At 69.3% G+C, this 53,083-nt stretch carries 67 protein-coding genes (1 of these 67 cut by a window edge); 59 read left to right on the forward strand and 8 right to left on the reverse strand.

Going from position 1 to position 53,083, the window contains the following annotated elements:
- Positions 1 to 80: 80 nt before the first annotated feature.
- From ACFWNV_RS16760 to ACFWNV_RS16770, 3 genes are read right to left on the reverse strand one after another with little or no spacing between them, the layout of a single operon-like run.
- Positions 81 to 296, reverse strand: a complete 216-nt coding sequence (locus tag ACFWNV_RS16760; RefSeq protein WP_383946909.1) for a hypothetical protein — start codon at positions 294 to 296, stop codon at positions 81 to 83.
- Positions 293 to 1,030, reverse strand: a complete 738-nt coding sequence (locus ACFWNV_RS16765; RefSeq protein WP_383946912.1) for a hypothetical protein — start codon at positions 1,028 to 1,030, stop codon at positions 293 to 295. Before ACFWNV_RS16765 ends, ACFWNV_RS16760 begins: the two co-directional genes overlap by 4 nt.
- Entirely contained in the window at positions 1,027 to 1,296 is a 270-nt protein-coding gene (locus tag ACFWNV_RS16770) for a WhiB family transcriptional regulator (protein WP_383946914.1), read from the reverse strand. The genes ACFWNV_RS16765 and ACFWNV_RS16770 overlap by 4 nt, the downstream gene beginning before the upstream one ends.
- A gap of 238 nt (positions 1,297 to 1,534) precedes the next feature.
- On the opposite strand from ACFWNV_RS16770, the gene ACFWNV_RS16775 reads away from it, so the two are divergent.
- From ACFWNV_RS16775 to tuf, 5 genes are all read left to right on the forward strand, one after another.
- Positions 1,535 to 2,005 (forward strand): helix-turn-helix domain-containing protein, encoded by a 471-nt coding sequence (locus ACFWNV_RS16775; RefSeq protein WP_383946917.1) that lies wholly within the window; start codon positions 1,535 to 1,537, stop codon positions 2,003 to 2,005.
- 464 nt (positions 2,006 to 2,469) lie between these two features.
- Positions 2,470 to 2,841, forward strand: a complete 372-nt coding sequence (gene rpsL / locus ACFWNV_RS16780; protein WP_007265893.1) for a 30S ribosomal protein S12 — start codon at positions 2,470 to 2,472, stop codon at positions 2,839 to 2,841.
- A gap of 3 nt (positions 2,842 to 2,844) precedes the next feature.
- Positions 2,845 to 3,315 carry a 30S ribosomal protein S7 gene (gene rpsG, locus ACFWNV_RS16785; protein WP_215023410.1) on the forward strand — a complete coding sequence of 157 codons (471 nt, stop codon included), beginning with the start codon at positions 2,845 to 2,847 and terminating at the stop codon, positions 3,313 to 3,315.
- Positions 3,316 to 3,354: 39 nt separating this feature from the next.
- Positions 3,355 to 5,484, forward strand: coding sequence for an elongation factor G (fusA, locus tag ACFWNV_RS16790; protein WP_383946921.1), 2,130 nt, complete (start codon positions 3,355 to 3,357; stop codon positions 5,482 to 5,484).
- A gap of 149 nt (positions 5,485 to 5,633) precedes the next feature.
- Complete coding sequence (gene tuf / locus ACFWNV_RS16795) at positions 5,634 to 6,827, forward strand: elongation factor Tu (protein ID WP_112447760.1); 1,194 nt, start codon at positions 5,634 to 5,636, stop codon at positions 6,825 to 6,827.
- 205 nt (positions 6,828 to 7,032) lie between these two features.
- Here the strand turns inward: tuf and rfbC are convergent, their stop codons facing one another.
- The gene (rfbC, locus tag ACFWNV_RS16800) at positions 7,033 to 7,632 is read right to left on the reverse strand and encodes a dTDP-4-dehydrorhamnose 3,5-epimerase (RefSeq protein ID WP_383946925.1); all 600 of its coding nucleotides are present in this window, start codon (positions 7,630 to 7,632) and stop codon (positions 7,033 to 7,035) included.
- Positions 7,629 to 8,504 (reverse strand): glucose-1-phosphate thymidylyltransferase RfbA, encoded by an 876-nt coding sequence (gene rfbA, locus ACFWNV_RS16805; protein ID WP_383946928.1) that lies wholly within the window; start codon positions 8,502 to 8,504, stop codon positions 7,629 to 7,631. The genes rfbC and rfbA overlap by 4 nt, the downstream gene beginning before the upstream one ends.
- 104 nt (positions 8,505 to 8,608) lie before the next feature.
- Between rfbA and rfbB the strand changes: the two genes are divergently transcribed.
- From rfbB to glmM, 44 genes are all read left to right on the forward strand, one after another.
- Positions 8,609 to 9,586 (forward strand): dTDP-glucose 4,6-dehydratase, encoded by a 978-nt coding sequence (gene rfbB / locus ACFWNV_RS16810; protein ID WP_266955891.1) that lies wholly within the window; start codon positions 8,609 to 8,611, stop codon positions 9,584 to 9,586.
- Positions 9,587 to 9,597: 11 nt separating this feature from the next.
- Entirely contained in the window at positions 9,598 to 10,545 is a 948-nt protein-coding gene (gene rfbD / locus ACFWNV_RS16815) for a dTDP-4-dehydrorhamnose reductase (protein ID WP_383946931.1), read from the forward strand.
- Complete coding sequence (locus ACFWNV_RS16820) at positions 10,542 to 11,873, forward strand: lipopolysaccharide biosynthesis protein (RefSeq protein ID WP_383946933.1); 1,332 nt, start codon at positions 10,542 to 10,544, stop codon at positions 11,871 to 11,873. The genes rfbD and ACFWNV_RS16820 overlap by 4 nt, the downstream gene beginning before the upstream one ends.
- Before the next feature lie 68 nt (positions 11,874 to 11,941).
- Complete coding sequence (locus ACFWNV_RS16825; protein ID WP_383946936.1) at positions 11,942 to 12,631, forward strand: glycosyltransferase family 2 protein; 690 nt, start codon at positions 11,942 to 11,944, stop codon at positions 12,629 to 12,631.
- The gene (locus ACFWNV_RS16830; RefSeq protein ID WP_383946938.1) at positions 12,628 to 13,059 is read left to right on the forward strand and encodes a DUF2304 domain-containing protein; all 432 of its coding nucleotides are present in this window, start codon (positions 12,628 to 12,630) and stop codon (positions 13,057 to 13,059) included. Before ACFWNV_RS16825 ends, ACFWNV_RS16830 begins: the two co-directional genes overlap by 4 nt.
- Positions 13,060 to 13,068: 9 nt before the next feature.
- Positions 13,069 to 13,968: a glycosyltransferase gene (locus ACFWNV_RS16835; protein WP_383946941.1), complete on the forward strand. Its 900-nt coding sequence runs from the start codon at positions 13,069 to 13,071 to the stop codon at positions 13,966 to 13,968.
- Positions 13,969 to 14,028: 60 nt separating this feature from the next.
- The gene (locus ACFWNV_RS16840; RefSeq protein WP_383946943.1) at positions 14,029 to 15,822 is read left to right on the forward strand and encodes a hypothetical protein; all 1,794 of its coding nucleotides are present in this window, start codon (positions 14,029 to 14,031) and stop codon (positions 15,820 to 15,822) included.
- Between the two features lie 250 nt (positions 15,823 to 16,072).
- Positions 16,073 to 17,203, forward strand: a complete 1,131-nt coding sequence (locus ACFWNV_RS16845; protein WP_383946946.1) for a hypothetical protein — start codon at positions 16,073 to 16,075, stop codon at positions 17,201 to 17,203.
- 467 nt (positions 17,204 to 17,670) lie between these two features.
- Positions 17,671 to 17,979, forward strand: coding sequence for a 30S ribosomal protein S10 (rpsJ, locus tag ACFWNV_RS16850; RefSeq protein WP_003948644.1), 309 nt, complete (start codon positions 17,671 to 17,673; stop codon positions 17,977 to 17,979).
- Between the two features lie 14 nt (positions 17,980 to 17,993).
- A complete protein-coding gene (gene rplC / locus ACFWNV_RS16855) occupies positions 17,994 to 18,638 on the forward strand; it encodes a 50S ribosomal protein L3 (RefSeq protein ID WP_266880616.1) in 645 nt (214 codons plus the stop codon).
- Between the two features lie 4 nt (positions 18,639 to 18,642).
- On the forward strand, positions 18,643 to 19,293 hold the full coding sequence (gene rplD / locus ACFWNV_RS16860; protein WP_383946949.1) for a 50S ribosomal protein L4: 651 nt from the start codon (positions 18,643 to 18,645) through the stop codon (positions 19,291 to 19,293).
- A complete protein-coding gene (rplW, locus tag ACFWNV_RS16865) occupies positions 19,293 to 19,616 on the forward strand; it encodes a 50S ribosomal protein L23 (RefSeq protein ID WP_266934873.1) in 324 nt (107 codons plus the stop codon). Before rplD ends, rplW begins: the two co-directional genes overlap by 1 nt.
- A 39-nt stretch (positions 19,617 to 19,655) precedes the next feature.
- Positions 19,656 to 20,492 carry a 50S ribosomal protein L2 gene (gene rplB, locus ACFWNV_RS16870; RefSeq protein ID WP_254387362.1) on the forward strand — a complete coding sequence of 279 codons (837 nt, stop codon included), beginning with the start codon at positions 19,656 to 19,658 and terminating at the stop codon, positions 20,490 to 20,492.
- A gap of 12 nt (positions 20,493 to 20,504) precedes the next feature.
- A complete protein-coding gene (gene rpsS / locus ACFWNV_RS16875) occupies positions 20,505 to 20,786 on the forward strand; it encodes a 30S ribosomal protein S19 (RefSeq protein WP_112447747.1) in 282 nt (93 codons plus the stop codon).
- Positions 20,787 to 20,829: 43 nt separating this feature from the next.
- Positions 20,830 to 21,177, forward strand: a complete 348-nt coding sequence (gene rplV, locus ACFWNV_RS16880) for a 50S ribosomal protein L22 (protein ID WP_007265904.1) — start codon at positions 20,830 to 20,832, stop codon at positions 21,175 to 21,177.
- The gene (rpsC, locus tag ACFWNV_RS16885; RefSeq protein ID WP_266955875.1) at positions 21,177 to 22,019 is read left to right on the forward strand and encodes a 30S ribosomal protein S3; all 843 of its coding nucleotides are present in this window, start codon (positions 21,177 to 21,179) and stop codon (positions 22,017 to 22,019) included. The genes rplV and rpsC overlap by 1 nt, the downstream gene beginning before the upstream one ends.
- A 5-nt stretch (positions 22,020 to 22,024) precedes the next feature.
- Positions 22,025 to 22,444: a 50S ribosomal protein L16 gene (rplP, locus tag ACFWNV_RS16890; protein ID WP_030026326.1), complete on the forward strand. Its 420-nt coding sequence runs from the start codon at positions 22,025 to 22,027 to the stop codon at positions 22,442 to 22,444.
- Positions 22,444 to 22,668, forward strand: coding sequence for a 50S ribosomal protein L29 (rpmC, locus tag ACFWNV_RS16895; protein WP_008739703.1), 225 nt, complete (start codon positions 22,444 to 22,446; stop codon positions 22,666 to 22,668). Before rplP ends, rpmC begins: the two co-directional genes overlap by 1 nt.
- Complete coding sequence (rpsQ, locus tag ACFWNV_RS16900; RefSeq protein WP_243333368.1) at positions 22,668 to 22,949, forward strand: 30S ribosomal protein S17; 282 nt, start codon at positions 22,668 to 22,670, stop codon at positions 22,947 to 22,949. The genes rpmC and rpsQ overlap by 1 nt, the downstream gene beginning before the upstream one ends.
- 124 nt (positions 22,950 to 23,073) lie before the next feature.
- Positions 23,074 to 23,442, forward strand: coding sequence for a 50S ribosomal protein L14 (gene rplN / locus ACFWNV_RS16905; protein WP_003956455.1), 369 nt, complete (start codon positions 23,074 to 23,076; stop codon positions 23,440 to 23,442).
- Positions 23,443 to 23,444: 2 nt separating this feature from the next.
- Entirely contained in the window at positions 23,445 to 23,768 is a 324-nt protein-coding gene (gene rplX / locus ACFWNV_RS16910) for a 50S ribosomal protein L24 (RefSeq protein WP_215023444.1), read from the forward strand.
- Positions 23,768 to 24,319 carry a 50S ribosomal protein L5 gene (gene rplE, locus ACFWNV_RS16915; RefSeq protein WP_030388859.1) on the forward strand — a complete coding sequence of 184 codons (552 nt, stop codon included), beginning with the start codon at positions 23,768 to 23,770 and terminating at the stop codon, positions 24,317 to 24,319. Before rplX ends, rplE begins: the two co-directional genes overlap by 1 nt.
- A gap of 5 nt (positions 24,320 to 24,324) precedes the next feature.
- The gene (locus ACFWNV_RS16920) at positions 24,325 to 24,510 is read left to right on the forward strand and encodes a type Z 30S ribosomal protein S14 (protein WP_003956452.1); all 186 of its coding nucleotides are present in this window, start codon (positions 24,325 to 24,327) and stop codon (positions 24,508 to 24,510) included.
- Between the two features lie 223 nt (positions 24,511 to 24,733).
- Positions 24,734 to 25,132, forward strand: coding sequence for a 30S ribosomal protein S8 (gene rpsH, locus ACFWNV_RS16925; RefSeq protein WP_008739698.1), 399 nt, complete (start codon positions 24,734 to 24,736; stop codon positions 25,130 to 25,132).
- A 20-nt stretch (positions 25,133 to 25,152) separates the two neighbouring features.
- Positions 25,153 to 25,692, forward strand: a complete 540-nt coding sequence (gene rplF, locus ACFWNV_RS16930) for a 50S ribosomal protein L6 (protein ID WP_243333369.1) — start codon at positions 25,153 to 25,155, stop codon at positions 25,690 to 25,692.
- Positions 25,693 to 25,694: 2 nt separating this feature from the next.
- A complete protein-coding gene (gene rplR, locus ACFWNV_RS16935) occupies positions 25,695 to 26,078 on the forward strand; it encodes a 50S ribosomal protein L18 (RefSeq protein WP_030008471.1) in 384 nt (127 codons plus the stop codon).
- A gap of 46 nt (positions 26,079 to 26,124) precedes the next feature.
- Positions 26,125 to 26,727 (forward strand): 30S ribosomal protein S5, encoded by a 603-nt coding sequence (rpsE, locus tag ACFWNV_RS16940; RefSeq protein WP_008739695.1) that lies wholly within the window; start codon positions 26,125 to 26,127, stop codon positions 26,725 to 26,727.
- On the forward strand, positions 26,727 to 26,909 hold the full coding sequence (gene rpmD, locus ACFWNV_RS16945; protein WP_112447741.1) for a 50S ribosomal protein L30: 183 nt from the start codon (positions 26,727 to 26,729) through the stop codon (positions 26,907 to 26,909). Before rpsE ends, rpmD begins: the two co-directional genes overlap by 1 nt.
- 1 nt (position 26,910) lies before the next feature.
- Entirely contained in the window at positions 26,911 to 27,366 is a 456-nt protein-coding gene (rplO, locus tag ACFWNV_RS16950) for a 50S ribosomal protein L15 (RefSeq protein WP_243333371.1), read from the forward strand.
- Between the two features lie 185 nt (positions 27,367 to 27,551).
- The gene (gene secY / locus ACFWNV_RS16955; RefSeq protein WP_383946960.1) at positions 27,552 to 28,868 is read left to right on the forward strand and encodes a preprotein translocase subunit SecY; all 1,317 of its coding nucleotides are present in this window, start codon (positions 27,552 to 27,554) and stop codon (positions 28,866 to 28,868) included.
- Positions 28,868 to 29,515, forward strand: coding sequence for an adenylate kinase (locus ACFWNV_RS16960; protein WP_383946963.1), 648 nt, complete (start codon positions 28,868 to 28,870; stop codon positions 29,513 to 29,515). The genes secY and ACFWNV_RS16960 overlap by 1 nt, the downstream gene beginning before the upstream one ends.
- A gap of 100 nt (positions 29,516 to 29,615) precedes the next feature.
- Positions 29,616 to 30,467 (forward strand): type I methionyl aminopeptidase, encoded by an 852-nt coding sequence (gene map, locus ACFWNV_RS16965; RefSeq protein ID WP_266880620.1) that lies wholly within the window; start codon positions 29,616 to 29,618, stop codon positions 30,465 to 30,467.
- A gap of 180 nt (positions 30,468 to 30,647) precedes the next feature.
- The gene (infA, locus tag ACFWNV_RS16970) at positions 30,648 to 30,869 is read left to right on the forward strand and encodes a translation initiation factor IF-1 (RefSeq protein WP_014047798.1); all 222 of its coding nucleotides are present in this window, start codon (positions 30,648 to 30,650) and stop codon (positions 30,867 to 30,869) included.
- A gap of 74 nt (positions 30,870 to 30,943) precedes the next feature.
- Positions 30,944 to 31,057: a 50S ribosomal protein L36 gene (gene rpmJ, locus ACFWNV_RS16975; protein WP_003956441.1), complete on the forward strand. Its 114-nt coding sequence runs from the start codon at positions 30,944 to 30,946 to the stop codon at positions 31,055 to 31,057.
- A gap of 200 nt (positions 31,058 to 31,257) precedes the next feature.
- Positions 31,258 to 31,638: a 30S ribosomal protein S13 gene (gene rpsM / locus ACFWNV_RS16980; RefSeq protein ID WP_053682609.1), complete on the forward strand. Its 381-nt coding sequence runs from the start codon at positions 31,258 to 31,260 to the stop codon at positions 31,636 to 31,638.
- 54 nt (positions 31,639 to 31,692) lie between these two features.
- Positions 31,693 to 32,097: a 30S ribosomal protein S11 gene (rpsK, locus tag ACFWNV_RS16985; RefSeq protein ID WP_006376016.1), complete on the forward strand. Its 405-nt coding sequence runs from the start codon at positions 31,693 to 31,695 to the stop codon at positions 32,095 to 32,097.
- Positions 32,098 to 32,265: 168 nt separating this feature from the next.
- Complete coding sequence (locus ACFWNV_RS16990) at positions 32,266 to 33,288, forward strand: DNA-directed RNA polymerase subunit alpha (RefSeq protein WP_008739666.1); 1,023 nt, start codon at positions 32,266 to 32,268, stop codon at positions 33,286 to 33,288.
- Positions 33,289 to 33,426: 138 nt separating this feature from the next.
- Positions 33,427 to 33,891 (forward strand): 50S ribosomal protein L17, encoded by a 465-nt coding sequence (gene rplQ / locus ACFWNV_RS16995; RefSeq protein ID WP_215023458.1) that lies wholly within the window; start codon positions 33,427 to 33,429, stop codon positions 33,889 to 33,891.
- Between the two features lie 106 nt (positions 33,892 to 33,997).
- Positions 33,998 to 34,849: a tRNA pseudouridine(38-40) synthase TruA gene (gene truA / locus ACFWNV_RS17000; protein WP_383946969.1), complete on the forward strand. Its 852-nt coding sequence runs from the start codon at positions 33,998 to 34,000 to the stop codon at positions 34,847 to 34,849.
- 59 nt (positions 34,850 to 34,908) lie between these two features.
- Positions 34,909 to 36,528, forward strand: a complete 1,620-nt coding sequence (locus ACFWNV_RS17005) for an ATP-binding cassette domain-containing protein (RefSeq protein WP_383946972.1) — start codon at positions 34,909 to 34,911, stop codon at positions 36,526 to 36,528.
- A gap of 66 nt (positions 36,529 to 36,594) precedes the next feature.
- Positions 36,595 to 37,854 carry a glycosyltransferase family 87 protein gene (locus ACFWNV_RS17010; protein ID WP_383946975.1) on the forward strand — a complete coding sequence of 420 codons (1,260 nt, stop codon included), beginning with the start codon at positions 36,595 to 36,597 and terminating at the stop codon, positions 37,852 to 37,854.
- Positions 37,855 to 38,088: 234 nt separating this feature from the next.
- Positions 38,089 to 38,532, forward strand: a complete 444-nt coding sequence (gene rplM / locus ACFWNV_RS17015) for a 50S ribosomal protein L13 (RefSeq protein WP_383946978.1) — start codon at positions 38,089 to 38,091, stop codon at positions 38,530 to 38,532.
- A 46-nt stretch (positions 38,533 to 38,578) separates the two neighbouring features.
- Positions 38,579 to 39,097, forward strand: coding sequence for a 30S ribosomal protein S9 (gene rpsI / locus ACFWNV_RS17020; protein ID WP_383946981.1), 519 nt, complete (start codon positions 38,579 to 38,581; stop codon positions 39,095 to 39,097).
- Between the two features lie 132 nt (positions 39,098 to 39,229).
- The gene (gene glmM / locus ACFWNV_RS17025; protein ID WP_383946984.1) at positions 39,230 to 40,588 is read left to right on the forward strand and encodes a phosphoglucosamine mutase; all 1,359 of its coding nucleotides are present in this window, start codon (positions 39,230 to 39,232) and stop codon (positions 40,586 to 40,588) included.
- A 79-nt stretch (positions 40,589 to 40,667) separates the two neighbouring features.
- Here glmM and ACFWNV_RS17030 read toward each other — a convergent pair whose 3' ends face one another.
- Together ACFWNV_RS17030 and coaA are read right to left on the reverse strand one after the other, a co-directional pair.
- Complete coding sequence (locus ACFWNV_RS17030; protein WP_383946987.1) at positions 40,668 to 41,621, reverse strand: DUF389 domain-containing protein; 954 nt, start codon at positions 41,619 to 41,621, stop codon at positions 40,668 to 40,670.
- Between the two features lie 43 nt (positions 41,622 to 41,664).
- Positions 41,665 to 42,600: a type I pantothenate kinase gene (gene coaA, locus ACFWNV_RS17035; RefSeq protein ID WP_274551790.1), complete on the reverse strand. Its 936-nt coding sequence runs from the start codon at positions 42,598 to 42,600 to the stop codon at positions 41,665 to 41,667.
- 447 nt (positions 42,601 to 43,047) lie between these two features.
- Here coaA and ACFWNV_RS17040 point away from each other — a divergent pair, with 447 nt between their 5' ends.
- The 8 genes from ACFWNV_RS17040 (at position 43,048) to ACFWNV_RS17075 (ending at position 51,085) form a co-directional block, all read left to right on the forward strand.
- Positions 43,048 to 43,821: a hypothetical protein gene (locus tag ACFWNV_RS17040; protein WP_383946989.1), complete on the forward strand. Its 774-nt coding sequence runs from the start codon at positions 43,048 to 43,050 to the stop codon at positions 43,819 to 43,821.
- A gap of 110 nt (positions 43,822 to 43,931) precedes the next feature.
- Positions 43,932 to 45,782: a glutamine--fructose-6-phosphate transaminase (isomerizing) gene (gene glmS, locus ACFWNV_RS17045; RefSeq protein WP_383946991.1), complete on the forward strand. Its 1,851-nt coding sequence runs from the start codon at positions 43,932 to 43,934 to the stop codon at positions 45,780 to 45,782.
- Positions 45,783 to 45,861: 79 nt separating this feature from the next.
- The gene (locus tag ACFWNV_RS17050; protein WP_250751491.1) at positions 45,862 to 46,230 is read left to right on the forward strand and encodes a holo-ACP synthase; all 369 of its coding nucleotides are present in this window, start codon (positions 45,862 to 45,864) and stop codon (positions 46,228 to 46,230) included.
- A 26-nt stretch (positions 46,231 to 46,256) separates the two neighbouring features.
- Positions 46,257 to 47,654 (forward strand): NAD(P)H-hydrate dehydratase, encoded by a 1,398-nt coding sequence (locus ACFWNV_RS17055; RefSeq protein WP_383946994.1) that lies wholly within the window; start codon positions 46,257 to 46,259, stop codon positions 47,652 to 47,654.
- 302 nt (positions 47,655 to 47,956) lie between these two features.
- Positions 47,957 to 49,093 carry an alanine racemase gene (alr, locus tag ACFWNV_RS17060; RefSeq protein WP_383946996.1) on the forward strand — a complete coding sequence of 379 codons (1,137 nt, stop codon included), beginning with the start codon at positions 47,957 to 47,959 and terminating at the stop codon, positions 49,091 to 49,093.
- A 14-nt stretch (positions 49,094 to 49,107) separates the two neighbouring features.
- Positions 49,108 to 50,253, forward strand: coding sequence for an alpha/beta fold hydrolase (locus ACFWNV_RS17065; RefSeq protein WP_383946999.1), 1,146 nt, complete (start codon positions 49,108 to 49,110; stop codon positions 50,251 to 50,253).
- Positions 50,237 to 50,758, forward strand: coding sequence for a tRNA (adenosine(37)-N6)-threonylcarbamoyltransferase complex ATPase subunit type 1 TsaE (gene tsaE / locus ACFWNV_RS17070; RefSeq protein WP_383947001.1), 522 nt, complete (start codon positions 50,237 to 50,239; stop codon positions 50,756 to 50,758). Before ACFWNV_RS17065 ends, tsaE begins: the two co-directional genes overlap by 17 nt.
- Before the next feature lie 129 nt (positions 50,759 to 50,887).
- Positions 50,888 to 51,085 (forward strand): hypothetical protein, encoded by a 198-nt coding sequence (locus tag ACFWNV_RS17075; RefSeq protein ID WP_383947004.1) that lies wholly within the window; start codon positions 50,888 to 50,890, stop codon positions 51,083 to 51,085.
- 116 nt (positions 51,086 to 51,201) lie between these two features.
- On the opposite strand, the gene ACFWNV_RS17080 is transcribed toward ACFWNV_RS17075, so the two are convergent.
- Positions 51,202 to 51,759, reverse strand: coding sequence for a hypothetical protein (locus ACFWNV_RS17080; protein WP_383947007.1), 558 nt, complete (start codon positions 51,757 to 51,759; stop codon positions 51,202 to 51,204).
- A gap of 146 nt (positions 51,760 to 51,905) precedes the next feature.
- Between ACFWNV_RS17080 and tsaB the strand changes: the two genes are divergently transcribed.
- Positions 51,906 to 52,583, forward strand: coding sequence for a tRNA (adenosine(37)-N6)-threonylcarbamoyltransferase complex dimerization subunit type 1 TsaB (gene tsaB, locus ACFWNV_RS17085; protein WP_383947010.1), 678 nt, complete (start codon positions 51,906 to 51,908; stop codon positions 52,581 to 52,583).
- 29 nt (positions 52,584 to 52,612) lie between these two features.
- On the forward strand, positions 52,613 to 53,083 hold the 5' portion of the coding sequence (gene rimI / locus ACFWNV_RS17090) for a ribosomal protein S18-alanine N-acetyltransferase (RefSeq protein ID WP_383947043.1). The gene runs 60 nt beyond the window's last position; the window shows 471 of its 531 coding nt (coding positions 1–471); its start codon is at positions 52,613 to 52,615; its stop codon lies off the right edge, out of view.

Here is a 53,083-nt window from a genome sequence, read left to right on the forward strand (position 1 = left end):
GGAGGCCGGGCACCGGCGCGGGCGGGGATGGGGCGTGCAGGTCGGGCGGGGAGGGGCGGGGTCACACAGGTCGGGCGGGCTCAGGCGGGCCGGCGGCTGGCGGCCCGCTCGGCGGCGAACACGTCCTCCAGCCGGAACAGCTGCGCCCGCCCGGCCCGTCCCGCCGCCGCGAGCCGCCCGAGCTGGACCCACTTGCGGATCGTGGCGGGGGCGACCCCCGCCTCCCGGGCGGCCAGCGGCCCCGGGACCAGAGAGGGAAGCAGTACGGGGATACGGGCGGAGGGTGCAGGGGTCACGGGGCGGTACCTTCCATCGCGGCGTCGAGTTCGTCCGTACGGCAGCCCGCGGCGGCGGCCAGCGGGGCCCACTCGCCCTCGGGCCACAGGTGGCGGTAGGCGGGGTCGTCGTGGCAGCCGCACTCCTCGTCGGTGCAGCGGCAGGCCGGGTTCACACAGAGCACCGCCCGTCGGTCGGGGAAGGCGCGCAGGGACACGGAGTCGCACCACGGGCACCGGCCGGCCACCCGGACCACCTGCTCGGTGTCCCCGAGGGCGCGGGCGCAGCGGCGGGCCATCCGGCGCAGCTCGTCCCGTACGTGCCGGGCCAGCACGGGGTGCGCCCCGATCTCCCCCAGCAGCGCGGCGATGCGGCGCAGCCGTACCGGCACGTCGGCGGCGCGCGGGCGGGGGACCCCCAGCCGGGCGCACGCCGCCTCCTCCAGTTCGACCACGCCGTCGGTGATGTCCCGGATGGTGTCGGAGATGTGCAGGCGGATGGGGGCGGCTCCGTACCCGGGCACGGCCAGCCCGTGGCGCTGCTGGAGCAGGAGGGCTTCCCGCTTCTCCTCGCGCATCCGCGCCTCGGCCGCCGGGCGGGGCGGCGCCGGGGGCCGCCCACTGGAGGAGTCGTACGAGGCGTGCGGGGCGAGGGGGCCGGAGCGGCCGGGCGCCAGCTCCCGCGCGAGCTCCGGGAACTGGCGGATCAGTGCGGCGATCCAGAGGGCGCTGTCATCGGCGGCGCGGTCGGTCACGAGGGGCTCCCGGAGAGCTGGGGGACGGCGGAGGGAATGCCGTTGCGCCACAGCCGGCCGCCGCAGACCCCGTCGAACCGGCTCTCGGCCGGCGCGACGGCCTCCTCGCACTCGGCGCGGACCGTACAGGCGGCGCAGGCGCGCAGCGCGGGCGCGGCGTCTTTGGCCCGGCGGGCGAAGACCACGGCCGGGGGGAGGGCGGCGCAGGCGGCGGCGGACTGCCACGGGACTGCGTGGGGGCGGAGCGGCGGGGAGCGGAAGGGCATGGCGACTCCATGACTGAGGAGCTGGGCGGTGACGGGTGCGGGTGCTCGGTGCTGCCGTGACCGCGGGAAAGCGTGATCGGTGTGGCAGGTGGGGCGTGGCCGCCACTCTGACACGTTGCGCGCGAGCACGCAATTAAGAATCTTGTGGGGGGATCCTGTATGCCCTGTGTAAGGTCTGATTCTGTGCGCGCAAGCACGCTAGGGTGAGTCCCCCATGGGGTGGACTGAGGAGCGACACATGAGTACTCGCGAATTGGACGCGTTCGCGGCCTGGGTGGAAGACCTGATGCGGCAGCGCGGCTACGACATCGACAGCCCCCGTGGCGGAGGCAAGTCCCGGATCGCCGACGAGGCGGGCGTGCACCGCGCGGCGGTGACCCGGCTGCTTCAGCGGCAGAGCATGCCCGACCTCGAAACGATGCGGCGCATGGCCCCGTTCCTAGGGGTCTCCGTGCGGGACATGCTGATCCGCTCCGGCCGGGTCAGCCCGGAGGAGCTGCCGCTGGCGCCCCTCCCGCTGCCGGCCGACGGGCAGCGGCCCGCGATCGAGGACTTCGCGCGGTGGCTCGGAGTCCCGGAGGAGCGCCGCGCGGTGTTCGTCAAGGTGGTCAGCCAGTTCCTGGAGCCCGCCGAGGGCGAGGGGCCGGCCGCGGCCGGCCCCTCCGGCCCCGAGCAGCCCGCCGAGGGCCGCCGCACCGCGCGGGAGTGACCTCGGCGATCGCCGCGGAACGACCTGGGGAGCGGCCGGCGGAGTGACCGGCGGGGTGACCTCGGGGGCCGCAGCGGAACGCCCCCGCGTACGACCGGGAGCCGCCGCGGCCGAGGGGGGCGCGGCGGCTCCCGCGTAGCACACCTGCACCACGGCCGCACATCGGAGGGACCGCATCCCGGCCTCGGCCTTGTGGCGACTGGTCGCAGGGCCCTTCGGGCTTCCGGGGCCGGGGCTTTTGTTTTGACCGGAGTGGATGCGGTGGGTACGCTCAGACCTTGTGCCTGGGGTGTGCCTGGGCTCCTGTGCGTGTCCATCAACCGCACCTGAGCCGTACAAGCCACCGCGATCCATGCGTTTCCACGCTTGCGTGGAGGTCCGCCGGATCCGACACACCCGACCGCGTGGGTCGGCAAATGTTCCAGGTTAGCTTCACTACACGGCACACAGAAACCGGAGAAGTAGTGCCTACGATCCAGCAGCTGGTCCGTAAGGGCCGGCAGGACAAGGTCGAGAAGACCAAGACCCCCGCGCTTGAGGCTTCGCCCCAGCGTCGCGGCGTCTGCACGCGTGTGTTCACGACCACCCCGAAGAAGCCGAACTCGGCGCTGCGTAAGGTCGCGCGTGTGCGTCTGACCTCTGGCATCGAGGTCACGGCCTACATTCCGGGTGAGGGACACAACCTGCAGGAGCACTCGATCGTGCTCGTGCGTGGTGGCCGTGTGAAGGACCTGCCGGGTGTTCGTTACAAGATCATCCGTGGTGCGCTTGACACCCAGGCTGTCAAGAACCGCAAGCAGGCCCGCAGCCGCTACGGCGCCAAGAAGGAGAAGTAAAAAATGCCTCGTAAGGGCCCCGCCCCGAAGCGCCCGGTCATCATCGACCCGGTCTACGCATCTCCTCTGGTGACGTCGCTCATCAACAAGATCCTCCTGAACGGCAAGCGCTCCACCGCCGAGCGCATCGTTTACGGCGCCATGGAAGGCCTCCGCGAGAAGACCGGCAACGACCCGGTCATCACGCTGAAGCGCGCGCTGGAGAACGTCAAGCCGTCGCTTGAGGTCAAGTCCCGCCGTGTCGGTGGCGCCACCTACCAGGTGCCGATCGAGGTCAAGCCGGGTCGTCAGTCGACCCTCGCGCTGCGCTGGCTCGTGGGTTACTCCCGCGCCCGCCGCGAGAAGACGATGACCGAGCGCCTCATGAACGAGCTGCTCGACGCGTCGAACGGTCTTGGCGCTGCCGTCAAGAAGCGTGAGGACACGCACAAGATGGCCGAGTCCAACAAGGCCTTCGCGCACTACCGCTGGTAGTCCCAACCCACATCGAGACCGAGAGAAGACTGAGCCGATATGGCTACCACTTCGCTTGACCTGGCCAAGGTGCGCAACATCGGCATCATGGCTCACATCGACGCGGGCAAGACGACCACCACCGAGCGCATCCTGTTCTACACCGGTGTGTCTTACAAGATCGGTGAAGTCCACGACGGCGCTGCCACGATGGACTGGATGGAGCAGGAGCAGGAGCGCGGCATCACGATCACGTCTGCCGCGACGACCTGTCACTGGCCGCTCGAAGACGTCGACCACACCATCAACATCATCGACACCCCGGGTCACGTCGACTTCACGGTCGAGGTGGAGCGTTCGCTCCGCGTCCTCGACGGTGCCGTCACCGTGTTCGACGGTGTCGCCGGTGTGGAGCCGCAGTCCGAGACCGTTTGGCGTCAGGCGGACCGCTATGGCGTCCCGCGCATCTGCTTCGTCAACAAGCTGGACCGCACCGGCGCCGAGTTCCACCGCTGCGTCGAGATGATCAAGGACCGCCTCGGTGCGGTTCCGATCGTCATGCAGCTCCCCATCGGTGCCGAGATGGACTTCCAGGGCGTTGTCGACCTGGTCACCATGAAGGCGTTCGTCTGGTCCGCCGAGGCGACCAAGGGCGAGATGTACGACATCGTCGACATCCCGGACACCCACAAGGAAGCCGCTGAAGAGTGGCACGCCAAGCTGGTCGAGACGGTCGCCGAGAACGACGACCAGATCATGGAGCTGTTCCTGGAGGGCGTCGAGCCCACCGTCCAGCAGCTGCACGATGCCGTGCGTCGCATCATCATCGGTTCCAAGGGTGACAACGGCGCCACCGTCACCGCGGTGTTCTGTGGCACGGCGTTCAAGAACAAGGGCGTTCAGCCCCTGCTCGACGCCGTCGTCCGCTACCTCCCGTCGCCCCTGGACATCGAGGCCATCGAAGGCCACGACGTCCGGGACGCCGAGGTCGTCGTGAAGCGCAAGCCCTCGGACGACGAGCCCCTCGCGGCGCTCGCGTTCAAGATCATGCGCGACCCGCACCTCGGCAAGCTCACCTTCGTCCGGGTTTACTCGGGCCGCCTGGAGGCCGGCACTGCGGTGCTGAACTCCGTCAAGGGCAAGAAGGAGCGCATCGGCAAGATCTACCGCATGCACGCGAACAAGCGTGAAGAGATCGAAGCGGTGGGCGCCGGTGACATCGTCGCCGTCATGGGCCTGAAGCAGACCACCACCGGTGAGACGCTGTGTGACGACAAGAACCCGGTCATCCTGGAGTCCATGGACTTCCCGGCCCCGGTCATTCAGGTCGCCATCGAGCCCAAGTCCAAGGGTGACCAGGAGAAGCTGGGTGTCGCCATCCAGTCTCTCGCGGAGGAGGACCCCTCCTTCCACGTTCACTCGGACGAAGAGACCGGCCAGACCATCCTCGGCGGTATGGGCGAGCTGCACCTCGAGGTGCTGGTCGACCGTATGAAGCGCGAGTTCAAGGTCGAGGCCAACGTCGGCAAGCCGCAGGTCGCTTACCGCGAGACGATCCGCCAGACGGTGGAGCGTCACGACTACACCCACAAGAAGCAGACCGGTGGTACCGGTCAGTTCGCCAAGGTGCAGATCGCGATCGAGCCGATCCTCGAGGCCGACGGTCCGGCGTACGAGTTCGTGAACAAGGTCACCGGTGGCCGCATCCCGAGGGAGTACATCCCCTCGGTCGACGCGGGTGCGCAGGAAGCCATGAAGTTCGGCATCCTCGCCGGCTACGAGATGACTGGCGTCCGCGTCATTCTTCTCGACGGTGGCTACCACGAGGTCGACTCCTCCGAGCTCGCCTTCAAGATCGCCGGTTCGCAGGCCTTCAAGGAGGCCGCGCGCAAGGCTTCTCCCGTGCTCCTCGAGCCGATGATGGCCGTCGAGGTCACCACGCCGGAGGAGTCCATGGGTGACGTCATCGGTGACATCAACTCCCGCCGTGGCCAGATCCAGGCCATGGAGGAGCGTCACGGTGCGCGCCTCGTGAAGGGCCTCGTGCCCCTCTCGGAGATGTTCGGCTACGTCGGAGACCTCCGCAGCAAGACCTCGGGTCGCGCCAGCTACTCGATGCAGTTCGACTCCTACGCCGAGGTTCCCCGGAACGTCGCTGAGGAGATCATCGCGAAGGCCAAGGGCGAGTAACTCTTCCGAGTACACGCTTTAGGCTTGTCACCGGAGCCTCTGGGGCAACAGGAGTAACCCTCTCGTTGCCCCCGGGGAACCGGCTATCCAGCAAAGATCACCTGGCGCCGATCTGTAAGGCGTACAGAACCACTCTCCAGGAGGACCCCGTGGCGAAGGCGAAGTTCGAGCGGACTAAGCCGCACGTCAACATCGGCACCATCGGTCACATTGACCACGGTAAGACGACCCTCACGGCCGCCATTACCAAGGTGCTGCATGACGCGTACCCGGACCTGAACGAGGCCTCGGCCTTCGACCAGATCGACAAGGCTCCCGAAGAGCGCCAGCGCGGTATCACCATCTCCATCGCGCACGTCGAGTACCAGACCGAGGCGCGTCACTACGCCCACGTCGACTGCCCGGGTCACGCGGACTACATCAAGAACATGATCACCGGTGCCGCGCAGATGGACGGCGCGATCCTCGTGGTCGCCGCCACCGACGGCCCGATGCCGCAGACCAAGGAGCACGTGCTCCTGGCCCGCCAGGTCGGCGTTCCGTACATCGTCGTCGCGCTGAACAAGGCCGACATGGTGGACGACGAGGAGATCCTGGAGCTCGTCGAGCTCGAGGTTCGTGAGCTCCTCTCGGACTACGACTTCCCGGGCGACGACCTTCCGGTCGTCCGCGTCTCCGCGCTGAAGGCGCTCGAGGGCGACAAGGAGTGGGGCGAGAAGCTTCTCGGCCTCATGGCTGCCGTCGACGAGGCGATCCCGACCCCGCCGCGTGACACCGAGCTGCCGTTCCTCATGCCCGTCGAGGACGTCTTCACGATCACCGGTCGCGGTACCGTCGTCACCGGCCGTATCGAGCGTGGTGTCCTGAAGGTCAACGAGACCGTCGACATCATCGGTATCAAGGAGACCAAGACCACCACCACGGTCACCGGTATCGAGATGTTCCGCAAGCTGCTCGACGAGGGCCAGGCGGGCGAGAACGTCGGTCTGCTCCTCCGTGGCATCAAGCGCGAGGACGTCGAGCGCGGCCAGGTCATCATCAAGCCCGGTTCGGTCACCCCGCACACCGAGTTCGAGGCCCAGTCGTACATCCTGTCGAAGGACGAGGGTGGCCGTCACACCCCGTTCTTCAACAACTACCGTCCCCAGTTCTACTTCCGTACCACGGACGTCACGGGTGTTGTCACCCTGCCGGCCGGCACGGAGATGGTCATGCCGGGCGACAACACCGAGATGACGGTCACGCTGATTCAGCCGGTCGCCATGGAGGAAGGCCTCAAGTTCGCCATCCGTGAGGGTGGTCGTACCGTGGGCGCCGGTCAGGTCACCAAGATCACGAAGTAGTTCGTGTTCTGACCTGGTAGCTCGCGCGAGCGGGCACCACGTTTGACAGGAGGGCCCCTTCCCCGTCGTTCACGCGACGGGGAAGGGGCCCTCCGTCGTACGGTCCGTGCCGCGTACGGGCCTGCGTGCCGCGAGCGGGCATGCGAAGAGGGCCGCACCCCCGGGGGTGCGGCCCTCTTCGCGTACGTCGCTCCGTGCGCGGTGCTCACTTCACCCGCAGGGACTCCGTGAACTCGATGCAGGCGGCGTAGTCCGGCAGCAGGCCGGACGCGGCGGCGTCGGTCAGCGAGGGGGCCGCGTCGTCGCGGGCGGACAGCAGCGGGACGTCCGCCGGCCAGTCGATGCCCAGGTCGGGGTCGAGCGGGTGGACCGAGTGCTCGCCCGTCGGGTTGTACGTCTCCGAGCAGAGGTAGGACAGGGTGGCGTCATCGGTCAGCGCGCAGAAGCCGTGGCCCATGCCCTCGGGGAGGTAGACGGCGCGGCGGTCCACGTCGTCCAGCCGGACGCCTTCCCAGCGGCCGAAGGTCGGGGAGCCGACCCGGATGTCCACGATGATGTCCAGCACGGCGCCGCGCACGCAGGTGACGTACTTGGCCTGGCCGCGCGGGACGTCGGCGAAGTGGATGCCGCGGACCACACCGCGCTGAGAGACCGAGAGGTTGGCCTGCGCCAGGTTCAGCGGGTGCCCGACGACCTCGGCGAGGTGGTCGAAGCGGTACCACTCCATGAACATGCCGCGCGGGTCACCGTGCTGCTGGGGCGTTATCTCGAACACGCCCTCGATGGAGAGCTCGCGGAACTTCATCGTGCGGCCTCCTCTTCGAGCAGACCGATCAGGTAGGTCCCGTAGCCGCTCTTGACCAGCGGCTCGGCCAGCGCGCGCAGCTGCGCGGAGTCGATCAGGCCCGCCCGCCAGGCGGCCTCCTCGATGCAGCCGATCTTGAAGCCCTGGCGCTCCTCGATCACGCGCACGAACTCCGAGGCCTGCACCATCGAGACGAAGGTGCCGGTGTCCAGCCAGGCGGTACCGCGGTCGAGGATGGTGACATTCAGCTCACCGGCCTGGAGGTACGCGTCGTTGACGGCGGTGATCTCCAGCTCGCCGCGGGCGCTGGGCTTCAGGCCGCGGGCGATCTCCACGACCTGGTTGTCGTAGAAGTACAGACCGGGCACGGCGTAACGGGACTTGGGCTGGACCGGCTTCTCCTCGATGGAGATGGCCTGGCCGTTCTCGTCGAACTCGACCACGCCGTACGCCGTCGGATCCGCCACCGGGTACGCGAAGACCCGGCCGCCCTTGGAGTCGGTGTGCTCCGCCAGCCGGGTGCCGAGGCCGCTGCCGTGGAAGATGTTGTCGCCGAGGATCAGGGCGACGGAGTCGTCCCCGATGAAGTCGGCGCCGAGCACGAAGGCCTGGGCGATGCCTTCGGGGCGCTCCTGGACGGCGTACTCCAGCCGGATGCCGAACTGCGAGCCGTCGCCGAGCAGACGCTCGAACTGGTCGCGGTCCTCCGGGGTGGTGATGACGAGGATCTCGCTGATCCCGGCCATGACCAGCGTCGAAAGCGGGTAGTAGATCATCGGCTTGTCGAAGACGGGCAGCAGCTGCTTCGACACTGCCCGCGTCAGCGGCCAGAGTCGGGATCCGGTGCCGCCGGCCAAGAGAATTCCACGCATAGGCACAACCCTATGCGAGACCGGTGGAGGCGCGCCGTCCGGGCCCGGACGGGAGCGGGCGGGCGGCCTTGGCGGAGTAGGCGAGCGGCTAGACTGTTTGTATTATGCGCATCCTTGTGACCGGCGGCGCCGGCTTCATCGGTTCAGAATTCGTCCGCCAGCAGCTCGGTTCGGACCCCACGGCCCAGATCACCGTCTTCGACAAGCTGACGTATTCCGGCGTCGAAGCCAACCTCGCCCCGGTCGCCGGTCATGCCGGCTACTCGTTCGTCAAGGGTGACATCTGCGACGCCGAGGCCGTCGACCAGGTGATGCCCGGCCACGACGTCGTCGTGCACTTCGCGGCCGAGTCCCACGTGGACCGCTCGATCGCCGGCGCGGGCCCCTTCGTGATGACCAACGTGGTGGGTACCCAGGTCCTCCTGGACGCCGCCCGCAAGCACGGCGTCGGCCGCTTCGTCCACATCTCCACCGACGAGGTCTACGGCTCGATCAGCGAGGGCTCCTGGACCGAGGAGTGGCCGCTGGTGCCCAACTCCCCGTACTCCGCCTCGAAGGCCTCCTCCGACCTGCTCGCGCTGGCCTACGCCCGCACGCACGGCATGGACGTCGTGGTCACCCGCTGCTCCAACAACTACGGGCACTACCAGTTCCCGGAGAAGGTCATCCCGCTGTTCGTCTCGAACCTGATGGACGGCAAGAAGGTCCCGCTGTACGGCAACGGCGGCAACGTGCGCGACTGGCTGCACGTCTCCGACCACTGCCGCGGCATCGACCTGGCCATGCGCAAGGGCCGCGGCGGCGAGGTCTACAACATCGGCGGCGGCGTCGAGCTCACCAACAAGGAGCTCACCGGCGTCCTGCTGGAGGCCGCCGGCCTGGGCTGGGAGATGGTCGAGCGCGTCGAGGACCGCAAGGGCCACGACCTGCGCTACTCCATCGACATCAGCAAGATCGGCTCGGAGCTCGGCTACGCCCCGCAGGTCACCTTCGAGGAAGGCATCGCGTCGACCATCGCCTGGTACCGCGAGAACCGCGCCTGGTGGGAGCCCCTGAAGGCCAAGGCAGCGCTGCAGAAGTGACCGCCGCGGACGTGAGCCAGAGCACCAGCGGCGCCGAGAGCGCCGACAGCACCTCCGGCGGCCGCTGGGTCGTCACCGGCGCCGCCGGGATGCTCGGCCAGGACGTCCTGGCCGTCCTCAAGGACGCCGGCATCGCGGCCACCGCCCTGCGCCGCACCGACCTCGACATCACCGACCCGGCCGCCGTCCGGGCCGCCGTCGAGGGTGCCGCCGTGGTCGTGAACTGCGCCGCCTGGACCGACGTCGACGGCGCCGAGAGCGCCGAAGAGGCCGCCACCGCCGTCAACGGCACCGGCGTACGCGTCCTGGCCGAGGCCTGCGCCGCGGCCGGAGCCCGCCTCCTGCACGTCTCCACCGACTACGTGCTGCCCGGCGACGCCGAGCAGCCGTACGCCGAGGACTCCGCGACCGGCCCGGTCAACGCGTACGGCCGCTCCAAGCTGGCCGGCGAGCAGGCCGTGGCCGAACTGCTGCCGCAGCACGGCTACGTGGTCCGCACCGCCTGGCTGTACGGCGAGCACGGCCCGAACTTCGTCGCCACCATGCTCAAGCTCGCCGCCCAGCGGGACACCCTCGACGTGGTCGACGACCAGCACGGCCAGCCCACCTGGTCCCGCGCGCTGGCCGGCCGCCTCGTCGAGCTCGGGCAGGCCGCCCTGGCGGGCCGCGCCCCCGGCGGGGTCTACCACGGCACCGCGAGCGGCCGGACCACCTGGTTCGGACTGGCCCGCGAGACCTACCGGCTGAGCGGCCTGGACCCCGAGCGGATCCGGCCCACCGACTCCTCCGCGTTCGTACGGCCCGCCGTACGGCCGGCGTTCAGCGTGCTCGCGCACGACCGCTGGGCCGAGGCCGGCCTGCCCCCGCTCGCCGACTGGCGCGAGCAGCTGGCAGGGGCCCTGGCACTGCCCGCCTTCGCGGCGCCCGAGGGCGCGGACAGGGACGGCACCGCGGGATGAAGAGCCTGCTGAGCAAGATCAGCGCGGCCCTGCCGCCGGGCACCGTCGCGGTGGCCGGCGGCACCGTCGTGCTCGGGGCGGCCTCGTACGTCCACCTCGGCGTGGCCGGGCACAGCCTGTCCACGGAAGCCATGGCGAACGTCTCGGTGCTGTGGACGATCGTCATGGCGATCGGGCTCGGCATCTTCTTCCCCATCGAGCAGGAGCTCACCCGGATCGTCGCCGCCCGCGCGGTCGACGGCCACGGGGCGGCCCCCGTCCTGCGCCGGGCCACCCTGCTCACCGCGGCGATCCTCGGCGCGACCCTGCTCGTGCTCGCCGCAGCCGCCGGACCCGTCGCGGACCTGCTCTTCCACGGGGACCGGGCCCTGGTGGCGGCCCTCGGCGCGGCCTTCACCGGCATGGCCGTCTGCTACCTCACCCGCGGGGTCCTGGCCGGCCTCGGCCGGTTCGGCGCGTACGGCACCCAGCTCGCCGTCGACGGCGGGCTGCGCATGGTGCTCGCCTTCGGCTGCGCCGTGGCCCTGCCGGACTCCGCCCTCGCCTTCAGCCTCGTACTCGGGGTGGCGCCGGTCGTCGCCGCCCTGGTCACGCTGCCCGCGCTGCTGCGCGTCGTCGAGCCCGGCGAGGAGATCGCCTGGCGCGAGCTGACCTCCGGGCTGGGCCTGCTGATCTGCTCGACCCTGCTCTCCCAGGTCGTGGTCAACGCCGCCGTGATGAGCACCAAGCTGCTCGCGCCCACGGACAGCGTGCTGATCGCGGCCCTGCTGAACGCCCTGGTCCTGGCCCGGGTCCCGCTCTTCGTCTTCGGCTCGCTCCAGGCCTCCCTGCTCAACGGGCTCAGCGCCGCCTTCCAGGCCGGCGACCGGACCGCCTTCTCGGCGATGCTGCGCAAGATCGCCATGGTCGTCGGAGCGCTCGGCCTGCTCGGCGGCATCCCCGCCACCGTCCTCGGCCCGTGGCTGATCGGCGTGCTCTTCGGCGCCAAGCCGGCGCTGGGCTGCTTCGACTTCTTCCTGTTGTCCGCGGGGACCGTGGCGTACATGTTCGCGATGGTGCTCGGACAGGCGCTGATGGTATTCAAGCGACACAACCTGCAGCTGCTCTGCTGGGCCATCGGTACCGCCGTACTGGTCGGCGTCACCTTCGCCCCCGGCGACGTGGCTCTCCGTGTGATCCTGGCCTATGCTCTCGGCTCCGTCGCCACCGTCGTGGCTATGCTGACGGCGCTGAGACTGAAGTTCCCGGAAGCCGGCCCGGGAGCCGGCGACGGCCCCGCGCGGACGGACGTCGCGAGCCCGCTGGGCGCCGGCGCCGCAGGGACGTGACCGTGCCCGCCTCCGAAGTCCCACAGACCCCCGAGCACTCGTGTGTGCCACATTCCGCTGGAGCTACCGTGTCCCAATACGACGATGTCTGGCTGGTCATACCGGCCTATAACGAGGGCCAGGTGATCGCCGGTGTCGTCGAGGGAGCGCGCAAGACCTTTCCGAACATAGTCGTCGTCGACGACGGCAGCTCGGACGACTCCGCGCAGCACATCGCCTCCACCGGCGCGCACCTGGTGCAGCACCCGGTCAACCTCGGCCAGGGCGCGGCGCTGCAGACCGGCCTGAAGTACGCCCTCTCCCAGCCGGGCGCCCGCTACTTCGCCACCTTCGACGCGGACGGCCAGCACCAGACCCACGACGTCGAGAAGATGGTCGCGGTGCTGCGCGCCGACGAGGCCGACGTGGTGCTCGGCTCCCGCTTCATCGAGCAGAACGGCCAGGTGCCGTGGATCAAGCGGGTCGTGCTGCGCACGGCCGCGGCCGTCAGCCCGACCGCCCGCAAGCTGAACCTCACCGACGCGCACAACGGCCTGCGCGTGCTGGGCCGCGCGGCGGCGGAGAAGCTGCAGATCACGCACAACGGCATGGCCCACGCCTCCGAGATCGTCGGCTACCTGGCCGGCTCCGGACTGCGCGTCGTCGAGGTCCCCGTGGACATCCTCTACACCGAGTACTCGCGCGCCAAGGGTCAGTCCCTGATCAACGGCGTCAACATCCTCTTCGACATCACCCTGCGGGAGCGTGGCCGCCGATGAAGTACTTCTGGATCCAGCTGGTGCTCATCCTGGGCTCCGTGTCCCTGGCCCTCATGTTCATACGCAACTGGGACCAGGCGAAGACCCGTGCCTGGAAGCGCATCGCCTTCTCGGTGTTCGTCCTGGTCAACGTGTACGCCGTCCTGCGGCCCACCGACGTGACCTGGCTGGCCCACCAGCTCGGCGTCGGCCGCGGCACCGACCTGGTGCTGTACGTGATGGTCCTCGCCATGGGCTTCCTCACGCTCAACACCTTCCTGCGCTTCCGCTCGCTCGAGAAGAAGATCACCGACCTGGCCCGGACGGTGGCCCTCAGCGAGGGCGCGCGCCACAACGACGAGCGCCTGGGCCCGGACGCCGTCCGCCAGCCCGCCCCGGTCGAGCCCGAAGCGCCGGCCGCCGAACCCGCAGACTCCGTCAAGGCCTGAGGAATCACCGTGGTGACCTTCGACTTCATGCTCCCCTACTACGGGGACGTCAAGCTGATGCAGGATGCGGTCCTCAGCATCCTGGCGCAGAGCGACCCGGACTTCCGGCTCGTCGTGATCGACGACGGCAAGGAACCGGACGTCCCGGGCTGGTTCGCGGAGCTCGGCGACGAGCGGGTCCACTACACCCGCAACGAGCAGAACCTCGGCATCAACGAGAACTTCAAGAAGTGCGTGCACCTCTCCGAGGCCGACTACGTCGTCATCATGGGCTGTGACGACGTGCTCCACCCGCACTACCTGAAGACCGTACGGGGCCTCGCCGAGGCCCAGCCGGGCATCGGCATGATCCAGCCCGGCGTCGAGGTCATCGACGGCGAGGGCCGGGTCACCGCCGGTCTCGCCGACAACGTCAAGCGCAGGCTCTACGCCCCGCAGGTCAAGGGCAACCGCACGATGGCCGGCGAGGAGCTGGCCGTCAGCGTGCTGCGCGGGAACTGGCTGTACTTCCCGTCCATCGCCTGGCGCGGCGAAGCCCTGCGCAAAGTGAACTTCCAGTCCGAGTACTCGGTGGTCCAGGACCTCGCGCTCGTGGTCGACCTGCTCGAACTCGGTGAGGCGATGGTCATCGACGCCTCGACCACCGCCTTCCAGTACCGCCGGCACGCCGTCAGCGAGTCCTCGGTCCAGGCCTTCACCGGCACCCGCTTCACCGAGCAGGCCCGGTACTTCGAAGCGGTCGCCGACCGGATGGAGGCCCGCGGCTGGCCCAAGGCCGCCCGCGCCGCCCGCATCCACAGCGCCTCCCGCTTCCACGCGATCACGATGCTCCCCGGGGCGCTGCGCCGCGGGAACCGCGAGGGCGCCAAGAACCTGGCCCGCCACGCCTTCACCTCCGGGCAGAGCTGAGCCTGACCGGCAGTCCAACCAGAACAGGAAGTGCCAGGGGTGCAGTCGGGAACGGAAACGATGGACGCGTCGGGAGCGAACGACACGTCCGCCCCTGAGCGCTCCGGCAAGCCGGCCGCGGCCGGGCGGCTGCTCGCGCTGCGGGACTCCGCCCTGCGCCGGCGCTGGTTCTGGCCCGCCGCGCTGGTCACCGGGTACCTGACGCAGGTGCTGTTCCGCCTCTCCCTGGTGTGGGGCAACAGCTACCCCTCGGTCCACGCGGACGAGCCCTCGTACCTGGTCCTGGCCCGGGTGCTCGCGGGGCGGCCGGCGACCGAGATGCCGGTTGGCTCGGTCATCCCCGGCGGCTACCCGCTGCTGCTCTCCCCGGCGCTGCGGATCGCGAACGACCCGGTCACCGCGTACCAGCTGGTCATGGGCATCAACACGCTGCTCAACGCGCTCGTCTTCCCGCTGGCCTACCTGGCCCTGCGCCGGCTCGACCTGCCCCGGGGGCTGTCGTTCCTGATCGCCACGGCGGCCGCGCTGATGCCGCCCGTGGTCTTCTACTCCGAGTTCGCGATGTCCGACACCGTGCTCCCGGTGGTCCTCCTCGGCTGGCTGATCACCCTGCACGGCTGGCTGAGCGAGGGCGATGCCCGCCGCCGCACCTGGTACGGGGCGGGGGCCGGCCTGCTGGCCGGGTACTCCATGTCGGTGCACGACCGCGGCGGCGTGGTCGTGGCCATCACGGCGGCGGTCTTCCTCGGCGCCCTGGTCTTCAAGTGGGCGCCGCTGCGCTCCACGCTCGCCGCCTGGGGCGGCCTCGCCGTCTCCGTGCTGGGCGCCAAGCTCCTCGCCGGCTGGCTGGAGGCGCAGTTCAAGGACACCCCGCCGAGCTCGGTCGGCACGCAGGTGATGGACAACCTCGTCGAGCCCGAGCTGCTGCGCCGCACGGTGACCCGTGCGATCGGCCAGCTCTGGTACTTCTCGGTCTCCTCCTGGGGCTTCGGCGCGATCGCCGTCGTCCTGTGCGTGTTCGCGGTGTTCAGCCCCCGCTTCACCCGGGCCTCGCGGGTGGTCTCCTTCGCCATGGTCGCCCTGCTGTGCGGGATCGCGCTGGCGGCGGCGGCCGGACTGCCCGGGGACAAGCGGATCGACAACTGGGTCTACGCCCGGTACCTGGCCGTGCTCGTGCCCGCGTTCTTCGTGGTCGGCGTCGCCGCGCTGTGGCGCGCGCGGACCGGAGCGCTGCTGCGGCTGGTGCTGGGCGCGGTGGTGTTCACCGTGGTCACCGCCGAGTTCGTGATCATGGTGGTCGGCAAGGGCCTCTACGCACGCTGGATCATCCCGTGGGCCATGCCGGACGCGCTGTTCCTGGCCTCGGAGTGGACGAAGCTGCACATGTGGCGGACCATCGCCGGCGCCCTGCTGGTGCTCGCCGCCTGCGTGATGTTCCGGCTGGCCGGCGGACGCCGGGTGGTGTGGGCCGTCGCGGTGTCGCTGGCCCTGTTCGCCACGTACGCGACGACCACGGTCACCTCGAACGTGGCCGAGCCGCACCGCAAGATCCGCAAGTACCTGGCCACCGGCTTCACCCAGTCCGCGGAGCTCAAGCCGGGCGAGAACCTGGTGATGGACGAGGACGTCGACTGGGGCCTGCGGATGGCCCAGGCGTTCGAGGTGTACGACGGCCGGGTCTGGACGCGGAAGCTGGAGCAGGGCGACCGGCCGCCGGCCGGGGCGGACGCGGCCGTCCTGCGGCTGACCCCGAAGGACGCCACGCCGGAGGACTCCTGGCCGCAGGCCCCCCAGGGCTGGTACGTGTCCAAGGTGAACAAGACCCACGCATGGGTGCTCTGGCGCCACCGCTGAGGCGGCCGCACACCCCCGGGCTCGACGCCCCCGGCCCCGGTCAGCCCCTCGGGGCGGGCCGGGGTCCGTGTTTCACCGGACCGGCCCCCGCTCGTTTCGCCCCGTACGACTGCCAGTAGCATCCGGGCGATCAGGTGGATCGGATCACCTGAGGCGTGCTGAACAGGGGCCGGGGGGCTCGGCGCGCTGATCGCGGACATGACGGGCTGCTTCACCAAGTGAGCCCGGTACCACAGGCGGGGGCGAAGGCATGGGAAAGAACGACGAGGGCATACCGGCCGTCTCCGACGAGGAGTGGGCGCAGTTCCTGGCGCAGGCCGAGGCGGGCGCGGGGGAGGCGCCCAAGGAGCCTTCGGCCCGGGCGCGCATGGTGGCCGCACGGCTGCGCGAGGAGGACGCCCGGCGCGGCTCCGCCGAACCGCCGGCCTGGCGGGCCGGCGTCACCCGGCGGGAGCGGGGGAGGGGCGGGCGCCGGCTCAAGGCGGCGCTGGCCATCGTCTTCGTCGCCGGCCTCGCGCTGATCGCCCTACGGCCGGAACTGGTCATCGACAAGCTCACCGGCGAGGCCGACGGGGACGCGAAGGCGCGGCAGCCCCTGCCGGCCGAGACGGCGCGCCCGAGCGCCGCGCCCACCCCGGTGGACCCGGACCGGCCCACCCTCACCGACCCCTTCCGGGGCTCCCCGGCCCTCCAGTGGGCGGACGGGGCGGCCGGCATCGAGGTGCCGGAGGCACAGGCCGCCGGCGGCATGACCAAGGAGCAGGTCGCCGAGGCGCTGGCGAAGGCCAAGCAGTTCCTGGTCGCGGCCAACCTGGACCCGGCGACCCTGCACGGGGAGCGTCCCGAGACGGCGCTGGCCCTGCTCGACCCGAAGCTGGGGGAGTACAAGACGAAGCTGGAGGAGGCCCTGCGGCACTCCTCGGCGGAGAACGACCCGCTCGACCTCTTCACCCGGTACGACCCGGCCGAGCTGACCCTCGTGGGCGAGGTCGTCAAGGTCCGCGGCCGGATGTGGGTGGAGCCCGGGGACCGCGCGGGGAAGGCCCACGTGAAGACCGACTACACCTTCGTCTACCCCTTCGTGAAGGCGAAGGCGGGCGCCGACCAGGTGGAGCGGACGGTCCTGCGGCGCGAGATCACCTTCTCGATCGCCGATACCCGCACCTGGGTGGCGACCGCAGGCAAGCTGTGGATCGAGACGAACTACCGCAACATCGGCAACAGCGCCTGTGAGACCGTCGACGGTCTCCTGCATCCGCGGTTCGACGACGACGCGCCCACCGGGCCGACCCCCTCCGGCACCCCCGTGGACCCGTACGACCGCAGCAACGGCCTGGAAGCCGACGGGCGGGCGGACTGCGGGATCATGACGCGGTCCTGAGCGGACGCAGGAGCAGGGAGGGGGAGCCCCGCAGCGTGGTGCAGTTTGACCACTCAGCGTGGCGGGGTATTCTCTTCCGCCCGATTGGCGCCATACGTGTCTCGTATGGCAGACTACTCAAGTTGCTCGGCCGTGTGCCGATGCTGCGCGCCTCCCGCCGGGAGGACCGGAAGCGAGTCCCACAGTACTCGTCGCCTTACCTGCCTCTCGGGGCAGCAATGGGGCGGACGTACGGGAATCTTCTGGGAAGTGTCAGCACGGTGCCAGCCAGGTACTCGGTGGGTGTTTGCCCCCGATCTGCGGTCTATGGGACCGCGCCCCCTTGGACGAGGGAATTTCCGTATGGGAATTTTCTGTAGAGGGAGCGCGACACGCCCGACCGCGTGGGTCGGAGGAGAGCGGCGGAGCGATCCGCAGCCGGCCGGGAACCAGAGCGTTTCCACAACAGACAGGACTACGGAGTAGCCATGGCGGGACAGAAGATCCGCATCCGGCTCAAGGCCTACGACCACGAGGTCATCGATTCGTCGGCGAAGAAGATCGTCGAGACGGTGACGCGCACTGGTGCGTCGGTCGCGGGCCCGGTGCCGCTGCCCACTGAGAAGAACGTGTACTGCGTCATCAAGTCGCCGCACAAGTACAAGGACTCGCGCGAGCACTTCGAGATGCGCACTCACAAGCGCCTGATCGACATCCTCGACCCGACGCCCAAGACCGTTGACTCGCTGATGCGCCTGGACCTTCCGGCCGGCGTTGACATCGAGATCAAGCTCTGAGAGGCACGGAGAAGATGGCAAAGCAGATCAAGGGCGTCCTGGGCGAGAAGCTCGGCATGACCCAGGTCTGGGACGAGAACAACCGTGTCGTCCCGGTGACCGTGGTCAAGGCCGGGCCCTGCGTTGTTACCCAGGTCCGTACGAACGACGTCGACGGCTACGAGTCGGTCCAGATCGCCTTCGGCGAGATCGACCCTCGCAAGGTGAACAAGCCCCTCAAGGGTCACTTCGCCAAGGCTGACGTCACCCCCCGCCGCCACCTGGTGGAGCTCCGTACCTCCGACGCCAGCGAGTACACGCTCGGCCAGGAGATCACGGCTGCCGTGTTCGAGTCCGGCGTCAAGGTTGACGTCACGGGCAACAGCAAGGGCAAGGGCTTCGCCGGTGTCATGAAGCGTCACAACTTCAAGGGCCTCGGCGCCGGCCACGGCGTCCAGCGCAAGCACCGCTCCCCCGGTTCGATCGGTGGCTGTGCCACCCCTGGGCGTGTCTTCAAGGGCATGCGCATGGCCGGTCGCATGGGCAACGAGCGCGTCACCACCCAGAACCTGACCATCCACGCGGTTGACGCGGAGAAGGGTCTGCTCCTCATCAAGGGTGCAGTTCCCGGTCCGAACGGCGGCCTCGTCCTGGTCCGTACCGCGGTTAAGGGGGCTTGAGTTAATGAGCACCATTGACATCCTTTCGCCGGCAGGCGACAAGGCCGGTACCGTCGAGCTCCCCGCGGAGATCTTCGACGCGAAGACCAGCATTCCGCTGATCCACCAGGTCGTCGTCGCTCAGCTGGCTGCTGCCCGTCAGGGCACGCACAAGACCAAGCGTCGTGGCGAAGTCCGTGGTGGTGGCCGCAAGCCGTACCGCCAGAAGGGCACCGGCCGCGCTCGCCAGGGTTCCACCCGCGCTCCGCAGTTCGTCGGAGGTGGCGTCGTACACGGCCCGCAGCCGCGTGACTACTCGCAGCGGACCCCGAAGAAGATGAAGGCCGCCGCCCTCCGCGGTGCCCTCTCGGACCGTGCGCGTCACTCCCGCATCCACGTCGTCACCGGCGTGGTCGAGGGTTCCGCCTCCACGAAGGCCGCCAAGACGCTGTTCGGCAAGATCTCGGAGCGCAAGAACCTGCTCCTGGTCGTCGAGCGCGCCGACGAGGCTGCGTGGCTGTCCGCCCGCAACCTGCCCCAGGTGCACATCCTGGAGCCGGGCCAGCTGAACACGTACGACGTGATCGTCTCTGACGACGTGGTCTTCACTCAGGCCGCTTTCGAGTCCTTCGTGTCTGGCCCCAAGGCCGATGAGACCGAAGGGAGCGACGCCTGATGTCTGAGGCGACCGTTACCAGCAAGACCTTCAACGACCCGCGCGACCTGCTGATCAAGCCGGTTGTCTCGGAGAAGAGCTACGCGCTGCTGGACGAGAACAAGTACACGTTCATCGTCGCGCCCGGCTCCAACAAGACTCAGATCAAGCAGGCCGTCGAGGCGGTCTTCGGGGTCAAGGTCACCGGGGTCAACACGATCAACCGTCAGGGTAAGCGCAAGCGCACCAAGACCGGTTTTGGCAAGCGCGCTGACACCAAGCGCGCCATCGTGACCCTCGCTGAGGGCGACCGAATCGACATCTTCGGCGGCCAGGCCTCCTAACGGAGGTCTAGTCGTCCGGAATCGGACGAGGACTGAGAAATGGGTATCCGCAAGTACAAGCCGACGACCCCGGGCCGTCGTGGCTCCAGCGTCGCCGACTTTGTCGAGATCACGCGGTCCACGCCGGAGAAGTCGCTGGTCCGCCCCCTGCACAGCAAGGGCGGCCGTAACAACACCGGTCGGATCACGGTTCGACACCAGGGTGGCGGCCACAAGCGCGCCTACCGTGTGATCGACTTCCGTCGTCACGACAAGGACGGCGTGCCGGCCAAGGTCGCGCACATCGAGTACGACCCCAACCGCACGGCGCGCATCGCGCTCCTGCACTACGCCGACGGTGAGAAGCGCTACATCATTGCGCCGAAGAACCTGAAGCAGGGCGACCGGATTGAGAACGGCCCCACGGCCGACATCAAGCCCGGTAACAACCTGGCGCTCCGCAACATCCCGGTCGGTACCACGATCCACGCGATCGAGCTCCGTCCCGGTGGCGGCGCCAAGTTCGCCCGCTCCGCTGGTGCCTCTGTGCAGCTGCTGGCGAAGGAGGGCGTCATGGCCCACCTCCGCATGCCGTCCGGTGAGATCCGTCTCGTCGACGCGCGCTGCCGCGCCACCGTCGGTGAGGTCGGCAACGCCGAGCAGTCGAACATCAACTGGGGCAAGGCCGGCCGCATGCGCTGGAAGGGCGTTCGCCCCTCCGTCCGCGGTGTCGCGATGAACCCGGTCGACCACCCGCACGGTGGTGGTGAGGGTAAGACCTCCGGTGGTCGCCACCCGGTCTCCCCGTGGGGTCAGAAGGAGGGTCGTACTCGCTCGCCGAAGAAGGCTTCGAGCAAGTACATCGTCCGCCGCCGCAAGACGAACAAGAAGCGCTAGGAGCGGGTTTAGATGCCGCGCAGTCTCAAGAAGGGACCCTTCGTCGACGGACACCTCATTAAGAAGGTGGACGTTCAGAACGAAGCCGGTACCAAGACCGTCATTAAGACCTGGTCCCGTCGCTCGATGATCATCCCGGCCATGCTGGGTCACACCATCGCGGTGCACAACGGCAAGATCCACGTCCCGGTGTTCGTCACCGAGTCGATGGTCGGCCACAAGCTCGGCGAGTTCTCGCCGACTCGCACCTTCCGCGGCCACGTCAAGGACGACCGGAAGTCGAAGCGCCGCTAAAGGCGGGGTGGTTACGACTATGACTTACACCGAAGGGACAACCATGGAAGCCAGGGCCCAGGCGCGGTACATCCGCGTCACGCCCATGAAGGCCCGCCGAGTGGTGGACCTTATCCGTGGCATGGATGCCACGGAGGCTCAGGCGGTCCTGCGTTTCGCCCCGCAGGCCGCGAGCGTGCCGGTTGGCAAGGTGCTCGACAGCGCCATTGCCAACGCCGCACACAACTACAACCACCCGGACGCCTCCACGCTGGTCATCAGCGAGGCGTACGTGGACGAGGGCCCGACCCTGAAGCGGTTCCGTCCGCGTGCCCAGGGCCGTGCCTACCGGATCCGCAAGCGGACCAGCCACATCACCGTGGTCGTCAGCAGCAAGGAAGGTTCCCGGTAATGGGCCAGAAGGTAAACCCGCACGGGTTCCGGCTCGGCATCACCACCGACTTCAAGTCGCGTTGGTACGCCGACAAGCTGTACAAGGACTACGTCAAGGAAGACGTCGCCATCCGCAGGATGATGACGTCCGGCATGGAGCGCGCCGGCATCTCGAAGGTTGAGATCGAGCGCACCCGTGACCGCGTGCGTGTGGACATCCACACCGCTCGTCCGGGCATCGTCATCGGCCGCCGTGGCGCCGAGGCCGACCGCATCCGCGGTGACCTCGAGAAGCTCACGGGCAAGCAGGTGCAGCTGAACATCCTCGAGGTCAAGAACCCCGAGGTCGACGCTCAGCTCGTCGCGCAGGCCGTTGCCGAGCAGCTCTCCTCCCGCGTCTCCTTCCGTCGCGCCATGCGTAAGAGCATGCAGGGCACGATGAAGGCCGGCGCCAAGGGCATCAAGATCCAGTGTGGCGGTCGCCTCGGCGGCGCCGAGATGTCCCGCTCCGAGTTCTACCGCGAAGGCCGTGTGCCGCTGCACACCCTCCGCGCGAACGTGGACTACGGCTTCTTCGAGGCCAAGACCACCTTCGGCCGTATCGGTGTGAAGGTCTGGATCTACAAGGGCGATGTCAAGAACATCGCCGAGGTTCGCGCCGAGAACGCTGCGGCCCGTGCGGGTAACCGCCCGGCCCGTGGTGCCGCCGGCGCTGGCGACCGTCCCGCCGGCCGTGGTGGCCGTGGTGGCGAGCGCGGCGGCCGTGGTGGCCGCAAGCCGCAGCAGGCTGTTGGTGCCGAGGCCCCCAAGGCCGACGCTCCCGCCGCCGCTCCGGCTGAGAGCACCGGAACGGAGGCCTGACCGACATGCTGATCCCTCGTAGGGTCAAGCACCGCAAGCAGCACCACCCGAAGCGCCGCGGTATGGCCAAGGGCGGTACTGAGGTCTCGTTCGGCGAGTACGGCATCCAGGCGCTTACCCCCGCCTACGTGACGAACCGCCAGATCGAGGCGGCTCGTATCGCGATGACCCGCCACATCAAGCGTGGCGGCAAGGTCTGGATCAACATCTACCCGGACCGTCCCCTGACGAAGAAGCCTGCCGAGACCCGCATGGGTTCCGGTAAGGGTTCTCCCGAGTGGTGGATCGCGAACGTGCACCCGGGCCGGGTCATGTTCGAGCTGTCCTACCCGAACGAGAAGATTGCTCGTGAGGCGCTCACCCGCGCTGCTCACAAGCTTCCGATGAAGTGCCGGATTGTTCGGCGCGAGGCAGGTGAGTCGTGATGGCGACGGGAACCAAGGCGTCCGAGCTGCGTGAGCTCGGTAACGAGGAGCTCGTTGGCAAGCTGCGCGAGGCCAAGGAAGAGCTGTTCAAGCTGCGCTTCCAGGCGGCCACGGGCCAGCTGGAGAACAACGGCCGGCTCAAGTCCGTCCGTAAGGACATCGCTCGCATCTACACCCTGATGCACGAGCGTGAGCTCGGTATCGAGACGGTGGAGAGCGCCTGATGAGCGAGAAGAACGTGACTGAGACGACTGACCGCGGCTTCCGCAAGACCCGTGAGGGTCTTGTCGTCAGCGACAAGATGGACAAGACCGTCGTCGTCGCTGTCGAGGACCGCGTGAAGCACGCTCTGTACGGCAAGGTCATCCGCCGTACGAACAAGCTCAAGGCGCACGACGAGCAGAACGCTGCCGGCGTCGGCGACCGCGTCCTCATCATGGAGACGCGTCCGCTGTCGGCGAGCAAGCGCTGGCGCATCGTCGAGATCCTCGAGAAGGCCAAGTAATTATCTGAGGCCCTGGGCAGCAAGCCCAGGGGCCCCTCAGGTTCGTTCCGCCAGGCTCGGTGGGGGCGGTAGCTCTTCGGAGTGATGCCCCCGCCGGGAACCGGCAGACAAACAGGAGATAGACGTGATCCAGCAGGAGTCGCGACTGCGTGTCGCCGACAACACTGGTGCCAAGGAGATCCTTTGCATCCGTGTTCTCGGTGGTTCCGGTCGCCGCTACGCGGGCATCGGTGACGTCATCGTTGCCACCGTCAAGGACGCGATCCCCGGTGGCAACGTGAAGAAGGGTGACGTCGTCAAGGCCGTCATCGTTCGCACCGTGAAGGAACGCCGCCGCCAGGACGGCTCGTACATCCGCTTCGACGAGAACGCCGCCGTCATTCTGAAGAACGACGGCGACCCTCGCGGCACCCGTATCTTCGGCCCGGTGGGCCGTGAGCTGCGCGAGAAGAAGTTCATGAAGATCATCTCGCTCGCGCCGGAGGTGCTGTAAGCATGAAGATCAAGAAGGGCGACCTGGTTCAGGTCATCACCGGTAAGGACAAGGGCAAGCAGGGCAAGGTCATTCTGGCCATCCCTACTGAGAACCGTGTCCTCGTCGAGGGTGTCAACCGGGTCAAGAAGCACACCAAGGCCGGCCAGACCGCTGGTGGCTCGCAGACCGGTGGCATCGTGATCACCGAGGCGCCGATCCACGTCAGCAACGTTCAGCTGGTTGTGGAGAAGGACGGCCAGAAGGTCGTTACCCGCGTCGGTTTCCGCTTCGATGACGAGGGCAACAAAATCCGCGTTGCCAAGCGGACGGGTGAGGACATCTGATGGCTACCACTCCGCGTCTCAAGACGAAGTACCGCGAGGACATCGCGGGCAAGCTGCGTGAAGAGTTCTCCTACGAGAACGTCATGCAGATTCCCGGCCTCGTGAAGATCGTGGTCAACATGGGTGTGGGCGACGCCGCCCGCGACTCCAAGCTGATCGACGGCGCCATCAAGGACCTGACGACGATCACCGGTCAGAAGCCGGCCGTCACGAAGGCCCGCAAGTCCATCGCGCAGTTCAAGCTGCGCGAGGGTCAGCCGATCGGCTGCCACGTCACCCTCCGTGGTGACCGCATGTGGGAGTTCCTGGACCGTACGCTGTCGCTCGCGCTGCCGCGTATCCGTGACTTCCGTGGTCTGTCGCCGAAGCAGTTCGACGGCCGTGGCAACTACACCTTCGGTCTCACGGAGCAGGTCATGTTCCACGAGATCGACCAGGACAAGATCGACCGTACCCGGGGTATGGACATCACCGTGGTCACCACGGCGACCAACGACGACGAGGGCCGCGCCCTCCTTCGTCACCTCGGCTTCCCCTTCAAGGAGGCGTAAGCGAGATGGCGAAGAAGGCTCTCATCGCGAAGGCTGCCCGCAAGCCCAAGTTCGGTGTGCGTGCGTACACCCGCTGCCAGCGCTGCGGTCGCCCCCACTCCGTGTACCGCAAGTTCGGCCTGTGCCGCGTCTGCCTTCGTGAGATGGCTCACCGTGGCGAGCTGCCGGGCGTGACCAAGAGCTCCTGGTAATTCCCTCTCGTCCGCAAGGACTTGAGGAGTACCAGGCACTCTCGGTAAGCATCTGGACGGCGGATGCCCGGCCGCGCATGCCTTAGGCTTGTGTGGTTGGGCGTCCGCCGCCCATAACGACTTACTACGCCGTAGGTCCCCGCACCGCACCCGTCCCGCCACTGAGCGGGGAGAGGGATGGCGCATACAGGAAACCCCGGCGAGAGAGGCCGAAGGCCACTTCATGACCATGACTGACCCGATCGCAGACATGCTCACGCGTCTGCGTAACGCTAACTCGGCGTACCACGACTCCGTCGTGATGCCGCACAGCAAGATCAAGTCGCACATCGCAGAAATCCTCAAGCAGGAGGGTTTCATCACCGGCTGGAAGGTCGAGGACGCCGAGGTCGGCAAGAACCTCGTCCTCGAGCTGAAGTTCGGCCCGAACCGCGAGCGCTCCATTGCGGGCATCAAGCGGATCTCGAAGCCCGGTCTGCGTGTGTACGCAAAGTCCACCAACCTGCCGAAGGTGCTCGGCGGCCTGGGCGTGGCGATCATCTCCACGTCCCACGGTCTGCTCACCGGCCAGCAGGCAGGCAAGAAGGGCGTAGGTGGGGAAGTCCTCGCCTACGTCTGGTAGTCGGGAACGGAGGAAAAGCAATGTCGCGAATCGGCAAGCTCCCCATCCAGGTTCCCGCCGGTGTGGACGTCACCATCGACGGCCAGGCTGTGGCTGTGAAGGGCCCCAAGGGTTCCCTCGCGCTCACGGTCAAGGCGCCGATCGAGATCGTCAAGGGTGAGGACGGCGTTCTGAACGTCACCCGCCCCAACGACGAGCGTCAGAACAAGGCCCTGCACGGCCTGTCCCGCACGCTGGTGGCGAACATGATCACCGGCGTGACCACGGGTTACGTCAAGGCTCTTGAGATCAGCGGTGTCGGTTACCGCGTCGCCGCGAAGGGCTCCAACCTGGAGTTCCAGCTTGGCTACAGCCACCCGATCCTGATCGAGGCGCCCGAGGGCATCTCCTTCAAGGTCGAGTCGCCCACCAAGTTCTCGGTCGAGGGCATCGACAAGCAGAAGGTCGGCGAGGTCGCCGCCAACATCCGCAAGCTGCGGAAGCCCGACCCGTACAAGGCCAAGGGTGTCAAGTACGCCGGCGAAGTCATCCGCCGCAAGGTCGGAAAGGCTGGTAAGTAGCCATGGCATACGGTGTAAAGATCGCCAAGGGCGACGCGTACAAGCGTGCCGCCAAGGCCCGCCGCCACATCCGCATCCGCAAGAACGTCTCGGGTACGGCGGAGCGTCCGCGCCTCGTCGTGACGCGTTCCAACCGCAACATCGTTGCTCAGGTCATCGACGACCTCCAGGGTCACACCCTGGCGTCCGCGTCGACCCTGGACGCTTCGATCCGTGGTGGCGAAGGCGACAAGAGCTCGCAGGCCCAGGCCGTCGGCGCACTCGTCGCCGAGCGTGCCAAGGCCGCGGGTGTCGAGACCGTCGTGTTCGACCGCGGTGGCAACCGATACGCCGGGCGCATTGCCGCTCTGGCTGACGCCGCCCGCGAAGCCGGGCTGAAGTTCTAAGCCCCGTTTTCCGGGACTCACGGACGTAACAGAGAGAGGTAATCCAATGGCTGGACCCCAGCGCCGCGGAAGCGGTGCCGGTGGCGGCGAGCGGCGGGACCGGAAGGGTCGCGACGGTGGCCCTGCCGCCGAGAAGACCGCTTACGTTGAGCGCGTTGTCGCGATCAACCGCGTCGCCAAGGTTGTCAAGGGTGGTCGCCGCTTCAGCTTCACCGCGCTGGTCGTGGTGGGCGACGGTGACGGCACTGTAGGTGTCGGTTACGGCAAGGCCAAGGAAGTTCCCGCGGCCATCGCCAAGGGTGTCGAGGAAGCCAAGAAGTCCTTCTTCAAGGTTCCGCGCATCCAGGGCACCATTCCTCACCCGATCACGGGCGAGCGCGCCGCGGGCGTCGTGCTGCTGAAGCCGGCCGCCCCTGGTACCGGTGTTATCGCCGGTGGCCCGGTGCGCGCCGTTCTGGAGTGCGCCGGCGTTCACGACATCCTGTCGAAGTCGCTCGGTTCTTCCAACGCGATCAACATCGTGCACGCGACCGTGGCGGCCCTCAAGGGCCTGCAGCGTCCCGAGGAGATCGCGGCTCGCCGTGGTCTGCCCCTCGAGGACGTCGCTCCCGCGGCTCTGCTGCGTGCACGTGCCGGGGCGGGTGCGTAATGGCTCGCCTCAAGGTCACGCAGATCAAGTCGTACATCGGCAGCAAGCAGAACCACCGTGACACGCTGCGTTCGCTCGGGCTCAAGCGCCTGAACGACGTCGTCGTCAAGGAGGACCGCCCCGAGTTCCGCGGAATGGTTCACACCGTCCGCCACCTCGTGACGGTTGAGGAGGTTGACTAACATGGCTGAGAGCAGCCCGCTGAAGGCCCACAACCTCCGTCCCGCCCCCGGCGCCAAGACCGCGAAGACCCGTGTCGGTCGTGGTGAGGCGTCGAAGGGTAAGACGGCCGGTCGTGGTACGAAGGGCCAGAAGGCCCGCTACCAGATCCCGCAGCGCTTCGAGGGTGGGCAGATGCCCCTCCACATGCGTCTGCCGAAGCTCAAGGGCTTCAAGAACCCGTTCCGCACCGAGTTCCAGGTCGTGAACCTGGACAAGCTCGGCGCTCTCTACCCCGAGGGTGGAGAAGTCACGGTGGCCGACCTGGTCGCCAAGGGCGCGGTTCGCAAGAACAGCCTCGTCAAGGTCCTGGGCCAGGGCGAGATCTCCGTGGCGCTGCAGGTTTCGGTTGACGCCGTTTCCGGCTCCGCCAAGGAGAAGATTGCCGCCGCTGGTGGCTCTGTGACCGAGCTCGTCTAAGACGAACTCAGTGACAAATAGCTAGAAACCCGACCGGGGATGCCTCACATATGGGGCATCCCCGGTTGGTCGTTCCATGGGAGGTGCAGACGCCGGTAAGGTGGCTGCACCTTTGCTTGTAAACATTCGTCGATCCCTCAGACCGTCACCTCTGACGCAGTAGCGCGGGGGTCGCAGGAGGCACCGTGCTCACCGCGTTCGCCCGGGCGTTCAAGACGCCCGACCTGCGCAAGAAGCTGCTTTTCACGCTCGCCATCATCGCGCTGTACCGACTCGGTTCCCACGTGCCGGTACCAGGTGTGAGCTACAAGAACGTTCAGATCTGCGTGGACCAGATGGGGGCCGGTAACAACAGCCTCTTCGGTCTCGTCAACATGTTCAGCGGTGGCGCGCTGTTGCAGATCACGATCTTTGCGCTCGGCATCATGCCGTACATCACGGCGAGCATCATCCTGCAGCTGCTGACCGTGGTCATCCCGAAGCTGGAGAACCTCAAAAAAGAGGGTCAGTCCGGCACGTCGAAGATCACTCAGTACACGCGCTATCTGACGGTCGCGCTCGCGATCCTGCAGGGCACCGGCCTCGTCGCCACCGCCCGCAGCGGCGCCCTCTTCCAGGGCTGCCAGGTCAAGGACCAGATCGTCCCCGACCGGTCGATCTTCACGACCGTGGTCATGGTGCTCACCATGACGGCCGGTACCTGCCTCGTCATGTGGCTCGGTGAGCTCATCACCGACCGGGGCATCGGCAACGGCATGTCGATCCTTATGTTCATCTCGATCGCCGCCGGCTTCGTCGGTTCCCTGTGGGCCATCAAGGAGCAGGGCAAGATCGCGGACGGCTGGGTCGAGTTCGGCGTGGTCATCCTGGTCGGTCTCGCGATGGTGGCCCTGGTGGTCTTCGTCGAACAGGCGCAGCGGCGGATCCCGGTCCAGTACGCGAAGCGCATGATCGGCCGGCGCGCGTACGGCGGCACCTCGACGTACATCCCCCTCAAGGTGAACCAGGCCGGTGTCATCCCGGTCATCTTCGCCTCGTCGCTGCTGTACATCCCGGCGTTGATCGTCCAGTTCAGCGGCTCTCAGGCCGGCTGGGCGACCTGGATCAGCAAGCACTTCGTCAAGGGCGACCACCCGTACTACATCGCGACCTACTTCCTCCTGATCGTTTTCTTCGCGTTCTTCTACGTGGCGATCTCGTTCAACCCCGAGGAAGTTGCAGACAACATGAAGAAGTATGGTGGGTTCATTCCGGGCATCCGCGCCGGTCGGCCTACCGCCGAGTACCTGAGCTACGTACTCAACCGGATCACCTGGCCGGGGTCGCTGTACCTGGGTCTGATCGCTCTTGTGCCGACGATGGCGTTGGCCGGCTTCGGAGCGAACCAGAACTTCCCGTTCGGCGGGACGAGCATCCTGATCATCGTGGGTGTGGGTCTGGAAACCGTGAAGCAGATCGAGAGCCAGCTCCAGCAGCGTAATTACGAAGGGTTCCTCCGCTGATGCGAATCGTCCTCGTCGGCCCGCCGGGCGCGGGCAAGGGAACGCAGGCGACTGTGCTTGCCGAAACCTTGTCGATCCCGCACATTTCCACGGGCGACTTGTTCCGGGCCAACATCAGCCAGAAGACCGAGCTGGGGCAGCGCGCCCAGGCCTACATGTCGAAGGGTGACCTCGTCCCCGACCAGGTCACGATCGACATGGCCAAGGACCGCATGGAGCAGCCGGACGCCGCGAACGGCTTCCTGCTCGACGGTTTCCCGCGCAACGTGTCCCAGGCCGAGGCGCTGGACGAGATCCTCAAGGCGCAGGGCATCAAGCTCGACGCCGTTCTCGACCTGGAGGTCGAGGAGGACGAGGTCGTGAAGCGGATCGCCGGGCGGCGCACCTGCCGCAAGGACAACAAGCACATCTTCCACGTGGACTACGCCGCGCCGAAGGTGGAAGGCGTGTGCGACACGTGCGGTGGCGAGCTCTACCAGCGTGAGGACGACTCCGAGGCCACGGTGCGCAACCGCCTCGACGTCTACCACACGCAGACCGAGCCGATCATCGACTTCTACAAGGCCCAGGGCCTGCTCGTGACGATCCCCGCCCTCGGCGAGGTCAAGGACGTCACGCAGCGCGCGATGGACGCCCTGAAGAAGTAGCAAGAAGCAGTTCACCTGTAGTGCAGCCCCGGCCGCGGTGTCCCCAGGACGCCGCGGCCGTACTGTTGAAAGACCCGATTCCGAAGGTGGCAGGTACGTCATGGTCCAGATCAAGACCCCCGAGCAGATCGCGAAGATGCGTGAGGCGGGGCTGGTCGTCGCGGCGATCCACGCGGCGACCCGTGAGGCGGCCGTGCCGGGCGCCACGACGCGGGATCTGGACATGGTGGCCCGCAAGGTCATCGCGGACGCCGGCGCCAAGTCGAACTTCCTCGGCTACGGCGGGTTCCCCGCGACCATCTGCACCTCGGTCAACGAGGTCGTGGTCCACGGCATCCCCGACGACAAGACGGTCCTCAAGGACGGCGACATCATCTCGATCGACGCCGGCGCGATCGTCGAAGGCTGGCACGGCGACGCCGCGTACACCGCCTTCGTGGGCTCTGGACACGCCCCTGAGCTCGTGGAGCTGTCACGGGTGACCGAGGAGTCCATGTGGGCCGGTATCGCCGCCATGAAGCTCGGCAACCGCCTCGTGGACATCTCGAAGGCGATCGAGACGTACATCAAGCGGCAGCCGCGTCCGACGACGGGCGAGCACAGCCTCGGGAAGTTCGGGATCATCGAGGACTACGGCGGCCACGGCATCGGTTCCGAGATGCACATGGACCCGCACCTGCTGAACTACGTCTCGCGCAAGCGGGGCAAGGGCATCAAGCTCGTCCCCGGCCTGTGCCTGGCCATCGAGCCGATGGTCTCGCTGGGCACCGCCCAGACGGAGGTCCTGGCGGACGACTGGACGGTCATCACCACGGACGGCACCTGGTCCTCGCACTGGGAGCACTCCATCGCCCTGACCGAGGAGGGTCCGATCGTCCTGACCTCCCCGGACTGCGGCAAGGCGAAGCTGGCGGAGTACGGGGTCACCACGGCTCCGGACCCGTTGGGCTGACGCACAAGGGCTTGGGCCGACCGGTATGGGCAGGATTGATGATCTATCCTGTAGGGCACACTTTCCGGATTCGTCTTTCGGAAGGCCCTGACGTAGACTGACTCGTCGGCTCCTTTGCACCCGCATGTCCTCATGCGAAGGCGGGGAGCTGACCAAGGTAGCCGATTCGAAAGGCGAAGCGTGGCCAAGAAGCAAGGTGCCATCGAAATCGAGGGCACCGTGATCGAGTCCCTCCCGAACGCGATGTTCCGGGTGGAACTCCAGAACGGTCACAAGGTCCTCGCGCACATCAGCGGCAAGATGCGCATGCACTACATCCGCATCCTCCCTGATGACCGGGTTGTGGTGGAGCTTTCTCCCTACGACCTGACGCGTGGCCGGATCGTCTACCGATACAAGTAGATCTTGTCTTCACTCCCGTCCGGACGTCCTGTCCCGGCGCGGGTGGTGGCACTGACCCGGAGAACCTCACCAACATGAAGGTCAAGCCGAGCGTCAAGAAGATCTGCGACAAGTGCAAGGTGATCCGCCGTCACGGTCGGGTCATGGTCATCTGCGACAACCTGCGCCACAAGCAGCGCCAGGGCTGACGCACGCCGACCGACCTGCACTACGCAGTTCTTCGCGCGACGTAAGAAAACGTACATACGCAGAACCCGCCCAGTCCTGACCAGGACCGGCGGCACCTCCGGCGGGGGCCGGGGACCCGGGCGTACCACCACCCATCAGGTGTGGTCGGCGGTCGGGGTTCGGTTCTGCGGAAGACCCCCGAACACACAGGAGCCATTGAATGGCACGCGTTTCCGGTGTTGACATCCCGCGCGAAAAGCGTGTGGAGATCGCACTTACCTACGTCTTCGGTGTCGGTCGCACCCGGTCCAAGGAAATCCTTGCGGCCACCGGTGTGAACCCCGACACCCGCGTTCGTGACCTGGCCGAAGAGGACCTGGTCAAGATCCGCGAGTACGTGGACGCCAACCTCCGCACCGAGGGTGACCTCCGCCGCGAGATCCAGGCCGACATCCGCCGCAAGGTCGAGATCCAGTGCTACCAGGGTGTCCGCCACCGTCGCGGCCTGCCCGTGCACGGTCAGCGCACCAGCACGAACGCACGTACCCGCAAGGGTCCGCGTCGCGCGATCGCCGGTAAGAAGAAGCCGGGCAAGAAGTAGTCCTGTTCAGCGGTCTTGCGCTGTAGGACCGACCACCTCCCGTAGGAGATTTAGATGCCCCCCAAGGGTCGTCAGGGCGCTGCCAAGAAGGTGCGCCGCAAGGAAAAGAAGAACGTCGCTCATGGGCACGCCCACATCAAGAGCACGTTCAACAACACCATCGTTTCGATCACGGACCCCGCGGGCAACGTGATCTCCTGGGCCTCCGCCGGCCACGTCGGCTTCAAGGGCTCGCGCAAGTCCACCCCCTTCGCCGCGCAGATGGCCGCCGAGTCGGCCGCCCGTCGCGCGCAGGAGCACGGCATGCGCAAGGTCGACGTCTTCGTCAAGGGTCCCGGCTCCGGCCGTGAGACCGCGATCCGCTCCCTCCAGGCCACTGGCCTCGAGGTCGGCTCGATCCAGGACGTCACCCCCACCCCGCACAACGGCTGCCGTCCGCCCAAGCGTCGCCGCGTCTGATTCGGCGGCGCCGGGCTTCGCGCCTGTGCGTCTTTGAGTGTCCGGGCGGTACGAACCCTTCGCGGGGGACGTACCGCCCGTACCCTTGTAGTCCGCGGACCCGTGTGCACATCGGGGCCGTACCCGTCGGGCGTCAAATAGTGGGCGTCCACGAATGAAGGAATCCACATGCTTATCGCTCAGCGCCCCTCGCTGACCGAAGAGGTCGTAGACGAGTACCGCTCGCGGTTCGTGATCGAGCCGCTCGAGCCGGGCTTCGGCTACACCCTCGGCAACTCGCTCCGTCGCACGCTCCTGTCGTCGATCCCGGGTGCAGCAGTAACCAGCATCCGCGTGGACGGCGTCCTGCACGAGTTCACCACCGTGCCGGGTGTCAAGGAAGACGTCACCGACATCATCCTCAACATCAAGCAGCTGGTCGTCTCCTCGGAGCACGACGAGCCGGTCGTGATGTACCTGCGCAAGCAGGGTCCCGGCCTGGTCACCGCTGCCGACATCGCGCCCCCGGCCGGTGTCGAGGTGCACAACCCGGACCTGGTCCTCGCCACGCTCAACGGCAAGGGCAAGCTGGAGATGGAGCTGACCGTCGAGCGCGGTCGCGGCTACGTCTCCGCCGTCCAGAACAAGCAGCTGGGCCAGGAGATCGGTCGCATCCCGATCGACTCCATCTACAGCCCGGTCCTCAAGGTCACCTACAAGGTCGAGGCGACCCGAGTCGAGCAGCGCACCGACTTCGACAAGCTGATCGTCGACGTCGAGACCAAGCAGGCCATGCGCCCGCGCGACGCCATGGCGTCCGCAGGCAAGACCCTGGTCGAGCTGTTCGGTCTGGCCCGCGAGCTCAACATCGACGCCGAGGGCATCGACATGGGCCCCTCGCCGACGGACGCGGCCCTGGCCGCTGATCTCGCCCTGCCGATCGAGGAGCTCGAGCTCACCGTTCGGTCGTACAACTGCCTCAAGCGCGAGGGCATCCACTCCGTGGGTGAGCTCGTCGCCCGCTCCGAGGCCGACCTGCTCGACATCCGCAACTTCGGTGCGAAGTCGATCGACGAGGTCAAGGCGAAGCTGGCCGGCATGGGCCTGGCCCTCAAGGACAGCCCGCCCGGATTCGACCCGACCGCCGCGGCTGACGCCTTCGGCGCCGACGACGATGCCGACGCTGGCTTCGTCGAGACCGAGCAGTACTGATTCTTCCCGTCGCCGGCGGCTGAGGTCTTTGGCCTCAAACGCCGGCCGGGCTTGATTTGAACTTTCCCGAGGCATCCGCCCCGGGGGAACTGTCACCGGTACCTGACACGGCCGGTGCAGATATGAAGGAGTATGACCATGCCGCGTCCCGCAAAGGGTGCCCGTCTGGGCGGCAGCGCCGCGCACGAGAAGCACCTCCTCGCGAACCTCGCGAAGGCGCTCTTCGAGCACGGCCGCATCACCACCACCGAGGCCAAGGCCCGTCGCCTGCGTCCCTACGCCGAGCGTCTGGTGACCAAGGCCAAGAAGGGCGACATCCACAACCGTCGCCTGGTGCTGCAGACGATCACGGACAAGAGCATCGTGCACACGCTGTTCACCGAGATCGCCCCGCGCTACGAGAACCGCCCCGGTGGTTACACGCGCATCACCAAGATCGGCAACCGTCGTGGCGACAACGCCCCGATGGCCGTGATCGAGCTGGTCGAGGCCCTTACGGTCGCCCAGCAGGCCACTGGTGAGGCCGAGGCCGCCACCAAGCGCGCCGTGAAGGAGGCGGAGGCCGCCGAGGCTCCCGCCGCCGAGGAGACCAAGGAGGCCTGATCCCCTCCGGGATCACGCTGAATGGCTCTGAACGGGTCCGCCCCCTCACCGGGGCGGGCCCGTTCTGCATTCGTGCCGAAGACGCGGCCGAGAGAGGATCTGTCACGTGAGTGACGAGGTGGAGCCCGGGCACGTCCGGGTCAGGCTGGACCTGAGTTACGACGGCAAGGACTTCTCCGGCTGGGCGAAGCAGCGCGTGCTGCGGACCGTCCAGGGGGAGCTGGAGTCGGCCCTGCAGACCGTGATGCGGCTGCCCGACCCGGTGGAGCTGACCGTCGCCGGCCGGACCGACGCGGGTGTGCACGCGCGCGGGCAGGTCGCGCAGTTCGACGTGCGGGACGAGGTGTGGGCCGAGCACCAGGACAAGCTGCTGCGCCGCCTCGCCGGACGGCTGCCGCACGACGTCCGGGTGTGGGAGGCCGCCGAGGCCCCCGCCGGGTTCAACGCGCGGTTCTCCGCGATCTGGCGCCGCTACGCCTACCGCGTGGGCGACCACCAGGCCGGCGTGGACCCGCTGCGCCGCGGGCACGTGTTCTGGTACCAGTGGCCGCTCGACGTGGACGCCATGAACGAGGCCGCCGCCGCGCTGGTGGGGGAGCACGACTTCGCCGCGTACTGCAAGAAGCGCGAGGGGGCCACGACCATCCGCACCCTCCAGCAGCTCAGCTGGGAGCGGGACGCGGAGGGGATCATCACCGCGACCGTCCGCGCCGACGCCTTCTGCCACAACATGGTCCGCTCGCTGGTCGGCGCCCTGCTGCACGTCGGCGACGGCCACCGGACGACCGACTGGCCCGGCAAGGTGCTGGCCGCGGCCGTACGGGACTCCTCGGTGCACGTGGTCAAGCCGCACGGGCTGACCCTGGAGGAGGTCGGCTACCCGGCCGACGAGCTGCTGGCCGCCCGCAGCAAGGAAGCGCGGAACCTGCGGACGCTGCCGGGAGCCGGCTGCTGCTAGCCCCCGTACCCGGGTAACTCGTTTGGGCGGATCGGGGCCGGACCTGGACAATGCCCCGCATGGGACATCTCGAAGCCAGCCACCTGGAGTACTACCTTCCCGACGGGCGGGTCCTGCTCCCCGACGTCTCCTTCCGGGTGGGGGAGGGGTCGGTCGTCGCCCTGGTCGGGGCGAACGGGGCCGGCAAGACCACGCTGCTGAAGATGATCTCCGGCGAGCTCCAGCCGCACGGCGGCGGCGTGACCGTCACCGGCGGGCTGGGCGTGATGTCGCAGTTCGTGGGTTCGGTCCGGGACGAGACGACCGTACGGGACCTGCTGGTCTCGGTGGCCCAGCCGCGGATCCGGGAGGCGGCCAAGGCCGTGGACCGTGCCGAGCAGCTGATCCTCACGGTGGACGACGAGCCCGCCCAGATGGCCTACGCGCAGGCGCTGAGCGACTGGGCCGACGTGCAGGGGTACGAGGCGGAGACGCTGTGGGACGTCTGCACGATGGCCGCGCTGGCGATCCCGTACGACTCGGCGCAGTTCCGCGAGGTGCGCACGCTCTCGGGCGGTGAGCAGAAGCGGCTGGTCCTGGAGGCGCTGCTGCGCGGGCCGGACGAGGTGCTGCTGCTCGACGAGCCGGACAACTACCTGGACGTCCCGGGCAAGCGGTGGCTGGAGGAGCAGCTCAAGGCCACCCGCAAGACGGTGCTCTTCGTCAGCCACGACCGGGAGCTGCTGACCCAGTCCGCCGAGAAGATCATCAGCCTGGAGGCGAGCCCGAACGGCTCCGACGTCTGGGTGCACGGCGCGGGCTTCGCCACCTTCCACGACGCCCGCAAGGAGCGCTTCGCGCGCTTCGAGGAGCTCAAGCGGCGCTGGGACGAGGAGCACGCCCGGCTGAAGGCCCTGGTGCTGCGCCTGCGCGGCCAGGCCGCGATCAGCCCGGACATGGCCTCCCGATACCACGCGATGCAGACCCGCTTCAAGAAGTTCGAGGAGGCCGGTCCGCCGCCCGAGCCGCCGCGCGAGCAGGACATCAAGATGCGGCTCAAGGGCGGCCGTACGGGCGTGCGCGCGCTCACGGTGGAGAACCTGGAGCTCACCGGGCTGATGAAGCCCTTCTCCCTGGAGGTCTTCTACGGGGAGCGGGTCGCGGTCCTGGGCTCGAACGGCTCCGGGAAGTCCCACTTCCTGCGCCTGATGGCGGGGGAGGACGTCAAGCACACGGGTACGTGGAAGCTCGGCGCCCGCGTGGTCCCCGGCCACTTCGCGCAGACCCACGCACACCCCGAACTGTTCGGCCGCACGCTCGTCGACATCCTGTGGACGGAGGCGACCAAGCCCCTCGGCCAGGCGATGGGCGCCCTGCGCCGCTACGAGCTGGAGCGCCAGGGAGAGCAGCCCTTCGAGCGGCTCTCGGGCGGCCAGCAGGCGCGTTTCCAGATCCTGCTGCTGGAGCTGGCCGGTACGACGGCGCTGCTCCTCGACGAGCCGACGGACAACCTGGACCTGGAATCGGCGGAAGCACTGCAGGACGGGCTGGAGGCGTACGACGGCACTGTGCTGTGCGTCACGCACGACCGGTGGTTCGCGCGCACTTTTGACCGTTACCTGGTCTTCGGTTCAGACGGTGTTGTACGGGAGACTACGGAGCCCGTCTGGGACGAACGTAGGGTCGAGCGAAAGCGCTAGGGGTAGACCGCCCCCGGCTTGGGTCGAGGGGACTTCGTTGTGGGGCTGCGCCCGAGTGTCTGGGTCATGAAGTGGGACAGCCCGTCGTCCTGGGACCGGGGGGTGGCCTGGCTGCTGCGGCCGGCCCCCCGGTCCTGGCGTTTCGTGGGCCTGGTGATCCTGCTGTCGGTGGCGGTCTCGGCGAGCCTGCGGGAGAACTGGGGCTCGGACAACGCCTTCGTGGTCAAGGCGGCCGACGCCCTGCTCGCCGGGGTCTCCCCGTACGAGGACAAGCGGTTCCTCTACCTGCCCAGCGCCGTGATCATGGCGATTCCCGAGGCCCTGCTGCCGGCGCCGCTGCTGCGCTGCGTGCTGCCGCTGGGGATGACCGGGCTCGTCGGCCTCGGCTGGTGGGCCTCGCTGCGGCTGTTCTCGGTGCCGGTGCGCTCGCGGCTCGCGGTCGGCGGTTTCGCGCTGTTCGCGCTGGCGTACAAGCCGTACATCAACCTCGTGCTCATCGCGAACTGGACGGCGATCTCCGCCGCCGCCCTGCCGGTGGCGCTGCTGCTGGCGCACCGCAAGCACTGGGCCGCGGCCGGGCTGGTGGTCGGCCTCGCCATCGCGTGCAAGCCGATGCTGGTGCCGGTCGGGCTGCTCTTCCTGCTGGCGCGGCAGTGGCGCGGACTGGCCCTGGCGGTGGGGGTGCCGGTGGGGCTCTCGCTGGCGGGGGCGCTGATGATGCCGCACCCGATGCTGTTCTTCACCAAGACCCTGCCGTTCCTGCTCCAGGGCCAGGATTCCTACGCACTGCCCTGGGACGCCTCGCCGATCGCGGCGCTGCCGCGGCTGGGGGTACCCGCCCCGGTGGCCGTGACGCTGGCCTTCGCGGGGGCCGGGTGCGGGCTGTGGGCGGCCTGGCGGCGGTGGCGGCGGCCGGTCGAGGCGGACGGCGACGCGGGCGAGCTGCGGCTGGTGGAGACGGCCTGCATGGTGATGCTCGCCGCATTCCTGGTCTCGCGGCCCTCCTTCGACCACTACCTGATCGTGGTGCTCCCGCTGCTGCTGGCGTCGGGGGTGCGGCCCGGCTCGATGCCGCGCTCGCCCTGGTTCTGGGTGGCCCTGGTGCCGCAGACCGCGGGCATTCCGTGGCCCTCGGAGTTCGAGGCCAAAAGGCGGGCATTCAGGGACATGGTGACCCTGTGCGCGCTCGCCGGTCTGCTGGCGCGTCGAGCACTGCGCCCGATCCGGGTTACTCTGGAGCTCGTAACAACTACGGGGTCCCCAACCAGGACCGAACCGGAGTGCGCCGCGAAGCCCGTCGAGACGGCATCGCGGACCGCGTTTTGACCCTTCCAGGTCTTCAGGGGTACCCTGCTGGTTCGTTATGCGTATTGGCTTTCTCATTCTCATGTGAATTTGCCTTGCGCCGGTCCACCGGGCCGATGACCAGCGGTACACACGGGTTGCGTCTCCGATGTGAACCAGGGCTGTCGTGATCGTCCGTGGTGACCCATGTCAGGACCCGTCCCTCGGGCTCACCCCCCGGGGATGACCCACCACTGAAGAAGCGAAGGCATACGCGTGCGTACGTTCAGCCCCAAGCCCGGCGACATCTCGCGCCAGTGGCACGTCATCGACGCCCAGGACGTTGTCCTCGGCCGTCTGGCGACCCAGGCCGCTACCCTCCTGCGGGGTAAGCACAAGCCGACTTACGCCCCCCACATGGACATGGGCGACTTCGTCATCATCATCAACGCCGACAAGGTTCACCTGTCCGGCAACAAGGCGACCCAGAAGATGGCGTACCGCCACTCCGGTTTCCCGGGTGGCCTCCGCTCGGTCCGCTACGACGACCTCCTGGCGAACAACCCGGAGAAGGCCGTCGAGAAGGCCATCAAGGGCATGATCCCCAAGAACACCCTGGGCCGTCAGATGCTCTCGAAGCTGAAGGTCTACTCGGGCGACGCGCACCCCCACGCTGCTCAGCAGCCGGTGCCGTTCGAGATCACCCAGGTCGCGCAGTAGTTCCGGCCACCACACCCCCTAAGACAAGAAACTTCTGAGGAGCATCGTGGCCGAGACCACCGCCGAGACCGTCGTCGAAGAGTTCGAGGGCAACGTCGAGGAATACACCACCGAGACTGCGGACGTAGTCGAGGGTGACTACACGTCCGAGTCCCTTGCCGGCCGCTTCGGCGACCCCCAGCCGGCCGCCGGCCTGGGCCGTCGCAAGAACGCCATCGCCCGCGTCCGGATCGTTCCGGGCACCGGCAAGTGGAAGATCAACGGTCGCACCCTTGAGGACTACTTCCCCAACAAGGTGCACCAGCAGGAAGTCAACGAGCCGTTCAAGCTGCTCGAGCTCGACAACCGCTACGACGTCATCGCCCGCATCTCGGGTGGCGGCGTTTCCGGCCAGGCCGGCGCCCTGCGCCTCGGTGTGGCCCGTGCGCTGAACGAGGCGGACGTGGACAACAACCGCGCCGCGCTCAAGAAGGCCGGCTTCCTCTCCCGCGACGACCGTGCGGTCGAGCGCAAGAAGGCCGGTCTCAAGAAGGCCCGTAAGGCTCCGCAGTACAGCAAGCGTTAATCTCGCCTGCTGTTCAGCACGAATCCGCCCCGGCAGCACTCTGTGTGCTGCCGGGGCGGTTCGTTTACCGCCAAAAGCGGCAAATAATTGGCACAACTGCTCATAGCGAAGTGTGAACTCGGGAGGACAACAGTGGGACGACTCTTCGGGACGGACGGTGTACGGGGCGTCGCCAACGCGGATCTGACGGCCGAGCTGGCGCTCGGTCTCTCCGTGGCGGCCGCGCACGTACTGGCCGAGGCGGGCACCTTCGCCGGCCATCGGGCCACGGCCGTCGTCGGCCGGGACCCCCGGGCCTCTGGTGAGTTCCTGGAGGCCGCAGTCGTCGCGGGCCTCGCGAGCGCGGGCGTGGACGTCCTGCGCGTCGGTGTGCTGCCCACCCCGGCGGTGGCGTATCTCACCGGTGCGCTGGGCGCCGACCTCGGCGTCATGCTCTCGGCCAGCCACAACGCCATGCCCGACAACGGCATCAAGTTCTTCGCGCGCGGCGGTCACAAGCTCGCCGACGAGCTGGAGGACCGGATCGAGGCGGTCTACGAGGACCACCGCACGGGCGCTCCCTGGGACCGCCCGACGGGCGCCGGTGTCGGCCGGGTCTCCGACTACACCGAGGGCTTCGACAAGTACGTCGCCCACCTCATGGGCGTCCTGCCGAACCGCCTCGACGGCCTCAAGGTGGTTCTGGACGAGGCGCACGGCGCGGCCGCCTACGTCTCGCCCGAGGCCTTCACCCGGGCCGGTGCGGAGATCGTCACCATCGGTGCCGAGCCCGACGGCCTGAACATCAACGACGGCTGCGGCTCCACCCACCTCGGTCTGCTGAAGCAGGCCGTCGTCGAGCACGGGGCCCACCTCGGCATCGCGCACGACGGGGACGCCGACCGCTGCCTCGCCGTGGACGCGAACGGCGAGGAGGTCGACGGGGACCAGATCCTCGCGGTGCTCGCGCTGGCGATGCGCGAGGCCGGGCAGCTGCGCGAGGACACCGTCGTCGCCACCGTGATGTCGAACCTTGGCTTCAAGCTGGCCATGGAGGCCGAGGGCATCAACGTCGTGCAGACCGGCGTCGGCGACCGGTACGTCCTGGAGTCGATGAAGGAGCACGGGTACGCGCTGGGCGGCGAGCAGTCCGGCCACGTGATCATCCTCGACCACGCCACCACCGGTGACGGCACCCTGACCGGCCTGATGCTGGCGGCCCGGATCGCGGCCACCGGCAAGTCCATGGCCGAGCTGACCGGGATCATGACGCGGCTGCCGCAGGTGCTGGTCAACGTCCCCGACGTGGACAAGTCGCGGGTCACCACCTCGGGCGAGCTGGCCGCGGCCGTCGCCGAAGCGGAGCGGGAGCTCGGCACGACCGGGCGCGTGCTGCTGCGTTCCTCGGGCACGGAGCCCCTGGTCCGGGTGATGGTGGAGGCCGCCGACATCGAGCAGGCCCGCTCGGTCGCCGGTCGCCTCGCGGACGTGGTGAAGTCGGCGCTCGGCTAGAGCCCGCCCCTTCGGTGACGACGCCGGCCCCGCGCCACGCAGCTGCGTAGCGCGGGGCCGGTCTCGTTGCCGGGTGCCGTCAGGCCTTGATCGGCGTCCGCCGCCTCCAGCGGCCGCGCTGGGTGCGCCACAGGAGCTTCTGGCAGAGCAGGGTCAGGACGCCGGCCAGCATGATGCCGAAGAGGTTCAGCAGGAGCTGCTGGATGGAGCCCGACATCTGGCCGAACTCCCCGTAGCTGAGCGCCACCGCCGCGTTGGCGGCCGCCGGGACCGTGGTCACCGAGATCGCGACGCCGACCAGGGCGCCGGACTTCGCCGAGGTCAGGGAGAGCACCCCGGCCACACCGGCGAGGAGTGCCACGACGAAGGAGAACAGGTCCGGCTGCCAGATGAAGCTGGTGTTGGGGCGGGGCTTGTCGAGCATTTCGTGGTGGAACAGGCCGAGCGCGTCCATGACCAGGCTGAAGACGGTCGTCGCGGCCATCGCGGCGGCGAAGCCCACCAGCAGGGCGATCAGCGAGCGGGCGGCCAGCCGGGGGGCGCGCTGCACCAGGCCGGTGCAGACACCGGCGAGCGGGCCGAACTCCGGGCCGACCGCCATCGCGCCCACGATGAGGATGGCGTTGTCGAGGACCACGCCGCAGGCCGCGATCATCGTCGCGACGAGCATGAAGGCGCTGTAGGTGATGCTGAGGGTGGACTCCTCGTGGGTCGCCTCGCTCAGCTGCTCCCACAGGACGGCGTCGGCGGCCTCGCCCGGGGCCTCCTCCTCGGCCCGGTCGGCGCGCTCCGAGAGGGAGAGGTCGATGCTCTCGACCGCGATAGAGCCGTCCTTGTCGATGCCGAGCTGCCGCAGCTCGTGCAGGAGCTCGTCGCCCGCCTCGCGCGCGACGTCGCACAGCACGATGTCGCCCGCGGGGATGCGGGCGGCGCCGGGCAGCACGGCCAGATGAGTGGTGCCGACCGTCCTCTCGACGATCCGGACCACGGCGTCGGTCCGGTCCGACGGAATGATCATCCGTAGATGCAGCATGGCCGCACCCTAGCCTCCGGCGGCCCCCGGTCCGGGGTGGCGCTCAGAGCTTGCGCAGACTCAGCTTCTGCACCTTGTGGTCCGGGCCCTTGCGGACGACGAGGGTGGCGCGGCCGCGGGTCGGGGCCACGTTCTCCAGCAGGTTGGGCTTGTTGATGGTCCGCCACATCGTCTGCGCGTACTCCAGCGCCTCCTCCTCCGAAACCTGCGTGTACTTGCGGAAGTAGGAGAAGGGGTTCTGGAACGCCGTCTCGCGCAGCTTGCGGAACCGGTTCAGGTACCAGCGCTCGATGTCCTCGGGGCGGGCGTCCACGTACACGCTGAAGTCGAAGTAGTCGGCGAGACCGACCCGGGTGCGGCCGTCCTTGCCCGGCATCGCGGGCTGCAGGACGTTGAGCCCCTCGACGATCAGGATGTCGGGACGGCGTACGACGAGCCGCTCGTCGGGGACGATGTCGTAGATCAGGTGGGAGTAGACCGGGGCCGTGACCTCGTCCTTGCCCGCCTTGATGTCGGCGACGAACCGGGTCAGCGCGCGGCGGTCGTAGGACTCGGGGAAGCCCTTGCGGGCGGTCAGACCGCGGCGCTCCAGCTCCTTCATCGGGTAGAGGAAGCCGTCGGTGGTGACCAGCTCCACGCGCGGGTGCTCCGGCCAGCGGGCCAGGAGGGCCTGGAGGAGACGGGCCACGGTGGACTTGCCCACGGCGACCGAGCCGGCGACCCCTATGACGAACGGGGTGCCCTGCTGGGCGCCGTGGCCGTTGCCGGCGTCGCCGAGGAAGGTGTTGAGGGTGCCGCGCAGGTTGCTGGTGGCGCCGACGTACAGGTTCAGCAGGCGGGAGAGCGGCAGGTAGACGTCGCGGACCTCGTCGAGGTCGATGACGTCGCCCAGTCCGCGCAGCCGCTCGACCTCGTCGGCCGTCAGCGGGAGCGGGGTGCGCTCGCGCAGGGCGCTCCACTCGGCACGGGTGAGGTCCACGTAGGGGGAGGCCTCGTGGCCCCGGCGGCGCGTGGGGTGCGCGGCGTGCTCGGGGTGCGGGGCGTGCTCCGGATGCGCGGCGTGCTCCGGGTGCGCGGGCGGCGGGGCGTGCTCGGGCTGCGTCGGGTGCTCCGGTCCGTCGGGGCGCTCCGTTGCGCGGTCCGGCGTGCTTCGTGGCGGCGAAGAGATCACACGGCCATTGTCACGGGTCACGGGCCGCCGTGGGTGGTGTGGTCGGTCACGTGGAGTGGGGTCCTATGTCCCGAGCCGGGTGGGTTGTACGGGGAGCGGTATCGATCGCAGGGCCGTGCGGTCTCGTCGGCATCACGATGCGTGGGGTCCGCACATATTGGTGGAGGGCGGGTGCGGAGGCCCCGTACGGTGGTGATCACGGCGGCTCGCGCCGCCGTGTTCCGTAGATCTTTTCCTGTGGGGGGAAACGCCACCGTGCGCACCGCATTCGTCCGTCGTACCGTCCTGTCCGCCTCGGCCGTGTCGCTGGCCCTGCTCGCCACCGCCTGCGGGGGCTCCTCCGGCGCGGCCGACGCGAAGTCCGACACCAAGCCCACCGCCTCCGCCCCGGCGGCCGCGGCCGCCAAGGGCAAGACGGCCGCCGAGCTCGCTCCGCTGCTCGTGGCCCAGGCCGACCTGCCCGACCACCTCCTCAAGGCGGCGACCGAGGAGGAGGTCAAGGCCGGTGCGGACCTCGCCAGCGACGTGGCCGCCTGCCTCCCGCTGGTCCAGGCCCAGTCGATGGCCGCGGTCGGCACCCCCGCGGGAACCGCGCGGATCAAGGGCGTGGCCAAGCCGAAGGCCGAAGCGGACCCGGACGCCAGTGAGGCGGAGAAGGCGAAGGCGGGGCTGAACGCCCTCGGGTCGACCGTCACGGCCGTCGCCCTGTCCTCGTACGACGGCAAGGGCGCGGAAGAGGCCTTCGCCTCCCTCAAGAACGCGGGCACGACCTGTGCGGGCGGGTTCGGGATCCGGACGGGCGGGGACGCGGGCAAGATCAGCAAGGTCTCCCCGGCCGCCCCCGTGACCGCGGGGGACGAGGCGCTCGCCTACACCCTCGAACTGGACGACTCGGGGGACAAGGCCACGACGGAGCTCGTGGTCGTGCGCAAGGGCAGCTCCCTCGTCACCTTCTCCGCCATCAGCCTGGCCGGTACCGCCGAGCAGCCGAAGGACGTCGTCGCGGCGCAGGTCAAGAAGCTCGGCTGACCACCCGTTCGAACACGCGTCACTCCCGCCCCGGCGCATTCGCCGGGGCGGGTTTTTTCGTCCGGTTCAGGTACCGGGCGCCGAGCCAACTACGGCGTACCCTGCGGCTTATGTGCGGAATCGTGGGTTACGTGGGAGCGCAGTCGGCGCTCGATGTGGTCATTGCCGGACTCAAGCGGCTGGAGTACCGCGGCTACGACTCGGCGGGTGTCGCCGTGCTCGCCGACGGGGAACTCGCCGCCGTCAAGAAGGCCGGCAAGCTGGTCAATCTGGAGAAGGAGCTGGTCGGGCACCCGCTGCCGGCCGGTTCCACGGGGCTCGGACACACCCGGTGGGCCACCCATGGAGGGCCCACCGACGTCAACGCCCACCCGCACCTCGACAACTCGGGGCGCGTGGCCGTCGTACACAACGGGATCATCGAGAACTTCGCCGCACTGCGGGCCGAGCTCGCCGAGCGCGGGCACCGGCTGGAATCCGAGACGGACACCGAGGTCGTGGCGCACCTGCTGGCCGAGCGGTTCGAGGGCGCCGGCGGGGACCTGGCGGAGGCCATGCGCCAGGTCTGCCGGCAGCTCGACGGGGCCTTCACCCTGGTCGCCGTGCACGCCGACCAGCCGGACGTGGTGATCGGCGCGCGCCGCAACTCGCCGCTCGTGGTGGGGGTCGGAGAGGACGAGAACTTCCTCGCCTCCGACGTGGCCGCCTTCATCGCCCACACCCGCTCCGCGATCGAGCTGGGGCAGGACCAGGTCGTGGAACTGCGCCGCGACGGGGTCACGGTGACCAACTTCGACGGTTCGCCCGCGGACGTGCGGGCGTACCACGTGGACTGGGACGCCTCCGCGGCCGAGAAGGGGGGCTACGACTACTTCATGCTCAAGGAGATCGCCGAGCAGCCGAAGGCCGTCGCCGACACCCTCCTGGGCCGCATCGACGCGAACGGCCTGCTGACCCTCGACGAAGTGCGCATCCCCGACTCGGTGCTGCGCGAGGTCGACAAGGTCGTGATCGTGGCCTGCGGTACGGCCTACCACGCGGGCATGATCGCGAAGCTGGCCATCGAGCACTGGACGCGCATCCCCTGCGAGACGGAGCTGGCCAGCGAGTTCCGCTACCGCGACCCGATCCTGGACCAGCGGACGCTGGTGATCGCGATCTCGCAGTCCGGTGAGACGATGGACACCCTGATGGCGCTGCGCCACGCCCGCGAGCAGGGCGCCAAGGTGCTGGCGATCTGCAACACGAACGGCTCGACGATCCCGCGCGAGTCGGACGCCGTCCTCTACACGCACGCGGGACCCGAGGTGGCCGTCGCCTCGACGAAGGCCTTCCTGACGCAGCTCGTGGCCTGCTACCTGGTCGCCCTCTACCTCGGGCAGGTCCGGGGCACGAAGTGGGGCGACGAGATCCGCTCCGTGATCCGGGAGCTGTCGGACATCGCCGCGGCCGTGGACACCGTGCTGGAGACCATGGAACCGGTACGGGAGCTGGCGCGCTCGCTCGCCGACAAGAACACCGTGCTGTTCCTGGGACGGCACGTCGGCTACCCGGTGGCGCTGGAGGGCGCGCTCAAGCTCAAGGAGCTGGCGTACATGCACGCCGAGGGCTTCGCGGCGGGCGAGCTCAAGCACGGGCCGATCGCGCTCATCGAGAAGGACCTGCCGGTGGTGGTCGTCGTACCGTCGCCGCGCGGGCGCTCGGTGCTGCACGACAAGATCGTGTCCAACATCCAGGAGATCCGGGCGCGCGGGGCGCGGACCATCGTGATCGCCGAGGAGGGGGACGAGGCGGTGGTCCCGTACGCCGACCACCTCATCCGCATCCCGGCCACCCCGACGCTGCTCCAGCCGCTCGTGGCCACCGTGCCGCTCCAGGTGTTCGCGTGCGAGCTGGCGACGGCGCGCGGCAACGAGGTGGACCAGCCGCGTAACCTCGCCAAGTCGGTGACTGTGGAGTGAGCGCAGCGAACGGAGCAGGTCACCGACAATCGAGCACAGTGGTGACTGTGGAGTAGTTGGCTGAGCTGGAGCTGTTGTTGTGATTATCGGCGTCGGAATCGATGTGGCGGAGATCGAGCGGTTCGGTGCCGCGCTGGAGCGCACGCCGGGCCTGGCCGGGCGGCTGTTCCTCGACGCGGAACTGACCCTGCCGGGCGGCGAGCGGCGCGGGACCGCCTCGCTCGCCGCCCGGTTCGCCGCCAAGGAGGCGCTCGCCAAGGCGCTCGGCGCGCCCGCCGGGCTGCTGTGGACCGACGCCGAGGTGTACGTGGAGGCCAGCGGACAGCCGCGGCTGCGGGTGTCCGGAACGGTGGAGGCGCGGGCGCTGGCCCTGGGCGTGAAGTCCTGGCACATCTCGCTCAGCCACGACGCGGGCATCGCCTCCGCGGTGGTGATCGCCGAAGGATAGGAGCCTTCTTCGGGCAGGCTGGTGGCATGCGTACTGCTTACAGCGTGGAGACCGTACGGGCCGCCGAGCGCGAGCTGATGGCCCGGCTGCCCGAAGGCACCCTGATGCAGCGGGCGGCGGCCGGACTGGCCGCCGTCTGCGTGCGGTTGCTGCCCCGCGTGTACGGGTCCCGGGTGCTGCTGCTGGTCGGCCCGGGGGACAACGGCGGGGACACCCTCTACGCGGGCGCGAAGCTGGCCCGGCGCGGGGCCGGAGTGACGGCCGTCGCGATGGATCCGGACCGGGTGCACGCGGGCGGACTGGCTGCGCTGCGGGCCGCCGGCGGGCGCCTCGCCGGGGCCGTGCCCGACCGGGCCGACCTGGTGCTCGACGGGCTGGTCGGGATCGGCGGCCGGGGCGCGCTGCGGCCGGCCGCGGCCGCGCTGGTGGAGCGGATCCCGGCGGGCGCGGTGGTGGTCGCGGTGGACCTGCCGAGCGGGGTGGACGCGGACACCGGGGAAGTGGCCGGAGCCGCCGTGACGGCGGACGTGACGGTGACCTTCGGGGCGTACAAGCCGGGCCTGCTGATCGACCCGGGGGCCTCGCGGGCGGGCGTCCTGCACCTGGTGGACATCGGGCTGGCCTTCGGGCCCCCCGAGGTGGAGGCCCTGCAGCACGCCGACGTGGCCGGGCTGCTGCCGGAGCCGACGGCGGTCAGCGACAAGTACCGGCGCGGCGTGCTCGGGATCGTCGCCGGGTCCGCGCGCTACCCGGGCGCGGCGGTGCTCGCGGTGGCGGGGGCGCTGCGGGGCGGCGCGGGCGCGGTGCGCTACGTGGGGCCGCCTGCGGTGGCCGACGCCGTACTGGCCCGGTACCCGGAGACGCTGATCGGGACCGGCCGGGTGCAGGCCTGGGTGGTCGGGCCCGGGCTGGGCGACGAGGGCGGGCCGGAGGTGCGGGAGGCGCTGTCGCAGCCGGTACCGGTGCTCGTGGACGCGGACGGGCTGCGCGGGCTGGACCCCGGAGTGCTGCGGGCCCGGGCCGCCCCGACCCTGCTGACCCCGCACGCGGGGGAGGCGGCGGCGCTGCTGGGGCTCGCGCGGGAGACGGTCGAGGCGGGGCGGCGGGAGGCCGTACGGGGGCTCGCGGAGCGGTACGGGGCGGTGGCGCTGCTGAAGGGGTCGACGACCCTGATCGCCCCGGCCGGGCCCGGACCCCTCCGGGTGAACCCGACCGGGACCCCGTGGCTGGCCACCGCCGGGAGCGGGGACGTGCTGTCCGGGCTGGCGGGGTCCCTGCTGGCGGCCGGGCTGCCGGCCCTGGACGCCGCGTCCGTGGCGGCGTACCTCCACGGCCTGGCGGCCCGCCTCACCGGCGGCCCCCTCCTGGCCCACCAGGTGGCCGAGGCCCTGCCCCGGGCGTGGCGGGAGGTAGCTCGCGGCTAGGCCGTCTCTTTCGGATCTTGCCGGGCCCGCGACGCCTGGCACCGCGCCTGGCCGCACTGCCGGGGCGACCACGTACGCCCAGTACGCGAGCGCCCCGGCAGCACGCCCAGGCACGGCACCAGACGCCGCGGGCTCGGCCGACAAGATCCGAAAGAGACGACCCAGGCCGTGCGTGAGCGTGCGGCGCCGTTGCCGGGGGGCGCTGCCCCCGGACCCCCGCGCCTCAAACGCCGGCGAGGCTGGATTTGCCACGGGCCACGCCTGTTCGGCCCGGTGGGCGGGGCTCTGAGAGACTGTGGGGGATGAACGAGACAGCCGCGCGCGTGTACGCCGAGATCGATCTTGACGCCGTCCGGGCGAACGTACGGGCCCTGCGCGAGCGGGCGCCCCGGTCCGCACTGATGGCCGTCGTCAAGGCGGATGCCTACGGGCACGGGGCCGTGGCCTGCGCCAGGGCCGCTCAGGAGGCCGGTGCGAGCTGGCTCGGGACCGCCACGCCCGAGGAGGCGCTCGCGCTGCGGGCCGCCGGGCTCGAAGGGCCCGTCCTGTGCTGGCTGTGGACGCCCGGCGGGCCGTGGCGGGAGGCCGTCGAGGCCGGTATCGACGTGTCCGTCAGTGCGATGTGGGCCCTGGACGAGGTACGGGCGGCCGCGCGCGCCGCCGGACTGACGGCCAGGATCCAGCTCAAGGCCGACACCGGCCTGGGCCGCAACGGCTGCCAGCCCGCCGACTGGGAGGCCCTGGTGACCGCGGCCGTCGCCGCGCAGTCCGAGGGGACCGTCCGCGTCACCGGCGTCTGGTCGCACTTCGCCTGCGCCGACGAGCCGGGACACCCGTCCATCCAGCTCCAGCTGACCGCCTTCCGCGACATGCTCGCGTACGCGGAGAAGGAGGGCGTCGAGCCCGAGGTCCGGCACATCGCCAACTCGCCGGCCACGCTCACCCTCCCCGAGTCCCACTTCGACCTGGTCCGCTGCGGCATCGCCGTCTACGGGGTCTCGCCCGCCCCCGAGCTCGGCACCCCCGCCCAGCTCGGACTGCGGCCCGCGATGGCGCTCAAGGCCTCCGTGGCCCTGGTCAAGACGGTGCCGGCCGGGCACGGCGTCAGCTACGGGCACCACTACGTCACCGAGGGCGAGACCAGCCTCGCGCTGATCCCGGCGGGCTACGCCGACGGCGTCCCGCGGCAGGCTTCCGGGCGCGGCCCGGTGCTCGTCGGCGGCCGCATCCGTACCGTCGCCGGGCGCGTCGCCATGGACCAGTTCGTGGTCGACCTGGAGGGCGGCCACGCCGCCGTCGGCGACGAGGCCGTCCTCTTCGGGGACGCGGAGCGCGGCGAACCCACCGCCGAGGACTGGGCTCGAGCGGCACATACGATCGCGTATGAGATCGTCACCCGTATCGGGGGCCGGGTCCCCCGCGTGTACCTCAACGGCTGAGTGAGCGAGGCGGCGTGAGTGAGAACTGGCGCAAGGCGGGCTGGGCCGGCGCCGCCATCGGCGTGATAGCCGCCGGTGCGGCGGCCGGGGTCGCGGTCGAACGGATCACGGTCGGCCGGGGCATGCGGATGAAGGCGCGCCTCGCGCTCGACGCGACCGGGGACTACGGATCCCTGCGCGGCGCCCCCGGCACCGCGCGGGCCGAGGACGGCACCGCCCTCTACTACGAGGTCGACGAACTGCCCGAGGAGACGAAGCGGCGCCGCCTGCGCCGCAAGGCTCCGGCCCGCCCGACCGTGGTGTTCTGCCACGGCTACTGCCTCGCGCAGGACTCCTGGCACTTCCAGCGCGCCGCCCTGCGCGGACTGGTCCGCGCCGTCTACTGGGACCAGCGCAGCCACGGCCGCAGCGCGCGCGGCCTGGCCCAGGCCGCCGGCGAGCCCGTCACCTTCGAACAGCTCGGCCGCGACCTGAAGGCCGTCATCGACGCCGCCGCCCCCGAGGGTCCGCTGATCCTGGTCGGTCACTCGATGGGCGGAATGACCATCATGGGGCTGGCCCAGGAGTTCCCCGACCTGGTCCGGGACCGGGTGGCCGGGGTGGCGCTGGTCGGCACCTCCAGCGGCCGGCTGGACGAGGTCACGTACGGGCTGCCCTCCCTGGGCTTCTCGACGGTACGCAAGCTCCTGCCCGGGGTGCTCAAGGCCCTCGGTACCCAGGTGGAGCTGGTGGAGAAGGGCCGGCGGGCCACCGCCGACCTGTTCGCCGGCATGGTCAAGATGTACTCCTTCGCCTCGCGCGACGTGGATCCGGCCGTGGCCCGCTTCGCCGAGCGGCTCATCGAGGCCACGCCGATCGACGTGGTCGCCGAGTTCTACCCGGCCTTCCAGGCGCACGACAAGACGGCCGCGCTCCAGCGGTTCGCGGACATCCCCGTCACCGTCATCGCCGGGGACGGCGACATGGTCACCCCGCCCGACCACAGCCTGGCCATCAAGGAGGCGCTGCCCTCCGCGGAGCTGGTCGTCCTGGAGTCCGCCGGGCACCTGATGATGCTGGAGCGGCCGGACACCGTGACCCGGCTGCTCACCGAGCTGCTCTCGCGCACCGGGACGGTGTCCGCAGCGGCTAACGTTGCCGGGCATGGAAGAAGTACCTGAGACGGAAACGCACGTCACGGTCGGTTCGCCCGACGCCATGCAGGACCTCGGGCGGCGGATCGCCGGGCTGCTGCGCCCCGGTGACCTCGTGCTGCTGACCGGGGAGCTCGGCGCCGGGAAGACCACCCTGACCCGCGGGCTCGGTGAGGGCCTGGGCGTGCGCGGGGCCGTGACCTCGCCGACCTTCGTGATCGCCCGGGTCCACCCCTCGCTGACCGGCGGTCCGGCGCTGGTGCACGTGGACGCGTACCGGCTGGGCGGCGGGCTCGACGAGATGGAGGACCTGGACCTCGACGTCTCGCTGCCCGAGTCCGTCATCGTCGTGGAGTGGGGCGACGGCAAGGTCGAGGAGCTGTCCGACGACCGGCTGCACGTGCTGATCCGCCGGGCGGTGGGCCACGAGGAGGTCCTGGACGACGTGCGCGAGGTGACGGTCCGCGGGATCGGTGCCCGCTGGTCGGCCGGGGCGGGTCTGGAGAGCCTCGCGGGCGTGCTGTCGGAGTAGGCCGAGGCGAGAAACGTTCCGACAAGTCGTCGGGAAAATATTGCGCGGGCGGCGGGGCGCGTGGTCACATGGTACGGAGGGCTGGTTAGGCGTACCTAAGTACGGGCTGGCCCCGGCCAGGAGGCAGCCATGTCGGCAACAGGAGCAGCGGGCGTCCCCCGTCCGTCCGCGGTGTCCATGGGGGCGCTGCTCGCCGCGGGCGTCGCCGCCAGCGCCGTGTCGACCCCGCCCGCGCGCGAGCACGCCCCGGAGCCCGATCCCGAACGGGACGCGGCGCAGGGTGCGGAGGACGGCGACCAGGCCGCCCCGGAGTCCGAAGCGGCCTGAAGCGGTCCGGAGGGGTCTGAAGCGGTCCGGAGGGGCCTGAACCGGGGGAGTACCCCGGCGGCGCAGTCCCCGTACGAGTGAATTTGGCGTGTCGCGGACTACCGGGTCGGGCCCGGTCAGGGAACGACGACGACCTTCGAGCCGATCGTCGCGAAGGCCCACATCGCGTCCCCGTCGGCGCGCAGCATGCGGACGCCGCCGGTCTTCTTCGCCGGATCGGGCGCCGGCAGGGTGTTGTCCACCCGCGCGCTGAAGCCGACCGTGATGCCCTGCGGACTCGCGAACCGGACGACGTGCTCGATCGGCACCCCGTCCGAGCCGGTCACCGAGCCCGTGCGGCCGCCCACCGTGTAACTGCCGGGGGCCGGGTGCACCGTGCTCGGCACCACCGCGAAGGACTTCGGCTCCCCGGAGGGTCCCACCAGCCAGACGCGCTTGGCGCTCAGCGAGTACACGACGCGCACCCCGGTGCCGGATCCGGCCGGGAGGGCCACCGGCTTCGCCGGGTCCGTCTTGGCCGGACCGGAGTCGCTGGGGGCGGGTACCGGGCTCTGCGCGACGGCCTTCGGCGGGAGGGCGGGAGCGGAGGCGGAGGCCTGGTAGCCGAGGAAACCGACGACGGCGAGCGCCCCGACGGTGAGCCCGGCCACGATTCCCGAGCTGCTGCGTGCCACCTTGCTCCACCTCTCCGCATGGTCAGTCGATGCCAGTCGGATGCCGGGCGGACGATCACACCCCGACACCTGGTCCGAAGGTAGCAGCAGGGGTGCCCGCAGACCGGCCGCAAGGGCCGGGGGCCCCGGAGTCGTAGGCTGTTCGCGTGCTCTTGCTCGCTGTAGATACCGCCACGCCCGCCGTCACCGTCGCCCTGCACGACGGCGAGTCCGTCCTCGCCGAGTCGAACCAGGTCGACGCCCGCCGCCACGGGGAGCTGCTGCTGCCCTCCGTGGACAAGGTCCTCGCCGAGGCGGGGGTGAAGCTCGACGCCGTCACCGGCATCGTCGTCGGGGTCGGCCCCGGCCCGTACACCGGACTGCGCGTCGGCCTCGTGACCGCGTCCACCTTCGCCTCCGTCCTCGGCGTGCCCGTCCACGGGCTGTGCACCCTCGACGGCCTGGCCTACGCGGCCGGCGCGGCCGGGATCGAGGGCCCCTTCGTCGTGGCCACCGACGCCCGGCGCAAGGAGGTCTACTGGGCGCGCTACGAGGACCCCCGCACCCGGGTCGGCGAGCCCGCGGTGGACCGGCCGGCCGATATCGCCGAGCGCGTCGCCGGACTGCCCGCCGTCGGGCAGGGGGCGCAGCTGTACCCGGAGGTCTTCACCGACGCCCGGGCCCCCGAGCACCAGAGCGCCGCCGCGCTGGCGGCCCTGGCCGTACACCGGCTGGCGGCGGGGGAGGCGTTCGAGAACGCCGACGGGATGCCGCCGGTCCCGCTCTACCTGCGCCGGCCCGACGCCGAGGTGCCCAAGAACTACAAGGTGGTCACCCCGCAGTGACAGCCACCTCAGCCGTCGTCCTGCGCGAGATGCGCTGGTGGGACATCGAGCCCGTGCTGGAGCTGGAGCACGAGCTGTTCCCCGAGGACGCCTGGTCGGCCGGGATGTTCTGGTCCGAGCTCGCCCACGCCCGCGGCCCCGGCGCCACGCGCCGCTACGTGGTGGCGCAGGAGGCGGGCCGGCTGGTCGGCTACGCCGGGCTGGCCGCCGCCGGGGACCTGGCCGACGTACAGACCATCGCCGCGGCCCGCGACCAGTGGGGCACCGGGCTCGGTGCCCGGCTGCTGACCGAGCTGCTGCGCGCCGCCACCGCGTTCGAGTGCGCCGAGGTGCTGCTGGAGGTGCGGGTGGACAACGTCCGGGCCCAGAAGCTCTACGCGCGCTTCGGCTTCGAGCCGATCGGCTTCCGGCGCGGCTACTACCAGCCCGGCAACGTGGACGCCCTCGTGATGCGCCGCGTGTCCGATCCGGCGGTCCCCGTGGACCACGCGGACCCCGCA

The sequence above is a fragment of the Streptomyces sp. NPDC058401 genome (genome assembly GCF_042722885.1).
Lineage (GTDB): Bacteria > Actinomycetota > Actinomycetes > Streptomycetales > Streptomycetaceae > Streptomyces.

What these genes read in the sequence shown, in the direction of transcription:
- ACFWNV_RS16770 (WP_383946914.1), bottom strand. Translation starts at nt 1,296, where the DNA reads ATGCCCTTCCGCTCCCCGCCGCTCCGCCCCCACGCAGTCCCGTGGCAG.
- ACFWNV_RS16775 (WP_383946917.1), top strand. Translation starts at nt 1,535, where the DNA reads ATGAGTACTCGCGAATTGGACGCGTTCGCGGCCTGGGTGGAAGACCTG.
- rpsG (WP_215023410.1), top strand. Translation starts at nt 2,845, where the DNA reads ATGCCTCGTAAGGGCCCCGCCCCGAAGCGCCCGGTCATCATCGACCCG.
- fusA (WP_383946921.1), top strand. Translation starts at nt 3,355, where the DNA reads ATGGCTACCACTTCGCTTGACCTGGCCAAGGTGCGCAACATCGGCATC.
- rfbC (WP_383946925.1), bottom strand. Translation starts at nt 7,632, where the DNA reads ATGAAGTTCCGCGAGCTCTCCATCGAGGGCGTGTTCGAGATAACGCCC.
- rfbA (WP_383946928.1), bottom strand. Translation starts at nt 8,504, where the DNA reads ATGCGTGGAATTCTCTTGGCCGGCGGCACCGGATCCCGACTCTGGCCG.
- rfbB (WP_266955891.1), top strand. Translation starts at nt 8,609, where the DNA reads ATGCGCATCCTTGTGACCGGCGGCGCCGGCTTCATCGGTTCAGAATTC.
- ACFWNV_RS16820 (WP_383946933.1), top strand. Translation starts at nt 10,542, where the DNA reads ATGAAGAGCCTGCTGAGCAAGATCAGCGCGGCCCTGCCGCCGGGCACC.
- ACFWNV_RS16830 (WP_383946938.1), top strand. Translation starts at nt 12,628, where the DNA reads ATGAAGTACTTCTGGATCCAGCTGGTGCTCATCCTGGGCTCCGTGTCC.
- ACFWNV_RS16840 (WP_383946943.1), top strand. Translation starts at nt 14,029, where the DNA reads ATGGACGCGTCGGGAGCGAACGACACGTCCGCCCCTGAGCGCTCCGGC.
- ACFWNV_RS16845 (WP_383946946.1), top strand. Translation starts at nt 16,073, where the DNA reads ATGGGAAAGAACGACGAGGGCATACCGGCCGTCTCCGACGAGGAGTGG.
- rpsJ (WP_003948644.1), top strand. Translation starts at nt 17,671, where the DNA reads ATGGCGGGACAGAAGATCCGCATCCGGCTCAAGGCCTACGACCACGAG.
- rplC (WP_266880616.1), top strand. Translation starts at nt 17,994, where the DNA reads ATGGCAAAGCAGATCAAGGGCGTCCTGGGCGAGAAGCTCGGCATGACC.
- rplD (WP_383946949.1), top strand. Translation starts at nt 18,643, where the DNA reads ATGAGCACCATTGACATCCTTTCGCCGGCAGGCGACAAGGCCGGTACC.
- rplW (WP_266934873.1), top strand. Translation starts at nt 19,293, where the DNA reads ATGTCTGAGGCGACCGTTACCAGCAAGACCTTCAACGACCCGCGCGAC.
- rplB (WP_254387362.1), top strand. Translation starts at nt 19,656, where the DNA reads ATGGGTATCCGCAAGTACAAGCCGACGACCCCGGGCCGTCGTGGCTCC.
- rpsS (WP_112447747.1), top strand. Translation starts at nt 20,505, where the DNA reads ATGCCGCGCAGTCTCAAGAAGGGACCCTTCGTCGACGGACACCTCATT.
- rplV (WP_007265904.1), top strand. Translation starts at nt 20,830, where the DNA reads ATGGAAGCCAGGGCCCAGGCGCGGTACATCCGCGTCACGCCCATGAAG.
- rpsC (WP_266955875.1), top strand. Translation starts at nt 21,177, where the DNA reads ATGGGCCAGAAGGTAAACCCGCACGGGTTCCGGCTCGGCATCACCACC.
- rplP (WP_030026326.1), top strand. Translation starts at nt 22,025, where the DNA reads ATGCTGATCCCTCGTAGGGTCAAGCACCGCAAGCAGCACCACCCGAAG.
- rpmC (WP_008739703.1), top strand. Translation starts at nt 22,444, where the DNA reads ATGGCGACGGGAACCAAGGCGTCCGAGCTGCGTGAGCTCGGTAACGAG.
- rpsQ (WP_243333368.1), top strand. Translation starts at nt 22,668, where the DNA reads ATGAGCGAGAAGAACGTGACTGAGACGACTGACCGCGGCTTCCGCAAG.
- rplX (WP_215023444.1), top strand. Translation starts at nt 23,445, where the DNA reads ATGAAGATCAAGAAGGGCGACCTGGTTCAGGTCATCACCGGTAAGGAC.
- rplE (WP_030388859.1), top strand. Translation starts at nt 23,768, where the DNA reads ATGGCTACCACTCCGCGTCTCAAGACGAAGTACCGCGAGGACATCGCG.
- ACFWNV_RS16920 (WP_003956452.1), top strand. Translation starts at nt 24,325, where the DNA reads ATGGCGAAGAAGGCTCTCATCGCGAAGGCTGCCCGCAAGCCCAAGTTC.
- rpsH (WP_008739698.1), top strand. Translation starts at nt 24,734, where the DNA reads ATGACCATGACTGACCCGATCGCAGACATGCTCACGCGTCTGCGTAAC.
- rplF (WP_243333369.1), top strand. Translation starts at nt 25,153, where the DNA reads ATGTCGCGAATCGGCAAGCTCCCCATCCAGGTTCCCGCCGGTGTGGAC.
- rplR (WP_030008471.1), top strand. Translation starts at nt 25,695, where the DNA reads ATGGCATACGGTGTAAAGATCGCCAAGGGCGACGCGTACAAGCGTGCC.
- rpsE (WP_008739695.1), top strand. Translation starts at nt 26,125, where the DNA reads ATGGCTGGACCCCAGCGCCGCGGAAGCGGTGCCGGTGGCGGCGAGCGG.
- rpmD (WP_112447741.1), top strand. Translation starts at nt 26,727, where the DNA reads ATGGCTCGCCTCAAGGTCACGCAGATCAAGTCGTACATCGGCAGCAAG.
- rplO (WP_243333371.1), top strand. Translation starts at nt 26,911, where the DNA reads ATGGCTGAGAGCAGCCCGCTGAAGGCCCACAACCTCCGTCCCGCCCCC.
- ACFWNV_RS16960 (WP_383946963.1), top strand. Translation starts at nt 28,868, where the DNA reads ATGCGAATCGTCCTCGTCGGCCCGCCGGGCGCGGGCAAGGGAACGCAG.
- map (WP_266880620.1), top strand. Translation starts at nt 29,616, where the DNA reads ATGGTCCAGATCAAGACCCCCGAGCAGATCGCGAAGATGCGTGAGGCG.
- rpmJ (WP_003956441.1), top strand. Translation starts at nt 30,944, where the DNA reads ATGAAGGTCAAGCCGAGCGTCAAGAAGATCTGCGACAAGTGCAAGGTG.
- rpsM (WP_053682609.1), top strand. Translation starts at nt 31,258, where the DNA reads ATGGCACGCGTTTCCGGTGTTGACATCCCGCGCGAAAAGCGTGTGGAG.
- rpsK (WP_006376016.1), top strand. Translation starts at nt 31,693, where the DNA reads ATGCCCCCCAAGGGTCGTCAGGGCGCTGCCAAGAAGGTGCGCCGCAAG.
- ACFWNV_RS16990 (WP_008739666.1), top strand. Translation starts at nt 32,266, where the DNA reads ATGCTTATCGCTCAGCGCCCCTCGCTGACCGAAGAGGTCGTAGACGAG.
- rplQ (WP_215023458.1), top strand. Translation starts at nt 33,427, where the DNA reads ATGCCGCGTCCCGCAAAGGGTGCCCGTCTGGGCGGCAGCGCCGCGCAC.
- ACFWNV_RS17005 (WP_383946972.1), top strand. Translation starts at nt 34,909, where the DNA reads ATGGGACATCTCGAAGCCAGCCACCTGGAGTACTACCTTCCCGACGGG.
- ACFWNV_RS17010 (WP_383946975.1), top strand. Translation starts at nt 36,595, where the DNA reads ATGAAGTGGGACAGCCCGTCGTCCTGGGACCGGGGGGTGGCCTGGCTG.
- ACFWNV_RS17030 (WP_383946987.1), bottom strand. Translation starts at nt 41,621, where the DNA reads ATGCTGCATCTACGGATGATCATTCCGTCGGACCGGACCGACGCCGTG.
- glmS (WP_383946991.1), top strand. Translation starts at nt 43,932, where the DNA reads ATGTGCGGAATCGTGGGTTACGTGGGAGCGCAGTCGGCGCTCGATGTG.
- ACFWNV_RS17055 (WP_383946994.1), top strand. Translation starts at nt 46,257, where the DNA reads ATGCGTACTGCTTACAGCGTGGAGACCGTACGGGCCGCCGAGCGCGAG.
- alr (WP_383946996.1), top strand. Translation starts at nt 47,957, where the DNA reads ATGAACGAGACAGCCGCGCGCGTGTACGCCGAGATCGATCTTGACGCC.
- tsaE (WP_383947001.1), top strand. Translation starts at nt 50,237, where the DNA reads ATGGAAGAAGTACCTGAGACGGAAACGCACGTCACGGTCGGTTCGCCC.
- ACFWNV_RS17075 (WP_383947004.1), top strand. Translation starts at nt 50,888, where the DNA reads ATGTCGGCAACAGGAGCAGCGGGCGTCCCCCGTCCGTCCGCGGTGTCC.